At 37.9% G+C, this 50,064-nt stretch carries 40 protein-coding genes (1 of these 40 cut by a window edge); 19 read left to right on the top strand and 21 right to left on the bottom strand.

Going from position 1 to position 50,064, the window contains the following annotated elements; genetic code table 11:
• The 3 genes from bafA (PVV69_RS03670) to bafA (PVV69_RS03660) form a co-directional block, all read right to left on the bottom strand.
• The coding region (bafA, locus tag PVV69_RS03670) for a BafA family autotransporter (RefSeq protein WP_273756486.1) at positions 1-2,603 on the bottom strand (2,603 nt) is incomplete at its 3' end.
• A gap of 394 nt (positions 2,604-2,997) precedes the next feature.
• Positions 2,998-5,562, bottom strand: coding sequence for a BafA family autotransporter (gene bafA / locus PVV69_RS03665; RefSeq protein ID WP_273756485.1), 2,565 nt, complete (start codon positions 5,560-5,562; stop codon positions 2,998-3,000).
• Between the two features lie 331 nt (positions 5,563-5,893).
• Entirely contained in the window at positions 5,894-9,640 is a 3,747-nt protein-coding gene (bafA, locus tag PVV69_RS03660; protein WP_273756484.1) for a BafA family autotransporter, read from the bottom strand.
• A gap of 599 nt (positions 9,641-10,239) precedes the next feature.
• On the opposite strand from bafA (PVV69_RS03660), the gene PVV69_RS03655 reads away from it, so the two are divergent.
• Positions 10,240-11,529 carry an MFS transporter gene (locus PVV69_RS03655; protein WP_273720579.1) on the top strand — a complete coding sequence of 430 codons (1,290 nt, stop codon included), beginning with the start codon at positions 10,240-10,242 and terminating at the stop codon, positions 11,527-11,529.
• Here the strand turns inward: PVV69_RS03655 and PVV69_RS03650 are convergent.
• Entirely contained in the window at positions 11,526-11,789 is a 264-nt protein-coding gene (locus PVV69_RS03650) for a hypothetical protein (RefSeq protein ID WP_273720585.1), read from the bottom strand. The genes PVV69_RS03655 and PVV69_RS03650 overlap by 4 nt on opposite strands.
• A gap of 169 nt (positions 11,790-11,958) precedes the next feature.
• Positions 11,959-12,405: a DNA polymerase III subunit chi gene (locus PVV69_RS03645; RefSeq protein ID WP_273756483.1), complete on the bottom strand. Its 447-nt coding sequence runs from the start codon at positions 12,403-12,405 to the stop codon at positions 11,959-11,961.
• A gap of 402 nt (positions 12,406-12,807) precedes the next feature.
• Between PVV69_RS03645 and lptF the strand changes: the two genes are divergently transcribed.
• The 6 genes from lptF (at position 12,808) to rsmA (ending at position 20,349) form a co-directional block, all read left to right on the top strand.
• Positions 12,808-13,998: an LPS export ABC transporter permease LptF gene (gene lptF, locus PVV69_RS03640; RefSeq protein ID WP_273756482.1), complete on the top strand. Its 1,191-nt coding sequence runs from the start codon at positions 12,808-12,810 to the stop codon at positions 13,996-13,998.
• Positions 13,995-15,089 (top strand): LPS export ABC transporter permease LptG, encoded by a 1,095-nt coding sequence (gene lptG / locus PVV69_RS03635; protein ID WP_273756481.1) that lies wholly within the window; start codon positions 13,995-13,997, stop codon positions 15,087-15,089. The genes lptF and lptG overlap by 4 nt, the downstream gene beginning before the upstream one ends.
• Positions 15,090-17,456, top strand: a complete 2,367-nt coding sequence (locus tag PVV69_RS03630) for an LPS-assembly protein LptD (RefSeq protein WP_273756480.1) — start codon at positions 15,090-15,092, stop codon at positions 17,454-17,456.
• Positions 17,457-17,558: 102 nt separating this feature from the next.
• Positions 17,559-18,515: a peptidylprolyl isomerase gene (locus tag PVV69_RS03625; RefSeq protein ID WP_273756489.1), complete on the top strand. Its 957-nt coding sequence runs from the start codon at positions 17,559-17,561 to the stop codon at positions 18,513-18,515.
• The gene (gene pdxA, locus PVV69_RS03620; RefSeq protein ID WP_273756479.1) at positions 18,515-19,528 is read left to right on the top strand and encodes a 4-hydroxythreonine-4-phosphate dehydrogenase PdxA; all 1,014 of its coding nucleotides are present in this window, start codon (positions 18,515-18,517) and stop codon (positions 19,526-19,528) included. The genes PVV69_RS03625 and pdxA overlap by 1 nt, the downstream gene beginning before the upstream one ends.
• Positions 19,519-20,349 carry a 16S rRNA (adenine(1518)-N(6)/adenine(1519)-N(6))-dimethyltransferase RsmA gene (gene rsmA / locus PVV69_RS03615; RefSeq protein ID WP_273756478.1) on the top strand — a complete coding sequence of 277 codons (831 nt, stop codon included), beginning with the start codon at positions 19,519-19,521 and terminating at the stop codon, positions 20,347-20,349. The genes pdxA and rsmA overlap by 10 nt, the downstream gene beginning before the upstream one ends.
• A gap of 20 nt (positions 20,350-20,369) precedes the next feature.
• Here the strand turns inward: rsmA and gmk are convergent, their stop codons facing one another.
• The 7 genes from gmk to PVV69_RS03580 form a co-directional block, all read right to left on the bottom strand.
• Positions 20,370-21,062 carry a guanylate kinase gene (gene gmk, locus PVV69_RS03610; RefSeq protein ID WP_404978366.1) on the bottom strand — a complete coding sequence of 231 codons (693 nt, stop codon included), beginning with the start codon at positions 21,060-21,062 and terminating at the stop codon, positions 20,370-20,372.
• A gap of 60 nt (positions 21,063-21,122) precedes the next feature.
• Positions 21,123-22,232, bottom strand: coding sequence for an endolytic transglycosylase MltG (gene mltG, locus PVV69_RS03605; RefSeq protein WP_273756476.1), 1,110 nt, complete (start codon positions 22,230-22,232; stop codon positions 21,123-21,125).
• Between the two features lie 105 nt (positions 22,233-22,337).
• Positions 22,338-23,603, bottom strand: a complete 1,266-nt coding sequence (gene fabF / locus PVV69_RS03600; RefSeq protein WP_273720570.1) for a beta-ketoacyl-ACP synthase II — start codon at positions 23,601-23,603, stop codon at positions 22,338-22,340.
• 98 nt (positions 23,604-23,701) lie between these two features.
• Positions 23,702-23,938 carry an acyl carrier protein gene (locus tag PVV69_RS03595; protein ID WP_004860281.1) on the bottom strand — a complete coding sequence of 79 codons (237 nt, stop codon included), beginning with the start codon at positions 23,936-23,938 and terminating at the stop codon, positions 23,702-23,704.
• A gap of 260 nt (positions 23,939-24,198) precedes the next feature.
• Positions 24,199-24,936 carry a 3-oxoacyl-[acyl-carrier-protein] reductase gene (gene fabG / locus PVV69_RS03590; RefSeq protein WP_273756475.1) on the bottom strand — a complete coding sequence of 246 codons (738 nt, stop codon included), beginning with the start codon at positions 24,934-24,936 and terminating at the stop codon, positions 24,199-24,201.
• A gap of 20 nt (positions 24,937-24,956) precedes the next feature.
• The gene (gene fabD / locus PVV69_RS03585; RefSeq protein ID WP_273756474.1) at positions 24,957-25,901 is read right to left on the bottom strand and encodes an ACP S-malonyltransferase; all 945 of its coding nucleotides are present in this window, start codon (positions 25,899-25,901) and stop codon (positions 24,957-24,959) included.
• 77 nt (positions 25,902-25,978) lie between these two features.
• Entirely contained in the window at positions 25,979-26,566 is a 588-nt protein-coding gene (locus PVV69_RS03580) for an undecaprenyl-diphosphatase (RefSeq protein ID WP_273720567.1), read from the bottom strand.
• A 345-nt stretch (positions 26,567-26,911) separates the two neighbouring features.
• Between PVV69_RS03580 and rpsF the strand changes: the two genes are divergently transcribed.
• The 9 genes from rpsF (at position 26,912) to PVV69_RS03535 (ending at position 35,842) form a co-directional block, all read left to right on the top strand.
• Positions 26,912-27,319, top strand: coding sequence for a 30S ribosomal protein S6 (gene rpsF / locus PVV69_RS03575; protein WP_273720566.1), 408 nt, complete (start codon positions 26,912-26,914; stop codon positions 27,317-27,319).
• Complete coding sequence (rpsR, locus tag PVV69_RS03570) at positions 27,319-27,567, top strand: 30S ribosomal protein S18 (RefSeq protein ID WP_273720565.1); 249 nt, start codon at positions 27,319-27,321, stop codon at positions 27,565-27,567. Before rpsF ends, rpsR begins: the two co-directional genes overlap by 1 nt.
• Positions 27,568-27,705: 138 nt before the next feature.
• On the top strand, positions 27,706-28,686 hold the full coding sequence (locus PVV69_RS03565) for a hypothetical protein (RefSeq protein ID WP_273756473.1): 981 nt from the start codon (positions 27,706-27,708) through the stop codon (positions 28,684-28,686).
• Between the two features lie 25 nt (positions 28,687-28,711).
• Positions 28,712-29,308 carry a 50S ribosomal protein L9 gene (gene rplI / locus PVV69_RS03560; RefSeq protein ID WP_273756472.1) on the top strand — a complete coding sequence of 199 codons (597 nt, stop codon included), beginning with the start codon at positions 28,712-28,714 and terminating at the stop codon, positions 29,306-29,308.
• 615 nt (positions 29,309-29,923) lie between these two features.
• Complete coding sequence (locus tag PVV69_RS03555) at positions 29,924-31,414, top strand: replicative DNA helicase (RefSeq protein WP_273756488.1); 1,491 nt, start codon at positions 29,924-29,926, stop codon at positions 31,412-31,414.
• A 6-nt stretch (positions 31,415-31,420) separates the two neighbouring features.
• The gene (radA, locus tag PVV69_RS03550) at positions 31,421-32,806 is read left to right on the top strand and encodes a DNA repair protein RadA (RefSeq protein WP_273756471.1); all 1,386 of its coding nucleotides are present in this window, start codon (positions 31,421-31,423) and stop codon (positions 32,804-32,806) included.
• Positions 32,807-32,939: 133 nt separating this feature from the next.
• Positions 32,940-33,521 carry a CvpA family protein gene (locus PVV69_RS03545; protein WP_273720561.1) on the top strand — a complete coding sequence of 194 codons (582 nt, stop codon included), beginning with the start codon at positions 32,940-32,942 and terminating at the stop codon, positions 33,519-33,521.
• 75 nt (positions 33,522-33,596) lie between these two features.
• Complete coding sequence (gene purF, locus PVV69_RS03540) at positions 33,597-35,090, top strand: amidophosphoribosyltransferase (protein WP_273756470.1); 1,494 nt, start codon at positions 33,597-33,599, stop codon at positions 35,088-35,090.
• 2 nt (positions 35,091-35,092) lie between these two features.
• Positions 35,093-35,842 (top strand): SDR family NAD(P)-dependent oxidoreductase, encoded by a 750-nt coding sequence (locus PVV69_RS03535; protein ID WP_273756469.1) that lies wholly within the window; start codon positions 35,093-35,095, stop codon positions 35,840-35,842.
• An 883-nt stretch (positions 35,843-36,725) separates the two neighbouring features.
• Here PVV69_RS03535 and pssA read toward each other — a convergent pair.
• The 5 genes from pssA to cysS form a co-directional block, all read right to left on the bottom strand.
• Positions 36,726-37,565, bottom strand: a complete 840-nt coding sequence (gene pssA / locus PVV69_RS03530) for a CDP-diacylglycerol--serine O-phosphatidyltransferase (protein WP_273720554.1) — start codon at positions 37,563-37,565, stop codon at positions 36,726-36,728.
• An 8-nt stretch (positions 37,566-37,573) separates the two neighbouring features.
• A complete protein-coding gene (locus PVV69_RS03525) occupies positions 37,574-38,272 on the bottom strand; it encodes a phosphatidylserine decarboxylase (RefSeq protein WP_273756468.1) in 699 nt (232 codons plus the stop codon).
• A 117-nt stretch (positions 38,273-38,389) separates the two neighbouring features.
• Complete coding sequence (locus PVV69_RS03520) at positions 38,390-40,273, bottom strand: ABC transporter ATP-binding protein/permease (protein ID WP_273756467.1); 1,884 nt, start codon at positions 40,271-40,273, stop codon at positions 38,390-38,392.
• Between the two features lie 120 nt (positions 40,274-40,393).
• Positions 40,394-41,065, bottom strand: a complete 672-nt coding sequence (locus PVV69_RS03515) for a DUF421 domain-containing protein (protein ID WP_273756466.1) — start codon at positions 41,063-41,065, stop codon at positions 40,394-40,396.
• A gap of 41 nt (positions 41,066-41,106) precedes the next feature.
• Entirely contained in the window at positions 41,107-42,612 is a 1,506-nt protein-coding gene (gene cysS, locus PVV69_RS03510) for a cysteine--tRNA ligase (protein ID WP_273756465.1), read from the bottom strand.
• 477 nt (positions 42,613-43,089) lie between these two features.
• Between cysS and PVV69_RS03505 the strand changes: the two genes are divergently transcribed.
• Positions 43,090-43,515, top strand: coding sequence for a TIGR02301 family protein (locus PVV69_RS03505; protein WP_273756464.1), 426 nt, complete (start codon positions 43,090-43,092; stop codon positions 43,513-43,515).
• Between the two features lie 145 nt (positions 43,516-43,660).
• Here PVV69_RS03505 and PVV69_RS03500 read toward each other — a convergent pair whose 3' ends face one another.
• On the bottom strand, positions 43,661-44,989 hold the full coding sequence (locus PVV69_RS03500; RefSeq protein WP_273720541.1) for a dihydroorotase: 1,329 nt from the start codon (positions 44,987-44,989) through the stop codon (positions 43,661-43,663).
• A gap of 64 nt (positions 44,990-45,053) precedes the next feature.
• Between PVV69_RS03500 and PVV69_RS03495 the strand changes: the two genes are divergently transcribed.
• On the top strand, positions 45,054-45,920 hold the full coding sequence (locus PVV69_RS03495; protein WP_273756463.1) for a folate-binding protein YgfZ: 867 nt from the start codon (positions 45,054-45,056) through the stop codon (positions 45,918-45,920).
• Entirely contained in the window at positions 45,920-46,540 is a 621-nt protein-coding gene (locus PVV69_RS03490) for an HD family hydrolase (RefSeq protein ID WP_273756462.1), read from the top strand. The genes PVV69_RS03495 and PVV69_RS03490 overlap by 1 nt, the downstream gene beginning before the upstream one ends.
• 1,176 nt (positions 46,541-47,716) lie before the next feature.
• Here PVV69_RS03490 and panB read toward each other — a convergent pair.
• The 3 genes in view from panB to recO are tightly spaced (at most 27 nt apart) and all read right to left on the bottom strand, a layout consistent with a single transcriptional unit that may run on beyond the window.
• Positions 47,717-48,535: a 3-methyl-2-oxobutanoate hydroxymethyltransferase gene (gene panB / locus PVV69_RS03485; RefSeq protein WP_273756461.1), complete on the bottom strand. Its 819-nt coding sequence runs from the start codon at positions 48,533-48,535 to the stop codon at positions 47,717-47,719.
• The gene (gene panC / locus PVV69_RS03480) at positions 48,532-49,392 is read right to left on the bottom strand and encodes a pantoate--beta-alanine ligase (protein WP_404978365.1); all 861 of its coding nucleotides are present in this window, start codon (positions 49,390-49,392) and stop codon (positions 48,532-48,534) included. Before panC ends, panB begins: the two co-directional genes overlap by 4 nt.
• Positions 49,393-49,419: 27 nt before the next feature.
• On the bottom strand, positions 49,420-50,064 hold the 3' portion of the coding sequence (gene recO, locus PVV69_RS03475; protein ID WP_273756459.1) for a DNA repair protein RecO. Its footprint extends 102 nt past the window's final position; the window shows 645 of its 747 coding nt (coding positions 103-747); its start codon lies beyond the right edge, outside the window; it ends in the stop codon at positions 49,420-49,422.

Raw genomic sequence — 50,064 nt, 5'->3', positions numbered from 1 at the left:
CGTAATCCTAACATCCCCTGAAAGGACTGGTTTGTCTTACGTCCTTTGACATAATGTGCCTGTGCATAAAGCTTTAAGTGATCACTGACTAAACTGCTTAAACCAATTCCTAATTTCCCTGCATTACCCGACAAATCTGTGGTAAATTGGTGCCGTTGATTAATCGTCGTATGGTTGTCATCTTTATACTCACGTAACCAAGCAGCCGTAATATAAGCTAGAGAGGAACCAACGGTTCCCAAACCAAATTCATATCCCAGTGATAGACCAACCTCACTGCGCAGTGACGTAAATGGCTTGATATCACCCATCATGTCATTCGAAAGTTTGATTTCTTGACCTTTAACTTGCAACCATGTGAGTTGCCCATAAGGCTGTAACCAACTACTCGGAGACATTTTAACACGATAACCCGTTTCAAATGATGAGCCCACTGCCCACTGATCATAATTCCCTTCAATCGCTATACCATTCGTTGAAATAGCTTTCAGACTATTTTGATAACGATTATATTTGACAAGACCATCTAGATACCATCCACTATGATCAGAATAAGTGACATAAGCTCCAACGCCATAAGTATTGATACCACTCACACCACCTCGTGCATGCTCTACACGTACTTTATCATAACTTCCAAAACCACCAATATAAACATCCCCATTCTCCCATTCGCTTAAACCATTGAGTCCTAACACTATACCGGTTTGCTCAAGTTTAAAATCTATATGGTCTGTAACAATGTTTTCTTTGCTTTTGATGGCATATGTCCAGAAAGCTGCATTTTTTTGACTTCTGTCTAAATCGCCTCTTCCCGCACGTACAGTTTGCAACTCGTTATGAAAAATAACTGCTGGAGCCACAGACATCGACAACACGGCATCCGTAGAAGGGGTGGTCAAAAAACGAGGCTTTGATATTTCCTCACCCGCTTGGGAAGAAGCTTGCTCCTGAACAGTTGGACGCAAAATCATTTGATCCTTTGTCAATGAAGCATCTGCTGAAACTGAAGCCTGTTGTTGTCCATCGAAAGGATGAAGCTGATCTGCTGGAGGTAATGCCACGCTAGATAAATTTTCTGAAGATGTGGATACTGAAAACCCTGAAGCACTTTGTGCATCTTTTAAATGGCGTGGAGGACGTGGATTAGATACCTGTTTGTTGTTAGGCTTCTTAGGACCAGAACTTCTCCCCCTAGAAGAAGATCCTCGACGAGACCCTATTCCCGTATCAGTAGATAAAGAACTTGAAAAAGTAGTAACCTTTGGTTTCTTGTTTTTATTTCCGCACTGTACCCCAGTATTCGGACGTTCTTCATTTTCAGAGTTTCTACCCAAATACCAAATTGTGGAACCACCACTAGAATCAGCACATCTATCTTTCTTGTATAAAACATATATAAAAGTTCCACCATCAAAAGCTTCTATTGCCGTACCAGCACTATTTGCCAAAGTAAAATTAGCTTCTCCGCTTGGGCTTCTATCAGTAATTAACGGAATCTCCGTCATTAAACCGCTCTTCTGAAAGAGAGAACCTGTAATTTCACGACCTGTATCGGTAACACTTATTTTGTGATTACCAGCACCTTCTTCAATTGATAAATAATCGCCATTATGAACATCACTACCATTAATATTAAAACGAAAATGTAAACTCCCTGAAAGCCTTTCAACACGAAGTGAAATATGTCGTGGATCATATGGAATAGAAGTAAAAATCACGGTTCCATCATTACCACCTAAATCCTCAATTGCAATCTGAGGTTTGTCTCCGATATTCCGCTCACCAACCTCAAATATCATTTCATCGGGTCTGCCTTTTATAGGAATTATTTTTTTAGTGGTATGATTTATCCTATCACCAGCGAATAAATAAAGTTTTCCATTATTATTAACCCTTACTTCTCCAACTACATCTTTTGCACCAACATGTAGCCACGAGCTAGCAGAGCTATTAACCGTTAGTGTATCTACAAATCCACCAGGATATACGACTTGAATAGCTTGATCCTTCAAGGTAGTATTGTAGGCTTCTCCTAATGCTAGAACATGTTGTCTGCCATTTCCTGAGATCTCTGCATCCCTTGCTCTCCCCCCTTCTGTTCTTTTTCCCGCATAGAGATTTTGCTCTCCATTATTCCCAACTTTCGTTTTCCAAGCCCACGCACCATCATATATGTTCTGCTGTCCTATCGCTCCACCACCACCAGTAACTGTAGCATCATAAGCACCGCTTTTCTTCTCTACACTTTCAAGATCTAAAATACTACTTTCTTCATGAACAAACTGTTTTCCACCCTCAATTTTAGTATTCATTGCAGTTCCCCCACGTGTAACTATTTGCATCCCCCCTTTTTTGACAGTGGCCCCTACAGAAGTTGCTCCATTATCAACAACCTCTACACCACCATCTTCGATCTTAATATTAGTGCTAATAGGTAATAATATAGTAATCAATGCAGAACCTTTTGGTACCGTTCCTCCATTTCCCACACTTTCTATACTCGTTAACTCCTCATTCCTTCTCTCAGCTGCACTTGCAGATTGCATAAGACAAGTACTGATCAATAATACCGAAAAACTCAATTTGTGTTTATTTTGCATCATCCACACTCCATTCTTAATCATTCAAAAAATACCCTGCTACCAAGCAGCTAGCTCATTTTAGAATGTATCATAATGTGTTTTATTTATGTCTAAATGCAATTTATTGGCGTATATTTTACATATAAGCAACTATAAGTTGTATTCCTGTAAACCACAAGAAACTCTTTGCATCTGAAGCTGTATAACTTCACACAATGCAAATTATGCCCTAAATACAAGGGCATAATTTGCAATACTTCTCATCATTGATAAAGCAAACGATATTACTTTTGAATAAAAGAAAGAATCATCATCGTCTCTACATTTGCAAAAGATTTCACTGAACACTGAACTGTTTAACTTAAAAAACAATTCTATTTCTCAAGTGAATTAATAGCGTAAAACACATATTTTAGAAACTATAGCGTAATCCCAAAATACCTTGTAGTGACTGCTTAATCTTATGTCCTTTCAGATAATGTGCCTCCGCATAAAGCGTGAGTTTATCATTGACCAAACTGTTTACACCAATTCCAAGCTTACCCGCATTTCCTGACAAGTCTGTAATAAATTTATGCCGGTTATTAATTATCGTATGGTTATTATTTATATTCTCACGTAACCAAGCAGCTGTAATATAAGCTGTTAATGAAGTTTCTGCATTCACAATAAATTTATGCCCTGCCGTTAACCCAACTTCACTACGCAATGAAGTTGATGGACTTATATCAGCTGTCATGCCATTGGAAAGCGTGATTTTTTTGCCTTCAACCTGCGAACCTGTTAGTTTGATATAAGGTTGCATCCAAGTATTTTGTGCTGGCTCAAAATGACAGCCTATTTCAAATGATCCACCTATTGCCCATTGATTATAATTGCTTTGAATGGCTAAACCATTTGTTGAAATGGCTTTTAGACTATCTCGGTAATAATTATATTTCAAAACGCTATCTAAATACCATCTATGATGATCAAAATAAGTTGCGTAAGCACCAATGCTATAAGTATTTAAATTGCTATCACCACCCCGTTTATGCGCGACACTTGCTCGATCATAACTGCCAAAACCACCAACATACAAATCTCCATGTGTGAGTTCGTTCAACTGATCAACACCAAACACGAAACCTGTCTGCTCAAGCTTAAAATTTGTATGACCGCTAGCAATACGCTCTCTGCTCTTGATCGCATAAGCCCATAAATCTGTATTTTTTCTGTTTTGGTCTAGAAGTCCTCTCGCCGTACGTACAATTTCCAGCTCATTGTTAAAAATCAGTCCAGGAGCCACTGCTGTAGAAAGCACAGCATCAACTGAAGGCGTTGTTGATGAACCAGGATATGATGGATCTGTTGGATCAGGAAGAGAAGATTCTGGTCCACTTAGTCGGTTGGCAGATAAAAACCAAGTTTTGCCCTTTTCATCTTTTCTCTGTTTCAAATCATACATATAGGTCCCTCCATCAACAGCATGAATGTCTTCACCAGAGAGATCTGTCAGAGAAAAATGTGCTCCACCGCTTTGATCCATAATTAAATCACGCTTATTTGAAAAAGGATCCGTGATTTCCACACCAGAATCTGCAACACTTATTGTATGATTCCCTTTACCATTCTCAATGAGGAGATAATCACCTCGATTATGTGCAATTGTAGTATTCAATGCGAAATGTAAGCTACCCGAAAGATTATTAACATGAAGCTGTGAGTAATACGGATCAGAGCCAGTAAAAGCAAAAATAACACTCCCCTCACCGGTTAATTTTTCAATCAGAGAGCTTTTGCCATCAAACTCATCTGTGATCGCGTACAGCTTTGTATCTTGTCCATTTAAAATGATATCTTCTACTGTGGTATGATGCTGATCATTTCCAGCATAAAGGTGGAGTTGTCCAGAATGGTTTAGTAATGTTTTACCTTCTAGTGTTGCTCCAGCATGTACGAACGATTTTGCTTCATCATTTACTGTTAGATTTTTTACAGATCCATCAGCATATATTTCTTGAAGAGCAGTCTCGTTTAAAGTAACATTAACAGCTTTTCCTCCTTCTAAGATACGCTGTTTACCACCACCAAGAATTTGTATATCAAATGCAGTACCACCATTTTTTGCATTTTGAGATTTTTTTGCAATCTCTTGTATGCCACCTCTCATAACTTTCGTATTCCAAGTTACCCCCCCATCATAGACCTTTTGTTGCCCAAATGTCTCGCCTTGACCATAAATGACCGTATTAGAAGCACTACTCTCCTTAATTTGTCCCTCAACATCTCCCTCCCCAAACACAAGCTGCTCACCTCCATAAATTTTAGTCCCCTCTACTTTTCCTCCATTGCCAACGCTTTGCTGCCCTCCTTCTTTAACAACAGCATTTTTTGAAAAGCCTTGTTTTCCCTTTAAAGCCTGAACACTTTCAGTTCCACCATGCTCAATATTGCTATTCTCACTAAGACCGCCGGCATAAACATAAATCTCTGCACCATTTTTTGCTGTATTATTGATAGACCGCCCTGGATCATCTCTCTCACCATCATTCGAAATGTAGGCTTTGCCATCATTATCGAGTACAAAATTTTCCAGAAGAGCTCCATCCCTAATAAAAATAAGTTCAGGCTTTTTAAACGTCGCAATATTGCTTCCTTGCATATTCTGTCCAGCGTTGATACCATTATCGCTATTAAGCTCCTGCAATTTACTAAGCAATATTTCAGTACTTTTACCCGTGGTAATGCCATTTAGTTTTTCAAAAAATCCTGATTTATCGAACGCCTCTACAACAACATTGTTTCCAGATGTCCTGACTTTTATACACTCTCCTGTTCTTACACCTTCATTATGGTAGATATGAGAGATTTTCTCATTTTTATAGCTTGAAGGTTGACAAAAAAGTCGTTTCCCCCCCTCACTTGCAGCAGCCATTTGCACAAAACAACTGCATAATATGAGCCCCCAATAACTTCTTTTCCACTTATATTGCATAATTATATCCTCCCCCTTCACGCCTGAGCAGACATCAAGTGTAATTAGCTCTGCAAAATATATTTTCAACCTAAAGTTGCAATAATTCTCTTGAATATTCCCTTTGCACCCGCAAGAAATGACTCTTTATATTCTTTAAATGCTTTTTCATTGAGAGCACAAAAAGTCTCTTCTATTACTTTTTGTATTTTTCAGAGGTTCCTTACAAAATAGAAAAAGCAAAAGATGCCCTACACCATTAAAAAGCATAACTGATCCGAAAGATGCATCAATATTTCTCAAAAATTGTTCTCCGATTATGCATCAGATCTTTCATGTTAAAAACACATATTTAAAAACTATATCGTAATCCTAACATCCCCTGAAAGGACTGGTTTGTCTTACGTCCTTTGACATAATGTGCCTGTGCATAAAGCTTTAAGTGATCACTGACTAAACTGCTTAAACCAATTCCTAATTTCCCTGCATTACCCGACAAATCTGTGGTAAATTGGTGCCGTTGATTAATCGTCGTATGGTTGTCATCTTTATACTCACGTAACCAAGCAGCCGTAATATAAGCTAGAGAGGAACCAACGGTTCCCAAACCAAATTCATATCCCAGTGATAGACCAACCTCACTGCGCAGTGACGTAAATGGCTTGATATCACCCATCATGTCATTCGAAAGTTTGATTTCTTGACCTTTAACTTGCAACCATGTGAGTTGCCCATAAGGCTGTAACCAACTACTCGGAGACATTTTAACACGATAACCCGTTTCAAATGATGAGCCCACTGCCCACTGATCATAATTCCCTTCAATCGCTATACCATTCGTTGAAATAGCTTTCAGACTATTTTGATAACGATTATATTTGACAAGACCATCTAGATACCATCCACTATGATCAGAATAAGTGACATAAGCTCCAACGCCATAAGTATTGATACCACTCACACCACCTCGTGCATGCTCTACACGTACTTTATCATAACTTCCAAAACCACCAATATAAACATCCCCATTCTCCCATTCGCTTAAACCATTGAGTCCTAACACTATACCGGTTTGCTCAAGTTTAAAATCTATATGGTCTGTAACAATGTTTTCTTTGCTTTTGATGGCATATGTCCAGAAAGCTGCATTTTTTTGACTTCTGTCTAAATCGCCTCTTCCCGCACGTACAGTTTGCAACTCGTTATGAAAAATAACTGCTGGAGCCACAGACATCGACAACACGGCATCCGTAGAAGGGGTGGTCAAAAAACGAGGCTTTGATATTTCCTCACCCGCTTGGGAAGAAGCTTGCTCCTGAACAGTTGGACGCAAAATCATTTGATCCTTTGTCAATGAAGCATCTGCTGAAACTGAAGCCTGTTGTTGTCCATCGAAAGGATGAGGCTGATCTGCTGGAGGTAATGCCACACTAGCCCTATTTCTCTGAGATGAGACAATGAAAGGAACGATAATCTGTTGATTTGGGCTTAAATTTCGCCGAGATCTGCTCCTACGTGGCCAATTATCAATATATACTGCTGACAAATACCAAATTTTTCCACTTCCATCCTCATTGTTTTTTTGTTTCAAACCATATGTATAGGTCCCACCATCAACAGTACTTATTTTTGCACCAGAAAATTTTTTCAGAGTAAAATTTGCTCCTCCACTTTGATCTATAATTAAATCAAGATCTGTTGAAGAAGTATCAACAATTTCAATACCAGAATCGACAACGTTTATTGTGTGATATCCTGAACCATTCTTGATAGAGAGATAATCACCCTCTCCTTCTGCAAGGCTCACATGAAACTTAAAATGTAAACTCCCTGAAAGCTGATCAACATAAAGCCGTGAGTAAGATAAATGAGACCTTGCAGACTTAAAAATAACCCTCCCCACACCGTCTAACTTCTGAATGTGAATACTCGCGTCTTCATATCCACCAGCAATAAAGTATAATTTAGCCTTTTCACCCTCTAAATTAATATCTTCTACTGTCGTCTCATCCTCATCATCTTCAGCATAAAGATGGAGATGCCCATAATCTTTAACCGTTATTTGTCCTCCTAACCTCGCACCAGCAGAGACCCACGAATTCGCTCCACCTTCAATCGTTAGATTTTTTACAGTTCCACCAGCATAGACTTCTTGAAAACTACCAGCGCGTAAAATCACTGTATCCGCTTCACCTCCCGCTAAAACACGCTGTACACCACCCGACAAAATCTCAGTATTGACTGCAAAACCACCGCTTTTTTTTATAAACCCCTCATCGTCTGGAAACCATTTGGCAAGAATCTGTATCCCTCCTTCCATAATTTTTGTGCCCACAGCCATCCCATCATCATACACTTTCTGATATCCTGGTATTTTACCTTGTCCATAAATTATCGTGTTATAAGCACTGCTTCCTACAATCCCGCCATTCACATAACCATCTCCGAAAATAAGCTGCTCACCACCATAGATTTCAGCTTTCAATGCAACCCCTCCCCCTTCCACATGTTGTTTTCCACCTTCATAAATAATAGTAGATTCTGAAATGCCTTGTTCTGCCACAATCTCAGAACCACCATCCAGAATTGTAGTATTCTTGCTGAAACCACCTGCCTCAACATAGAGTGTTCCAGATCCATCAATCGTAGTATTAAGAGACCATTTACGAGCATCTGAATCTCCATCATCAGCAATATGAGCTGTGTTATTCTCACTGATGATAGAGCTTTGCAGAATTTCGTCTTCCTTTTCCATAATGAAATCATCTGTATAAAAACTAAAATCACTTACATACGAACTGACTATAGGATCTTGAAAAACTGTTATATCCTCTTCTTTCCCAAGAGCTTCAATTATAGGCAACTCCATCTTAGATGAAGGGGTTAAAGAAGTAGAAACCTTTTCTGCAGCAGCCAAATACCAAATTTTTTCTTCTCCCTTCCCGCTATTTTTCGATTTCAAATCATATAAATATGTTCCACCATCAACAACATCCGTTTTTTTATCGGAATGATCTGTTAAAGAAAAATGCGCATTACCACTTTTATCAGTAATTAAATCAAATGCTTTGAAAAAAGATTTTGTAATTTCTGCACCAGAATCCATAACACTCACTGTATGGTTCCCTTCTCCTTTCTCAATGATAAGGTAATCACCGTAGCTCTCTGCAAAATCAGCATTCAAACTGAAATGTATACTGCCCGAAAGTTCACCAATATAAAGCAAAGAATAATATGGGTGAGACTTCTGAGAATCATGAGAATCAGAAGTGAAAACAACTCTCCCATTACCACTTAACTTCTGAATGTGAGAACTTGAACCATCAATTTCAGTAGCAATCGAGTGTAATTGAGACTCTTTTCCCTTTAATATAATTTCTTCTGCTGTAGTTTGCAGCCCATTATCTCCAGCATAAAGGTAAAGCTTTCCAGAACCATTAACCTTTATTTTTCCTTCTAATGTTGCCCCAGCATATACCAATGCATTTGCTTCGCTATTAATCGTCAGAGTTTCTACACGTCCACCGGCATAGACTCTTTGAAGAGCTCCTTTTTCCAAGGTAACGGTGTTTGCCCTACCTCCCGCGAAAACATTCTGCACCCCAGCTGCATAAACCACAGTATCTACTGCTAAGCCCCCTTCATCTCCAAACCATTTACTGAGATTTTGCTCCCCTCCACTCATAACATTTGTGAAGAAAGCTGCTCCATCACCATATACATTCTGTTGCCCCGATGTTTCACCTTCACCATGAATTTCAGAATTATAAGCATAGCTCCCATCTCCTAAAACGATTTGTTCACCACCATGAACTTTAACCTCCTCTGTTTGTCCTCGATGCTCAACGCTTTGTAACCCATATTGACCAATAAAAGTGCCTTTTGAAACCTTTCCGTTCTTAACAATCTCAACTTTACCATTTTCAATTGTAAGATTCTCACTGGCGAGCTTCTTGCTCATTTCTCCTAACTGCTCACTTACACTTACTGATGTTAATGACTCCTCTCCTAGTGCCGTTACTTCTTCAGCATGTGCAATCTTTACAAGCAAACTACCAGCCATTAATGCCCAAAAACTTATCCTTAATTTGCATTGCATTCTTCACACCCCATAATTTCAAATAAAAAAATTCGCATATTTGGAAAAAAGTGCATAATAAAAACAACACGATGTACCTGCTCAATCTCATATTCTTCAAGGCAACAAATCATCCTCTACAAAGCATTCAGCGTACTCAACTCTGCCTCATAGAACACCTCAGTGTGTGTTTTAAAACTTACACACAACCAAAAGATAAAATTGTTTCTTTATACAATTTAAAAGTGTTCTAATTGCATCAATAAAAGGATTTTTTGAATATTTTTGAGATAAGAAACATTGATCTCAAAAATCAGATGGATTCTTGAAATAAACTAAAACAGTGTCTGTATTTTAAAGTAAACAGTAATAGGATATTAAGAGACTAAATTATTTATAGAAATAGATTTCCATATTCTATGACATTTAAAAGGTGTCTTTAATTGTCTTCAATTTGGATACACTTACAGGACAATTATCTATGCTTTTCATACTATAATCACTGTTCTAATATACGGAAGCATAATAATATCGACTCGACACTGATTTGAAATTTCTATAATTATAAGGGGTTAGTTCCATAATTTGATTTGTCATATACTGAAAGGGACATTCTATTCATGTCTATAAACTCAGAAATACAAAGTACAAGCAAAAGAAATTCTCCTCGTCGAATTTTATTTGCCAGCCTTATTGGCCCAACAATTGAATTCTTTGATTTTTATGTCTTTGCAACTGCCGCAGCTCTTATATTTCCCCATGTATTTTTTCCAACGCAAAATGACCAACTTGCCATTTTGCAATCTTTTCTGATCTTTGGAGCAGCTTTTTTTTCACGCCCTTTTGGATCAATTGTTTTTGGACATTTTGGAGATAAAATTGGACGAAAAGCAACACTTATTGCCTCTCTTCTTACGATGGGTGTGTCAACCGTTATTATTGGTTTTCTTCCCACTTATGAAACAGCTGGTTGGTGGGCTCCCTTTTTCTTAACCCTGTGCCGTATTGGGCAAGGAATGGGATTGGGAGGTGAATGGGGAGGAGCCGTTTTGCTTGCAACAGAAAATGCTCCTCCAGAAAAACGTGGATGGTATGCTATGTTTCCTCAATTGGGCGTTCCAATCGGTTTGTTCTTATCTATTGTTGTTTATTTAGGTCTGTTGCACTTTCTTGATCACGATGAACTTTTAGCGTGGGGATGGCGTATTCCCTTTATTGCCTCAATCATTTTCATGATTGTGGGACTGTGGGTTCGTCTTTCAATCAATGAAACAGTTCAATTCAAGAAAGCTCTTCAAAGTAAAGAACGTGTCAAAGTTCCTATCATTGATGTCTTTTTAAAATGTCCACGAATCCTATTTCTTGGAATATTTTCTGGTATGGCAACATTTGTTTTGTTTTATTTGGTCACAGCATATTTATTAAGTTACTCAACAAATCACCTGAAACTGCCATATCATCAAGCTCTTCAAGTAGAAGTGATTGGTGCTATTTTCTGTGGAATTTTTACCGTTATAACTGGAAAACTTGCTGATCGCATTAAGCGTAGAACTTTGATGATTTTGGTCACAATCATTACCGGTATCTATTCTTTCGCAATTCCTTATTTTCTAAATTCTGGAATTATAGGAGTCCTTATAATGTCTGTCATTGGCTTATCTATCATGGGAATGGTTTACAGTCCTCTTGGTGCTGTTTTGGCTTCGCCATATCCAACAACAATCCGATATACGGGGGCTTCTGTAACATTCAATTTATCTGGTATCGTAGGAGCATCTCTTGCACCTTATATTGCAGAATATCTAGTGCAACATTTTGATACTTCTTATATCGGTTATTATTTGCTTCTCGCTTCTTTTATTTCACTGCTTTGCTTTGTAGGATTTACCGAAGATGAAATCTCTAACTAGAATGCAATGAAAAAGAATAAAATAAGTGCTGGCGGTAGAAATGCCGCCAGTTTTATATTCCAAGACATCGGTTGTGGTATACTCAACCACAATATTCCAGCAAACAGTGCACTCAAAAAAAAGAATAAAATATCTGCAATATTGCCAATATAAGTAACAGAAAACATTCGCGATAGAATATGTGTTGTTCCCAACCATGAAACGCAAAAAAAAGCCAACATAACAGCCCATAAAACAAGCAAAATTCGATCAATAATCATCATCATTGCTATTTAATCTTTTTTTATTATAATCTACATTTTTAGTATTCTTAAAAGAAAAGTCACAATAAAAACTCAATGCTTTTTCCTGATTCTTCCGTGATAAGGAGTGTGAAAGTTGTGATTCTTATCAGTCCTATAAAAATCAAAATAACAGGCGTGACACACATCAAATCTGTTTTTCCCAACCGCGATCTTCATTCTGTTGCCAATACGTTAAATTATGGTTTTCCATTTTATATTTTTTCCACTGTGCCCGAACAAGATTCAACTGTTCATCATTGTTTCCATCAAATATCACTACAAGCCGTTGATAAGAATCAATATCTGAGCAACTTGCTCCTTCTATGAGAAAGCGTATCTTTGAATCATTCGGATTTTCTTGCCCTGTGGTAAGAAATACAGGTTGTAAATTTTGGTATTGATCACACTCAGTGCCATGCCCAATAAATGCTTCATCAGCATAAACCCATAAACGCATATCCATAGCATCGCGTTGCTCTTTACTCACACATTGTATTGTGACCTTACTAAAACGAGCCAGTGCACGCTCCACAAGTGTTGGCAAAATATCCTCAAGCGTTGACTGCGTCAAATGATAGAATAAAATATCCACCCTCTTAGCCCTCATCACTCTTTATAAAAAGTTAACATTTTTGGGGGTGAGAATCCTCTATCATCTCCAGCACTGAAGAAACTGGCTAAAAACATAACATTTCCTCTTCTTTTGATTATATATATTACTTGTTTTTTCATATGTGTTAAAGACAAATCGCCGGTTCTTAAGGGCACTAAAAGGTTTATTTTAGCTTTGTTCTCTCACTTCCCTATCGCCTATCCTTTAACACAGAATATAATGTATCACACAATGAGTTGAAATTATCCTACTATTTTGCTCTATCTATTTGGTAAAAATGTGCAAGAAACATAAGAATATTTTAAATTTTGGTTATATTTTTCATTCAAGGCAGTGTAGAATACTTCTTTCTCATTTGAAACTGAGGGTATTATCCCATTTATGCGTATTATTGAGTTTTACATCCTGAAACGTGTTTTAATCTTGTTTAGTGCTGTCATGATTGCAGCAATTAGCATTAGCTGGACAGTACAAATTCTTGCACGAATAAATTTTCTTACAACAAGTAGGCAAACACTTCTAACAGTCCTGCAATTTTCATTTTCATTGGTTCCTTCTGTTATTTTTCTTGTCATTCCATTTGCATTACTGATTGCAATTACGACCACTCTTTCAGCAATGAATCAAGATTCAGAGCTTGCTATCATTAGCGCTTCTGGTTTTCCCAAAAGCACTATTTGGAAACCAATTCTTCTTCTCGCTATTGTTGCATCATGTGTCTCCTTTTCTATAGCCAATTTTGTTGTTCCTCAAGCACGTCTTAATATGCGACAAATGCTAGCGAGTGCCCATGTCGATCTTATTAACCTTTTTATTAGTGAAGGTAGCTTCCAAAAACTTGCCAATAATCTTTACATCGAAATTGGTGAACGCAATCCAAATGGGACGCTTGAACGACTTTTCATTGCCGACCAGCGTGATCCAAAAACCGATCTTTTTTATTATGCAACAGATGCATCAATTGTGAGTCATAAAAGTGGCAATTTTCTCATCCTTCATAATGGCGAAATAGAAAGGATTAATCATCAAAATGATAGCGTCTCAATTGTTCAATTCAGCTCGTATGTCTTTAGCTTGAGTGAATTCATTCCCAATGATAAAATACCCACACTTTACCCGAAAGATCGTCCTCTTTCTTATTTACTAAGTCCTGATGCGAAAGATCCGTACTATCAACGAAAACCACTCCAATATAAAGCTGAATTTCATCGCAGACTTACAGAATGGCTCTATCCAATTGTTTTTGCACTCATTGCCTTAGCAGCAGCAGGAGATACACGCTCATATCGACAAGCTCGTAACTTTACAAACTTCTCTGCCATTACCATCTCATTACTCGTATATTGGATAGGATATTTTTTTGCCGAAAAAGCAAAGAGTGATCTTGCATACATTCCTCTTCTTTATATTACCCCCATAGGAATAAGTGCTTTCGTTTTTTTTATGCTTTTGACAAATCATACAATTGCTATTCCCACAAAACTTCATGAGATTATTCAAATTGTTTTTCAAAAATTGGTCAAAAAATTTGCGCATCAAAAGTCTCAATATCCCTCGGATGAGGTATCATGATTGGGTGGACGCTTGGACGATATTTCTTTATACGTTATTTTAAAATAACTTGTTATTTTTTTGGGGGTATTTTTATTCTTGCCCTTTTGATCGATTTTACAGAAAACTCTGGTCGATTATCTCATCTTTCCCATTATACGGCAAAAGATACTTTTTTCATCTCTGTTTTACGCATTCCTTTTATCATGCAGCAACTCATTCCCTTTATTGCACTGTTTTCTGCAATGGTTATGCTGATTTCACTTAATCGAAAACTTGAACTTGTTGTGACACGCTCAATTGGCGTTTCTGCATGGCAATTTCTCATGCCTGCTTGCTTGGGTGCTTTTCTTTTTGGATTATTTTCAATTCTTTTTATTAATCCTCTTGCCGCATGGGGATTTTCTCAAGCAGAAAAAATGATGACTGAGTGGCGTAGTAATAATGTCTTAACATCTTCTTTTCAAAACACCCGTATCCCATGGTTAACACAACAAACAACTTCAGGTAGAACAACCATTGGTGCTAAATCTATTACTGATCAAGGACTTTCTCTCATTGAAGCAACCTTTGTGCAATACAATGATGATGCAACAGTCAAAAATTGGATTAACACAAGAAAAGCAACGTTGATGAACGATTCTTGGCTTTTAACAAACGGAACAATCTATAAAATAGGACATCCTCCTGAAAAATTTACGACATTTCAAATAAAAACTAATCTAAAACCTGAATTTTTAACTGAACGTTTAGTGAATCCAGCGACTATCCCATTTTATCAATTGCCAAAAAAAATTATGATCGCACGTTCATTCGGCTATTCTGCCAATAATTTTGATATGTATTTACAATCTTTGATTGCATTACCTGCTCTTCTTGTGGCAATGACTCTTATTGCAGCAACTGTATCTTTAAACTTCACGCGATTTGGACAATCTGGAATGTTGATTCTTGGTGGCGTACTCGCCGGTTTCGTGCTTTATGTTATTTCTGTACTCGTTCAAGCTTTTGGTAACGCTGGATATATTCCACCAATTATTGCAGCTTGGACACCAGTTGTTATTGCATTATTTTTGGGAATCTCCTTTTTACTCCATAAAGAGGATGGCTAAGTGAAAGCATTGATAAGTAAAAGAATGATTCTGACAAAATTAACTGCACTTATCTTTAAAAGTGTTATGTGCTGTGTTTTAGCTATATCTTTATCCTATTCTGTAAACGCCAAAAGCCCGACTCTTCTTACTCAAAATCGTATCCAAAATCCGATCAGTCCTCTCTTGCTCTCTGCAGATGAACTTATCTACAACCGTGATGAAAACACTGTTTCTGCACAAGGCAATGTCCAAATCGAATATGATGGCAACAAAGTTATCGCTAAAAAAGTTACTTACAATCAAAAAACAGGACGAATCATAGCGCAAGGGAATGTTGAAGTTATTCAAAAAGATGGAAACAAAATTTATTCCAACCAAATTGATATGACTAAAGATCTCGGCGAAGGTTTCGTAAATGCCTTGCGTATTGATACTGCCAACAATGTCCATTTTGCAGCGGCAAGTGCTACACGCCGCAACAATCAGATAACAGTCTTTGATAACGCTTCTTACACAGCCTGTGAACCCTGTTCTTATAAACCAGATAAAGAAGTCTTGTGGAAAATTAAAGCAAGAAAGATCATCTGGAATAACATTACTAAAAAAATTCGATTTGAAAATAGCCACTTTGAAGTTTTTGGTGTACCGATCCTACAATTTCCAACTTTTGAGCTTCATGATCCAACAGTGAAACGTGCTAGCGGTTTCCTTGTTCCTCATCTTTTCTATGCTGATTATCTCGGCATGGGTATAAAAAATTCTTACTTTTGGAATCTTGCACCTCATTATGATTTGACACTCTCTTCTACCCTCTATACTCAACAAGGGCTTTTAACCGAAGGTGAATGGCGTCAACGTTTGAAAACAGGCAGTTATAACATTCGCTTCGCGCATATATATCAAATGAAACCCCATCATTTTGACAGTGATACAATTGATGCACAACATAAAAATCGTTATATGCTAGCCACAAAGGGAGATTTTCGTATTAATTCACACTGGACCTATGGGTGGGATATTCTTGCACAGTCTGATAGACATTTTAGTCGTGCCTATAAACTTGAAAACTATAACAATCCTACACAACTTTCTCAGCTTTATTTGAATGGCCTTGCAGGTAAAAACTATTTTGATATGCGTTTTTACCATTTTAAAGTTCAAGATTTGATATTGAATAATCCTCATGAACGTCATTCTCGGCAAGCGTGGGTTCTTCCCCGTATTGATTACTTCTTCACACCAGATGAACCAATTTATAATGGGGAACTCACATTTCACAGCAACATGCAATCAATTTATCGTCGTCATACTGACTTTACTGCTACTGACTGGAACGGAAAACCTCTCAACGCTGCTAGACTTTCTGGTATCGCTGGAAATAGTTTTCGTTTAACAAACGAACTAGAGTGGAAGAGGCGCTTTAACATGCAGAGTGGGCTTATCTTAACCCCTCTTCTTGCTTTACGAGCTGATATCATTACAACAAATGCGCACGAAAATGATACTGCTTATAGAACAAATGATTTCTCATCCACTCTTCATCGTTCAGCATTTCGTGGTATGGCAACTGCTGGTCTAGAATTACGCTATCCCTTACTCATTACATTGGAAAACTCCACACATATTATAGAGCCAACTGCACAAATTTTTATCCGCAATAATGAGCGATATATCGGACAGCTCCCTAATGAAGATGCGCAAAGCTTTATATTTGATGCAACGACCCTCTTTCAACGTGATAAATTTTCTGGTTACGACCGTGTAGAAGGAGGAACACGAGCCAATATAGGTTTAAGATACTCCGGCAATTTTAACAATAATTGGTCTCTTTATGGTCTTGTTGGACAATCCTTTCATCTTGCAGGAAAAAATTCTTTTGCAGAAAAGGATTTTGTTAACGTAGGAATTCATTCTAGTTTAGAGGCAACCCGTTCAGACTATGTCGCAATGTTTGGAGCAAATCATAAAAGTGGTTTTTCCTTAGAAACGCGTGGACGTTTTGATAAAAAAACAGGAAAAATCCGCCGTAGTGAAATTGAAGCATCACAGAAATGGCGGAATTTTTGGGCGGCTGTACAATATGCCTATATTGCAAATCAACCCGATTACGAATATCCACAAGAACGCCAAGAAATTTCTTTTCAAACAGGCATTAAACTGGCTAACTATTGGTCTATTAACAGCAATGCCGGTTATGATTTAGTATCGGGAATATTCATAAAACGAGGAATCAGCTTAAACTATACAGATGAATGTTTTGGACTTACATTTGGTTATCAGCAGATAACTGCCCCAGGGAAGAAGACACCTTTGCAAAACTTTAATTTCTCTCTTTCATTGCGTACAATTGCAGATATCGGAAAAAAGATAAACTCAAATTTATAAAGAGAATGTATAGATCATTTAACTTATCATTGTTTTTATGAAAAAAAACGTATATTTAAAGTAATTGATAAGGATTAATAAATAATGCGAAAGCCTACTTACATGAATAAATTCAAAAAGCGCATTCTTGCTTTATTGTGTATTGCACCTTTGAGTTTCAGCAACCTCATAATAAGTGAATTTTTAATTTCACCAGTCTTCGCACAGACTGCCATTGTCGTTACAGTCAATGGTAATCCTATCACAAATTACGATATTCAAAGACGTATTGCTTTTCTTAGATTGCAACAAAAGCAAGGCAATCTTGCTGGGCAAGCTAAAAATGAGCTTATCAATGAGACCCTCAAAAACATCGAAATCAAGCGCCGGAATATTGAAGTAAGCAATGAAGAGGTGGATAAAGCTTTTGAAAATTTTGCAATGCAAAATAATATGGCTATTGATCAACTCAATCAGATTTTGATTCAAAATGATATCACAGTACAACACTTTAAAGATTATATCCGTGGGCAAATAGGATGGGGTCGTCTTGTTCATGCACGTTATCAAGCTGAAACGGGTATGATTAGCGAACAGGAAGCCGTACGCAGAATATTGAAAAATGGTGGTGTAAAACCTTCAACCAATGAATATACACTACAACGAATTATTTTTGTCATTCCTGCACACCGCCGTTCAGAAATTTTTGAAAGACGCCAAAGAGAAGCCAATAATTTTCGCGCACATTTCCGTGGATGCGCAAATTCTCAAAATCAAGCAAGAGGCATTTTAGATGTCACTATCCGCCACTTGGGAAAATTTCTCGAACCCCAGCTTCCAAGTGCGTGGGAACAGGCTATCCTTGCAACACCTGCTGGAAAAATGACAAAATTTCAAGAAACATCTGATGGAATTGAAGCACTGGCTGTCTGTAAAATAAAAAGAGTCTCTGACGATTACGTAGCACGGCTGATATTTTCCATTCAAGATAATAAGAAAAAAAGCCCACAGCAACTTGAAAAGTTAAGCGAAAAATATTTAGAAGAATTGCGTCAGGTAGCGCGTATTCAAAACTCATAATGGCTGTCCTTGTTGTTAGCGGTGGTGATCCTGCCGGAATTGGTCCTGAAATAGCACTAAAAGCGTGGAATTTGCGTTTTACACGTCAAATTCCTCCTTTTGTTTTGCTTGCTGATCCAGATATTATCCGTTCGCGTGCCCGTTTTTTACAGATGGATGTTGTGATAGAAACTGTTGTAACAGATAATCCTGGAAAAAACTTTTACGCTGCTCTTCCTGTAATACCATTGGAAAATCGACAAAGTGATCAACGAGGTTTCCCCTCTCCTAAAAATGCTGCTGGAGTGATTGAGGCTATTAAACGCAGTGTTCAATTGATTCAAAGTGGGTATGCTTCTGCACTGGTTACTTGTCCTATTGCTAAAAAAAATCTTTACGATGCCGGATTTGAATTTCCTGGTCATACAGAGTTTTTAGCCGATTTGGCTCATCAAGCCTCCAATAAATGTTATCATCCGGTTATGATGTTAGCAGGACCCCGATTAAAAACCGTACCTATTACTGTTCATGTCCCATTCAAAGAAGTTTCTTCACAACTTACTGATCATTTGATCGTTCAAACCGCACTCATTACAGAATATGACTTAAAAAAGAAATTTAAAATCACTTCTCCTCGTTTCGCTGTTGCTGGACTTAATCCTCATGCCGGAGAAGGAGGGGCTATGGGAAAAGAAGATCTTGAAATTATTACTCCAGCTATTGAAACTCTTAAAAAGAAAGGACTCAATATTGTAGGTCCATTGCCTGCCGATACAATGTTCCATGAATGTGCAAGAAAAACATATGATGTTGCCCTTTGCATGTATCATGACCAAGCCCTTATTCCTGTTAAGACATTAGACTTTGATACCACTGTTAATGTCACGTTAGGACTACCTTTTATTCGTACTTCTCCAGATCACGGAACTGCTTTTGATATTGCTGATCAAGGAATAGCTTCTCCGACAAGTTTTATTGCTGCCCTTAAACTTGCAAATCAACTTGCAGAAAATAGTTTGATAGCATGCCAATAGATCATTTACCTCCTCTGCGTAAAGTCATTGAAATCTATGGATTACAAGCTCTTAAGTCCTTGGGACAAAACTTTCTTTTTGATCTTAATTTAACATCCAAAATTGCTCATCAAGCAGGTAATTTAGAAGGAAAACCTGTTATTGAAGTGGGACCTGGTCCTGGAGGTTTGACACGTGCCTTGCTTGCACAGGGAGCCATAGTAACAGCGATAGAGCGTGATGAGCGTTGTATACCGGCTCTTTTAGAGATAGAAAAGCACTATCCACAAAAACTAAAGGTTCTTTGTAATGATGCATTGAAGCAAAATTTCTCAATACTTTTTAAAACATCTCTAGAAAAACCACGCATTATTGCAAATCTTCCTTATAATATTGGAACACAACTTTTATTAAATTGGCTATTGACTGAACCATGGCCTCCTTTTTATGAATCAATGACATTGATGTTTCAGCGTGAAGTGGCAAAACGCATTACTGCTCAGCCTCAATCCGACCACTATGGACGTCTTAGTGTCTTAACTGGTTGGCGGACCACTGCTAAAATTGCTTTTGATGTTCCTCCTCAAGCCTTTACACCAGCTCCCAAAGTAACTTCTTCCGTTGTTCATATTATTCCGCGCGCACACCCCCTCAACTGCTCTGCCCAAAAATTAAGTTTTGTTACAAAAATTGCTTTTGGACAAAGACGAAAAATGCTTCGTCAAAATTTTAAAACTCTTGGAGGTGAAAAGCTTTTAGAAAAAGCTGGTATCGACGGGACACGCCGTGCTGAAACGCTTTCAATTGCTGAATTTGTAACTTTAGCGCATTTGGTGACCTAAAAAACATACCTTTTTGCTTCTTACTTCTTTTTAAAATGATCAGGGCATTCGTCAATCTTTTCAGTAATAAGCCCATTAACAAAAGACTCAAGAAAAGAACAGCGCTCGCGTTTTGCTGTTTCAGCGAAATAAATCACTTTAATAAGTGATAAAGACTGATTTAAATCCTCATTAATGACAACATAATCGTAAGAACGCCAATGTTGCATTTCCGTTCGTGCATTTTTCAAGCGTAAATTGATAATATCTTGGCTATCTTCTGCTCGACGATGTAAACGTGAAATAAGCTCTTTCATAGATGGTGGAAGAATAAAAACAGATACAGTATCATCTGGTAACTTTTTTTGAAGCTGTTCTGTGCCTTGATAATCGATATCAAATAACATGTCTCTGCCAGCACTCAAAACATTTTCAACGCTTTCACGTAAAGTTCCATAATAATTTCCATGGACTTCTGCCCATTCAATAAATTCATCACCATCGCGCTTGCGTTCAAACTCTTTCTTTGAAATAAAATGATAATGAAGACCATCCACTTCACTAGGACGTCTTTTCCGTGTTGTCATACTTACGGAGAGCTCTAATTGTCTATCTTTTAAAAGTAACCGAGAGAGAGTTGATTTACCTGCTCCTGAGGGTGAAGAGAGAATCAATAATAAACCACGACGCTGGTTGCTTTTTTTAGCACGCGATCCATCCCCAAAGTCTGTCATCATACTGTTCTACTTTTCTTCAAAACTTCAATAATAGGTTTTCTATAGAGTTTTTTCAAATCAATGTGTTGTCTTCAATGCACGCCACTTGCGAACATTCATATTATGCTCCTCTAAAGTTCTAGAAAAAACATGTCCTCCTGAACCATCAGCAACAAAATAGAGTGCATCACTGCTTGGTGGATGTGCCACGGCTTTTAAAGAATCTCGACCTGGATTGGCAATAGCTGTTGGCGGCAAACCATCAGTTTTATACGTATTATATGGTGTCTCTTTCTCAAGATCTGAACGGTAAATTGCACGACCTGATGGCATGCCTTTCCCACCAAAGAGACCATAAATTACTGTTGGATCAGATTGAAGACGCATATGTTTTGCAAGACGATTATAAAATACCGCAGCAATCTTAGGTCTTTCTGCTGCAATTCCTGTCTCTTTTTCAACAATTGATGCCAATATAACAAATTCATCGATAGATTTTATGGGTAAATCGGGTGAGCGCGTAGCCCATATAGCATGAATTAATTTTGTCTGTCCTTCGCGCAATCTGTTTATAATTTCTTTACGCGTTGTTCCCCGAATAAAACGAACAGTATCCGTCATCAAACTGCCTTCTGGAGGTAAAGCTTTTGGAAGATCACCAATTAAAACTTCATTAGCTTCTAATCGATCAAAAACTTGTTGAACCGTCAAACCTTCTGGTACCGTAAAGGTATATTCAATAGATTTGCCCTTCACAAGAATATCCATAATATCCTGCATTGAAGCATGAGCTGGAATTAAATATTCACCAGCCTTAAGATGTGTTGTTTTTTGATGATAACCAACCCCGTAAACAAAAACATCAGCTGATCGAATGAGACCTTGTTTTTCAAGGAGTGAAGAAATCTCACGAATCCCTGTTCCAGGAGAAATAAGAACAACTTGCTCTTCCTTCGATATTCCCTTTCCTTCAAAAATATTTTTTCCAATATAAAGGGGAATACTTATGGCTAAAATAATAACCACAATAAACATCATAAAAAAATGACCGAGAATAACCAATGGATTACGTACGACAAATGACTTCTTTTGTTTTTTATGTGCTAACATGTCATTATTATCTATTCTATGATTTGAAAAGGAATCATTTATGTCCTGTAGTGGTTTGTTGTTTTTCACATCGGACACAATTTTTACCCTCAACAAGTTTTAAGTATTACAGCTATAATTTTTCACTTAAACTTTTATAATTTTACAATAAAGTAGAAAACTCATAAATAGAAAAAATGTAACTTATTCTTCCCCAAAGCGCCGCATCACTAAAGAGGCATTTGTTCCACCAAAGCCAAAAGAATTAGAAAGAATCGTATTAATCTTTCGTTCACGCGGTTTATGTGGAACAAGATCAATTTTCGTTTCAATTGATGGATTATCAAGATTAAGGGTTGCTGGAGCTATATTATCACGTATAGCTAAAACACAAAAAATAGCCTCAGCAGCACCAGCAGCACCAAGTAAATGCCCCACAGATGATTTTGTTGATGACATGGATACTTGTGGCGCATAATGCCCCAAAACACGTTCAACAGCGGCCAACTCTATGGTATCTGCCATCGTTGAAGTTCCATGAGCATTAATGTAATCAAGTTCGCTCACATTTACCTGTGCACGCTTTAGAGCAGCTATCATACTACGCTGTGCCCCCTCACCACTTTCTGAAGGAGCAGTGATATGATAGGCATCGCCAGATAAACCATAGCCGATAACCTCGGCATAAATACGAGCGCCACGCTTTTTCGCATGTTCAAGTTCTTCTAAAGCGACAACTGCTGCTCCCTCACCCATCACAAAACCATCGCGATCAGCATCATAAGGACGTGATGCGCGCTCAGGATCGTCATTACGACAAGTGGAAAGAGCTCTACAAGCAGAAAAACCAGCGAGAGATATCCGATTGATCGGAGATTCAGTGCCTCCTGCAACCATGACGTCTGCATCACCAAACGCAATCAGACGTGCAGCATCACCAATGGCATGCGCACCTGTCGAACAAGCCGTTACAACCGAATGATTAGGACCGCGTAAACCATACTTAATCGACACATAGCCAGAAGCAAGATTAATCAAACGTCCTGGAATAAAAAAAGGAGAAACGCGTCGAGGACCTTTATCACGAAGTGTATAACCAGCCTCAACAATCCCTTCAATGCCGCCAATCCCCGAACCAATTAATACACCTGTGCTAATCTGATCCTCATCACTTTTGGGAAACCACTCAGCATCTGAAAGTGCTTGACCAGCAGCAGCCATTGCATAAACAATAAATGCATCAACTTTACGCTGTTCCTTGGGATCCATATATAAATCAGCATTATATGTACCATCTGTTCCATCACCTAAAGGAATACGAGCAGCAATCTGACATGGTAAATCGGATACATCAAACTCCGTAATACGCCGAACACCACTTTTTCCTTCAAGAAGGCGTTTCCAGCTATATTCGACATCACCAGCTAATGGAGATACTAGCCCTAAACCAGTAATAACAACACGTCTCATAACTTTTAACCTTGAATTGAGATCACCTCTCAAAGCTCTATTTTCAAAATAGCTAAAAAATAAAAGCAAAAGTATTTTACGCTTTTGCCTTTCTGTTATCACGCAGACGCTTTATCAATAAACTTTACTGCATCACCCACCGTGAAAATTGTTTCAGCAGCTTCATCTGGGATTTCTACACCAAATTCTTCTTCAAAAGCCATAACGAGCTCAACCGTATCAAGGCTATCTGCTCCTAGATCATCGATAAAGCTTGCATTTTCTACTACCTTATCTGCATTAACTCCAAGATGCTCTACGATAATTTTCTTAACGCGCTCTACTGTATCACTCATGTTGAAATCCTCGAATTTATTTTTCCTATAATTGGTTAGCTATATCGGATCATCTAATCAAGCAATAGATGCATTACTCTTAAAGATTCTAGCAGAGATTTAAAACACCCTGTGGATATCCCCTACAAAATGAAACAACCTGACATTCCGACATAAATTGATCAACCTACGATATTTAGAGAAATGGGCAATCTTCCCATTTCATTTATTACTACTTAAAATAATACAGATTATAAATCAATGTGGAATAAAGCAAATACTCAAATCATTGCCATCCCGCCGTTGACGTGTAATGTTTGACCTGTCACATATGCTGCTTCATCACTCGCTAAATAAACTGCAGCAAAAGCGATTTCTTCTCCACCCCCCATACGTTTCATTGGAATCGCCGCCATAACGGTTTCTTTTTGCTTCTCATTAAGCTTGTCGGTCATGGCAGACTTAATAAATCCTGGAGCAATACAATTAACCGTGATGTTTCGTGAAGCAATTTCTTGCGCTAATGCTTTAGAAAAGCCTATCAAACCAGCTTTTGCAGCACAATAGTTGGTTTGTCCAGGATTTCCCACAACACCAACTATTGATGTTATGTTAATAATCCTTCCATAGCGACGCCGCATCATAGAATGTGTTAACTCACGTGTTAAAGTAAAAGCAGCTGTGAGATTGACTGCTAAGACATCATCCCAGTCTTGATCGTGCATACGTACAAAAAGACCATCTCGGGTGATGCCCGCATTGTTAACCAAAATATCAACTCCACCCATCTCTCTTTCTGCTGTTTCAGCCAGTTGCTTAATGGATTTACGCTCAGAAAGATTAGCGGGAAATACAAAAACATCTTGTCCTAAATCTGCTGCCACTTCTTTTAACTTGTCTTCACGCGTTCCATGAAGCCCAACAATTGCTCCTTGCGCATGAAAACAACGTGCAATTGCTTCACCTATCCCTCCTGACGCCCCCGTCACAAGAGCTTTACGACCTGTTAATTTAAACATTTTTTAGACTCCTTAATAGATTAAACACCAAGCACCTGTAGTGCTGCTTCTATTTCCTCAACTGTTCCAACTGTTAATCCCTTTATATCCTTGTTAATACGACGTGCTAAACCGGTTAATACTTTTCCAGAACCAACTTCAAACAGCGTGTCAATCCCATTACTTCCCATCCATTCTATTGTTTCACGCCAGCGTACTCTCCCTGTCACTTGTTGGACAAGAAGCGCAATAATACGTTCTGGATCGGTTTCTGGTGCAACAGAAACATTAGCAACCAAAGGAACAAGGGGAACCATTTTATTAACAGTTAAAAGTGCTTTCTTCATGGCATCAGCAGCAGGCTGCATTAAAAGCGAATGAAAAGGAGCAGAAACTGGAAGAAGAAGTGCACGTTTAGCACCTTTTTTTGATGCAACCTCTACCGCTGTTTCAACCGCTTTTGCTTCACCTGAAATAACAATTTGCCCTCCCCCATTATCATTAGCAATCTGGCATAATCCTTGCTTAGAAACCGTTTCACAAATTTCTTCTACATCTTCTTCACTCAAACCAATAAGTGCTGCCATAGAACCTTCACCAACAGCGACAGCAGCTTGCATGACATTTCCACGAATGCGCAAGAGCTTTGCCGTATCCGTAAGACTAAATGTACCAGCAGCACAAAGAGCCGAATATTCTCCCAAAGAATGGCCTGCAACAAACTTCACCTTTTCTTTTATATTCAGCCCCAATTGTTCCATCACACGAATAACAGCCATGGATACAGCCATTAAGGCTGGTTGTGCATTTGCTGTTAACGTCAAAACATCTGCTGGCCCTTCAAAAATGATATCTGATAATTTCTCACCTAGAGCCTCATCGACTTCTTCAAAAACCATCCGTGCTGCAACAAATTGCTCTGTAAGCACTTTGCCCATACCAACAAGCTGACTCCCCTGCCCTGGAAAAATAAAAGCTGTAGCCATTTATCGACTCCTCAAATTGTGCAATTCAATTATTTTCTTTTGATCTTATTCATCAGCACAAATCAAGATAAAGTGCTTTATTTGAAATGGATAGTTTTCTTAAAATTATATTTTAATGGTGGAATTTTGTATAAAAACTTAGGGAAATACGGTACCATAAACTGAATAACACCCCAACTTATGAAACTTCCTAAAATGATCCCAGCGACAACATCAAAAGGATAATGTACACCAACAAAGATACGCCCCCAACAGATTAAACACAAAAACATTCCTGCAAGCTTAGAAGCCACTTTGTATCGGTAAAAGTATAGATTCGCTGTATAAGATGCAATAGTCAAAGCATGATTACTCGGAAAAGAAGCTGTTGGACGATGTTGAATGAGTGGATTTGTCAAACCGACAACAAACGGGCGTGGGTGAAAATAAGTGAGTGAAATGAGATAACCTATTAAAAGGGCTACACAAATGCTCACGCAAATGCTTAACGCTACACGCCGTTCCATCTGTTCACCGCAAAACCACAATACACAAAGATGTAGTGGGATAATATAAATTAAAAACTTTGCACAAAAAATACTAAACAATACCACAAATGACCAAGATTGATGATTGCCTGTAAGTATTCCTAAAAGTGCAATGTCAATCCGGTTTAAAAAATCCATTCTTCTTTCCTTCATATTTATACTACAACTTTACGCCATCGTCTCTTTAGTAAAGATAAACAATATATCAAGATTTAATAAATCAATTTTTTTATGCACAGGAACTTGCTATTTTTAAAGATAAGTTGTAAATGTCAAACGTTTGTTACCGGCATTTTAGCTGGGGATTGAACGGAGGACTGGAAAGTAACCAGTAGAAAGTGCAAAGTTTTCGACCTCCCGTGTCTCCGCTCTCGAATGTCTCGAATTGTAAACGCGTCCTTTCTTCTTTGGGTCTCCAAAAAAGACAAGTCGCAGAGGCTTTGCGCTAAAACCGGTAAAGTTTAATTGAAGAAAGGCAAAATAATGGCTCTTTATGAACATATGTTCCTTGCCCGACAAGATATTGCTCCACAGCAAATTGATGAACTTTTGAATGTCTACAAAGGTGTCATCGAAGCGCACGGGGGGAAAGTTGGGCGTGTAGAAAATTGGGGGCTTCGTCCCCTTGCTTATCGTATTCGCAAAAATCGTAAGGCTTATTATGTGCTGATTAATATTGATGCTCCAGCTGCAGCGATTGCTGAGGTTGAACGTCAAATGCGTATCAATGAAGATATTTTGCGTTACATGACCATTCGCGTCGAAAAACACGAAAAAGAGAAATCTATTGCGCTCTCACGCCTTGATCGTAATAATCACATGGGGCAAGATGAAGAACGCTTTCGCTCCTCGCGTCGTCAACGTGAAGATGCCATAGAAGGAATAGAATGATGACTGATATGAATCAAACTGCAGCGCGTCGTCCCTTTCATCGTCGTCGTAAGACATGTCCGTTTTCAGGTGCGAATGCTCCTAAAATTGATTATAAAGATGTCAAATTGTTGCAACGTTACATTTCAGAGCGTGGGAAAATTGTTCCATCAAGAATCACAGCTGTTAGTCAGAAAAAACAGCGTGAGTTGGCAAATGCCATTAAACGTGCTCGTTTTCTAGGCTTGCTTCCATACATTATAAGATAAACTCTATAAACTGGGGACACTCCCCAGTTGCCTTGTGTGATTTAGTATAGCCTGATTATAGACTATATTAAAATCTATAGAGCACAAAAAGTTGAGGCGTTGGAATGCCTCTAACTGCCAACAGCAGGACAGCAACAAATGAAAAATTTTCATGTTTATAAGATAATGACCGGTATTTTAGCGGGGTTGTTTGCTGTTGTGATAGGAATGGCAATTATCAGTGTCGCGAATATTGTTCCCTATTTTCCTCTTATTCTTGGTTGCTTTCTTTCATTGCCAATTTTCATTGTTGCATTCGCTCAAGGAACATTCGCCAGCATTGTTGCACTCATCATTGCTACTGTTGTTCTTATCATCACCACTAATATCTATATTGCTTTTGGCTTTATGCTGTTATTTTTCCTTCCGGCTGTCTATGCTTCTTGGCTCCTTGGACTTGCACGACCAACACAAAAGGAAAACGCCCTGATATGGTATCCGTTATCATCGGTCATTTTTCATTTAACCAACTTCATCGCTCTTATAGCAACCTTCATCGGGCTTTATGTCCAAACCCGTCCTTCCACACCCCTTATTGCAAAAAAAATCACTGCAAACATAGCACAAGCTATGCAACAATCTCGATCAATGAGGGAAACTGATATACAGGCTCTTAGTGAGTTGTTAATGACACATGCAGCAACTTTGACTGCTATTGCTTTGACGATTTATAGTTTGATTTTTCTCATTGGAAATCTTTATTTTTCGATAATAACAGCACAACATATGAAATGGCTCAAAAGGCCTCGTGATGATTGGAGTCAAACTCTCCGCCTGCCAATCTCTGGAATTTTTATTTTCATTGTTGTTTGCGTAGCATCAATGATTGAATTGAGCGCTCCTGTTAATTTGAGCACACGTGTTTTTAGCACTGCATACACTGTCATTATATCAATCAGTGGTCTAGCGTATCTCCATAATATTACGAAAGGAATTAACGGACGATTTATTATACTCTCTCTTGTTTATATTGCTATTTTAACCGTCGTTTTTGCTCCACCAATTTCTTTCATGATGCTGTTAATGGGTATTTGGGCAGCTATTCAATACAACTTTCAATCAGGCAAGAAACTTCATTAAATTTATTTGTTCGAAAGGAAAAACTATGGATATTATTCTACTTGAGCGCATTCCTCGCCTTGGTCAGATGGGTGATATTGTCTCAGTTAAAGATGGTTATGCACGTAATTTTCTCTTGCCTCAAGGTAAAGCTTTACGTGCAAATGAAGCTAATAAAAAACATTTTGAAATACAACGTGCACAACTTGAAGCACGTAATCTTGAACGTAAAAGCGAAGCACAGAAAGTTGCTGAAAAACTTGATGGTAAATCATTTATTGCTGTCCGTTCAGCTGGTGAAACGGGACAACTTTACGGTTCTGTATCAACACGTGATATTGCTGAAATTATAACAAATGACGGTTTTTCTATTAGTAGAAATCAAGTTGAACTTCACCATCCAATAAAGACTATCGGCCTTCATACCATCACTCTTAGCTTGCACCCTGAAGTTCAGATTTCTGTGATTATTAATGTTGCACGCTCAGCTAGTGAAGCTCAACGCCAAGCAGAAGGTGAAAATTTAACCTCTGCTGAAGCAATATATGACATTCAAGAAGAGTTGGTAGAAGAAAAACAGGAAGAATTATTAGCAGAAGAAAATAATGAGAATGAGATAAACAGTCTTAATGAAGAAGCTTAATTATCCTTTTACCTATATTGCATTTTGCATTGTCTAAGAGATTAATCCGTTATAAAAGCACTTACAAAAAAATTGAGTGCTTTTATTATTTTATCATCAAAAAACTGTATTCTTATAAAAAAAGCAGTGTCTAGCATATGGTATAAAAATATACTAAAAACTATAAAGGCTGCGAGAAAATATTCTTATCCGTCGTTTTGTGAAAATAGAACAAAAAATTGTGTAAGTTTCTATTTCTTGAAAGAGTGATATTTGCATAAAATGAAGCGGTAAATGAATTATATTCCTCTATAATCTAAAATAATTCTGACCATAAAGAAGTTATTTTACTCATACTGGTATTGAAATTACATAATATCATAATACCCAAAGATTGTATTGTACTTCCTTTTTATATCATAAAGTGCAATTTGGAAAATTTATACATTCTTTAAAATTTCCACATTATAAAAATAAAATATAAAGGAATAAGATGTTATCGGTAATATACAAATGGTGAATCAGCAATTGCAGAGAGGCTAAAAAGGAAGATTTAGTTTTCTATCCTTTTAATATACAACACTTAATTAATTGCCTAAAATAGCTAAAGGTGAACTTTTAGTGGAAAAAACTGTTATGGAAAAAACAAGCATTGTCAACTTCAGTTCTGCGCAAAAAGAAGAGGCCTCTTCTTTTCAACAACTCCCGCATAATATTGAAGCTGAACAAGCACTGCTTGGTGCACTTCTCATCAATAATGATGCGCATGATCGCGTTTCAGATTTTCTAAAACCTGAACATTTTTTTGAACCATTGCATCAAAAAATTTATGATGTTTTATCCCATCATATCGAAAAAGGAAAAATTGCTGATCCAATTACCATCAAGCCCTTTATTCCAGCTGACGAAAAAATTGGCGATATCACCGTATATAATTATGTTGTTCGTTTAGCAAAAGAAGCAATAACAATTATTAATACCGAAGACTATGGACGTGTCATCTATGATCTTTTTATCCGACGCTCCTTGATTAATCTTGGAACTCAAGTTGTTAATACAGCCTTTGATGCTCCTGTAGAATTTACACCATCCCAACAAATTGAAACTATTGAACAGCAATTGTTTCAATTGGCAGAAAAGGGAAAATATGGAGGGGGATTTGAAAACTTCAATGAAGCTGTCAAAAAAGCTATCGACATGGCAAGTGCTGCCAAAAAACGTTCTTCACACTTATCAGGAATAGCTACTCATATTAAAACACTTGATGAAAAAATGGGGGGGCTACAAGCATCCGACCTTATTATCCTCGCAGGACGTCCTGGTATGGGGAAAACATCACTTGCTACCAATATCGCCTTTAATATTGCCAATGCTTACAATCGTGATAACAAAACACAAGAAAATGAGGGGGGTATTGTTGGATTCTTTTCACTGGAAATGTCATCAGAACAACTTGCAACCCGCATTATTTCCGAACAAACAGAGGTCTCTTCTTCTGATATCCGTCGTGGAAATATCTCTGAAGAGCAATTTTCTAAAATTATCCGTGCTATGAATCGTTTACAAAAAGCACCACTTTATATTGATCAAACTGGTGGTATATCAATTACGCAATTGGCTGCCCGTGCACGGCGTCTTAAACGGCAACATGGTTTGGATGTTTTATTTATTGACTATATTCAACTTATGACAAGCGGTTCAAAACGTTCTTCAGAAAATCGTGTTCAGGAAATTACAGAAATTACCACAGGATTAAAAGCATTGGCAAAAGAACTAAATATTCCTATTATTGCCCTTTCACAACTTTCGCGCCAAGTTGAAAATAGAACAGATAAACGACCACAACTTTCAGATTTACGTGAATCTGGTTCGATTGAGCAAGATGCAGACATCGTGCTTTTTGTTTATCGTGAAGAATATTATTTCAAAAATGAAGAACCCAAATTAGGCACCCTTGAACATACAAAATGGCAAGATGAAATGGATAAAATTATGGGGAAAGCCCACGTTATTGTCGCAAAACAACGCCATGGCCCCACAGGAACCGTTCCTCTTGCTTTTCAGTCTGATTTCACACGCTTTAGTGATCTGGCAGATAGTCATTATCTTCCAGAACAAATTGGTTAAATTATCATGGCACGCAGCCGTATTCAATTTATTTGCCAAAATTGTGGAACCGTTCATTCACGTTGGGCTGGAAAATGTAATTCTTGTGGTGAATGGAATTCCCTTATCGAAGAAAATCTAAATGGGGGCATCGGCTCTGGTCCAGTGCAAAATATCCGTAAAGGGCGTGTCATTCCTCTTACATCTCTTTCTGGAGATCTTAAAGATGCTCCACGTATCCATTCTGGTATCACTGAACTTGATCGTGTGACAGGTGGAGGCTTTGTTCGTGGATCAGCGCTCCTTGTTGGTGGCGATCCAGGTATTGGGAAATCAACATTACTGACACAAACTGCTGCTGCTTTATCGCGAAAGGGGCATAATGTCATCTATGTTTCAGGTGAAGAAGCTATTGCACAAATTTGTCTGCGTGCCCAAAGACTTGGAACTGCCAATACGGAGGTTAAACTCGCTGCTGAAACGAATGTTGAAGATATTCTTGCAACCTTAAGCGAACATAAAAATCTCGATATGGTGATTATCGATTCTATTCAAACTCTATGGTCAGATGCAGCCGATTCAGCGCCTGGTACTGTCACACAAGTACGCATCAGTGCTCAAGCAATGATCCGCTTTGCAAAAAAAACAGGAGCAGCTGTTGTTCTTGTCGGCCATGTAACAAAAGATGGGCAAATCGCTGGCCCCCGTGTGGTAGAACATATGGTTGATGCTGTTCTCTATTTTGAAGGTGAAGGTGGACATCATTATCGAATCCTTAGAACTGTTAAAAACCGCTTCGGCCCAACAGATGAAATTGGTGTTTTTGAAATGTCTGATAAAGGATTACGGGAAGTTGCCAATCCATCGGAGCTATTTTTGGGTGAACGAAATGAAAAAGCACCAGGATCTGCTGTTTTTGCAGGCTTGGAAGGAACACGCCCAATACTCGTAGAAATTCAAGCGCTTGTTGCTCCCTCTTCGCTTGGTACACCACGACGCGCTGTCGTGGGATGGGATGGAAATCGTCTTTCAATGATTCTTGCTGTTTTGGAAGCGCATTGCGGTATTCGCTTTGGACAACACGATGTCTACCTTAATGTTGCAGGTGGATATCGCATATCAGAACCAGCCGCTGATTTAGCCGTTGCAGCAGCTTTGGTATCTTCTCTTGCAAACATTCCTCTTCCAACGGATTATGTCTATTTTGGTGAAATCAGCCTTTCAGGAGCAACTCGCGCTGTTGCGCATTCAGCACAGCGCATCAATGAAGCAAAAAAACTGGGGTTTCAAGGAGCTGTTCAACCCACTACAACAAAAAAAACAATGAAATTGCTCAATTTTCAACAAAAAACATTCTCTGACCTTCCTGAGCTGGTTGCAGCACTTACCGCAGGTAAAAACGGCTCCAAGTGATACCTATCATAATATAGGAAAAACTTTACAAAAAACAAAAGACCCTTGCTATAAGAATAAAAAATGGCATAACAAAAAACGCATTTTTATACTAAATTAAAACAATACAACTTTATGTATAAGGAACAAACAAATGATCATAACAGTCCTTGATGGAATTGTCGTAGCAGTCATCCTGTTGTCCGCTTTTCTTGCTATGCTCAGAGGATTTTCACGTGAGGTGCTGTCGTTGGTTTCTTGGGCAATCGCAGCTGTTGCTACATTGTTTTTATTCAAGCCTGTCTTGCCCTTTTTTGAACAATATCTCTCTAATAAAATGATTGCATTGATCACAACTTTGGTCTCAATTTTTATTATTGTTCTCATTATTACTTCAATTATTACAATGAAAATCTCCGATTTTATTATTGATAGCCGCATTGGTATCCTTGATCGTATTATCGGTTTCGTTTTTGGAGCACTTCGTGGTTTATTTATTGTAGTCATCGCCATGTTGCTTCTTAATGCGCTTGTGAAACCTGAGAATCAAGCAAGTTGGTTAAAAAATGCAATAACAAAACCCATCTTAGATTCATTGGGACAAAAAGTCTGGGAAAAACTTCCCAAAGATCTCGATACTGTTCTTGAAAAGGCTGAAAATTTTTTAAAAAAAGATGATGCTCATACACAAGATAAGCACTCTCATAAAAAAGTAATTCAGCAAAATAGAGAATGATTCATCACGGATACAACGTTTCAAATAACACATGAATATGATATTATTATTGCTGATATCAGAAATTGAAAGAACATGATGACAAAAAGCGACATTTCCTGTCAGGATTTTTTATTGGATGACGATACCCTTCATGAAGAATGTGGAGTTTTTGGTATTCTTGGGCATGAAGATGCAGCAACATTGACAGCTCTGGGGCTTCATGCACTTCAACATCGTGGACAAGAAGCAGCTGGGATTGTTTCTTATCATAATAAAATGTTTCATCAAGAAAAGCATCTAGGCCTTGTTGGTGATCACTATACGAATCCCGCAACCCTTGCTCGTTTACCGGGAGATCGAGCTATCGGACATACTCGTTATTCAACAACTGGAGAAGTAGCATTACGCAATGTTCAGCCTCTTTTTGCAGAATTAAAAGCTGGAGGTATTGCTATTGCCCATAATGGCAACCTTACCAATGGTCTTACATTACGCCGCGAGCTCATTGCCTCGGGTGCCATCTGTCAGTCAACGTCAGATTCAGAAGTTTTTCTTCATCTTATCGCTCGTTCACGCTATGAATCGTCTTCTGACCGTTTTGCTGATGCTATTCGGCAAGTGGAAGGAGGATATGCCATGTTAGCGCTTACACGTACGAAGCTCATTGCGGCACGTGATCCAACAGGTATTCGACCTCTCGTGATGGGTGAACTTGATGGTAAACCAATTTTCTGTTCTGAAACATGTGCTCTTGATATTATTGGAGCAAAATATGTGCGCGATGTCAAAAATGGAGAAATCATCATATGCGAAATCCAAAAAAATGGGGAAATTACTAAAAAAGTTATAAAACCAGAGAATGAAAAACCAGAAAAGCTTTGCCTTTTTGAATATGTTTATTTTGCGCGCCCTGATTCGATTGTTGGAGGGCGGAGTGTTTATACGGTACGTAAAAATATGGGAATTCATTTGGCACGGGAAGCCCCTTGTAAGGGTGATGTTGTGGTTCCCGTTCCCGATGGTGGAACACCTGCTGCAATTGGTTATGCACAGGAAATTGGAATTCCTTTTGAACTTGGTATTATTCGAAATCACTATGTTGGTCGCACTTTTATAGAACCAACACAGCAAATTCGTGCTTTTGGAGTAAAATTAAAGCATTCTGCAAATCGTTCTATCATCAAAGGCAAACGTGTCATTCTGGTTGATGACTCCATTGTACGCGGAACGACCTCCCTCAAAATCGTGCGAATGCTCCGCGATGCAGGTGCAAAAGAAGTTCATATGCGTATTTCTAGCCCTATGATTTTCTATCCCGATTTTTATGGTATTGATACACCTAAAATTGAAAGCTTATTAGCTAATAAATATCCTGACTTAAAATCTATGTGTCATTTTGTCGGAGCTGACTCATTAGAATTTCTTTCAACAGATGGACTGTATCTTGCTGTATCAGGAGAAAAACGTAATAACGCTGATCCACAATTTACTGACCATTATTTCACCGGACATTATCCGACACATTTAGTTGATCAAGAAAATATCCCTCAAATTCATCAAGCATCGGTCCTTAAAACAAGAAATTAATAATGACAAAATTTGATTTTAGTCTTGTTGGTCGCGTTGCACTTATTACTGGTGCTTCGAAGGGTATTGGCTACCATTTAGCTTTAGAACTCGCAGAACGTGGTGCTCACATTATCGCCCTTGCACGAACGATTCGTGGACTTACTGAACTTGACAATCAAATCCAAAAAAAAGGGGCTCGCGCAACACTTGTTCCGCTCAACTTACATCATATGGAAAACATCGATACTCTTAGTGTTTCAATTGCTAAACGCTGGCAGAAGCTCGACATTATGGTTGCAAATGCAGCAATTCTTGGAACACTCTCACCAATAGCTCATACCGACAATACGGTCTTTGAAGATGTTTTTCAGATAAACCTCATCAGCCAATGGCGTTTAATGAAAGCTGTTGAACCCTTATTGCGTCAATCCGATGCTGGACGAGCAATTTTGTTATCCTCAAGCGTTGCTCATGTTGCACGCGCTTTCTGGGGACCCTATGCAGCCTCTAAAGCAGCTTTAGAAGTTCTTGCACGTTGCTGGGCAGAAGAACTCAAACAAACCCCTATCAAGATTAATTGTGTTGACCCTGGTGCAACACGCACTGCCATGCGTGCACAAGCTATGCCTGGTGAAGATCCTCAAACCCTCCCTTCACCACAAGAAGTCGCTGCAAAAATAGCACATTTATCCTCACCTAATTTAAAAGAAACAGGCAAACTCTTTAATGTTCGTAAAAATCGTTTTATGGATTATCATGCGCCTGATTAACCTAATACACTGATTTATAAAAGTAATTTATTTTTTAGATTCAATAAAAGTTTCAAATACAGTTAAAACTTTCTCATTTTAGGCTTTCTTAAGTTATAACATAAAAAATCTCTTTTTAGCCATAAAAGGAAGCTATGTGCGAACAGAAATTATTTCAAAAAGAGAAAAATAGCATAACTTTCATAAACCGTTTAAAAACAAAATAAATTGTGACATTTAAAACTGATGAATAGAATGACGATGCCAGCTTGTACCTTTATAAGCGTAAAGATAATGCGCAAAATAGATATTGGCATTAGATCCTTTACAATCATCATTGCAAAATAACATGAGCCGTAACAAGAAAAGTCTTTTTAAAATAAATTCATGAATGAAACAACGCGATGGCGATTATTTTCCAACAACATATTGATTTATAATGATAATTTACTGTTTTGTATATTGAATGAGAGACCCGAATAATGTAGAATCCTCTCATTTCACATCTCTCCCATGTTGAATCAATCAAAATCATTTGCTGGCACATCAAAAGAGAGGCTAGCGTGTGGATAAAAACCGTACAAGAAAGGACTAAAATGGCTCTTAATGAACCGTCTTAGGTGCCAAGGGCTGTCCCAATATTGGGAACTTGCAAATATAATAATGGTGCGGCATAAGCGCAAAGATAGGGGTGCTCAATGGCTTTATTGTTACACCATTCACGGGCCGCTGTCGTGAGATGGGTTTTGGTGCCTTGAGAGTGTCTCTTTAAAACAAGCCTGTGAAATATGCAACGCAATAGCCTTCTATTTTACGTGAGAAACACGCTACCATCACAGACATAGAAGAAAAATGTCCAATCTAAATTAAATTTCTCTCTACTTCTTCTATTCTTAAAAAAACATTATAACTCTTGGATAGTTTTAACATTGTTGTTTTTTCCTTCCAAAACAACCCGTTTATTATAAGCCACAAAACTACAAGGAAGAAAGATCATATAGCCAATGGCTGTGATCAATAAAGTGTACCATGTGTAAGTTGCAAGAAAACCTACATAAATAACCACTCCCAACATACACGGTACAACGATATCACGCCTCAGATTTTGATCTATTGTTTTTGCATTCCATACTGGTAAACGGCTCACCAAAAGAAAAGCAATAATCACAGTATAAAGGCTAAAAAATAATGCCCAACTCCAACTTGGCATCAAACCAAGAGCTCCTAAATACATAGGTAATAAAAGTAATAATGCTCCCGCTGGCGCAGGAACACCAACAAAATAACTTTCCTTCCATTTTGGTGTATCAGCATTATCCAACATCACATTAAAGCGTGCTAATCGCAAACAACAAGCAACACAATAGACAAGTGCCGCTACCCAACCAACTTGGTGTGCTTGAGTCAAAACAAAGGAATAAACAATAAGTGCAGGTGCAACACCAAAATTAACCACATCAGCAAGAGAATCCATCTGTGCTCCAAAAGATGAACTCCCATCCATCAAACGAGCAATACGGCCATCCGCACCATCTAAAACTGCGGCTAAAAGCACCATTAAAATAGCCCCCTCATAGCGATGCTCAAAAGCTAAACGAATACTACTCATTCCTGCGCAAATTGCTAAAATAGTGATGATATTGGGAACAATATACCGCATCGGTGTAGGTGAACGCCACCGATTTGCAACGTCATCATGTTGTCCTTCAGGATTAAATGAAGAAAATAGCGAAAAGTTTTTCATTATTCATCCTAATCAAATCTAAAATCAGTGGTAGCACTCTTCTCATCAAAAGAACCTAATACTGTTTCTCCAGCAATTGCTATCTGGCCAACAGCAACACGTAATTTCACTGCATTTGGTATATAAATATCAAGGCGAGAACCAAAACGAATCAATCCAAATCTTTCTCCAACCGTAACAGAATCATTTTCTTTCGCCCAACAAACAATACGGCGAGCAAGCATTCCAGCTATCTGTACCATACCAATTTTACCATGTTTACTGTCAATCACCATCCCATTGCGCTCATTAAATTGACTAGCCTTATCAAGCTCAGCATTTACAAATCGACCTGGACGATAAACGATAGATTCTATTGTACCACTTATGGGAATACGATTAATATGGCATGAAAAAATATCCATAAACACAGAAATACGGATCATCTCTTCTTGACCTAATCCCAATTCTTCTGGTGGAACACATGGCTCAACAAATGAGATACGCCCATCCGCAGGAGATATAATCCAATCGGAGTTCAAAGGAATCACACGATCTGGATTACGGAAAAAATATATACACCACACAGTGAGAACAAGACCACACCAAAACAACGGACTCCATATCCAACCAAGAATGAGCGAAATAATAAAAAACGCTACAATAAAAGGGTAACCTTCTTTATGAATTGGTGTAAAACCATTATGGATAGATTGTAGAATACTCATATAATTTCCTATTCATAGTATAACCTAAATAAGCCATAAACGCTTTTGTTCCTCACTATTCCTTTCTGTACTGAACCAATCACTTCATATAAAGACATAAATCACATTTTGCGCAGCTTATTTTTTACGATTAACAACACCCATTTCATCTTCTTCACGCATTTTACGTAATTTTTCTTCCGCTTGCGATGCTTCAAGCTGTTTATTCCACATGGAAGCATATAGACCTTTTTTACGTAGAAGCTCTGCATGTGTCCCATTTTCAATAATACGACCATTTTTGAGAACCAAAATTTCATCAGCATTTATAATAGTAGAAAGACGGTGCGCAATGATCAATGTTGTACGCCCACGGCTAACAATATCCAATGCTTGTTGAATTTCCTGTTCCGTCGCCGTATCAAGAGCTGAGGTTGCTTCATCTAAAATAAGAAGTGGAGGAGCTTTTAACAATGTCCGAGCAATAGCCACACGTTGTTTTTCACCACCTGACAGCTTAAGCCCACGCTCACCGACCATAGATTGAAAGCTTTCCGGAAGCATCTCAATAAATTTTGATATCTGTGCCATTTCAGCAGCTTTACGCATCTCTTCATCTGTAGCACTTGGACGCCCATAGCAAATATTATAGGCTATTGTATCATTAAATAATACTGTGTCCTGAGGTACCATACCAATCGCTTCACGCAAACTTTTTTGCGTTATATCACGGATATCTTGTCCATCAATTGTTATAGAGCCTGCATTAACGTCATAAAAACGAAAAAGTAATCGAGCAATAGTCGATTTACCAGTACCTGATGGACCAACAATGGCAACGGTTTTACCACTGGGAATCTCAAAATTGATATCTTTGAGAATCTGGCGAGACGGATCATAGGAAAAATTTACCTGATTAAAGCGAATGTTACCACCCTCTATCACCAATGGCTTAGCATCTGATTTATCAGTGATTTCCTGCTGAACATCTAAAAGATCAAACATGGCTTCAATATCCGTTAGCCCTTGCCGAATGTCACGATAAATTGAACCAATAAAATTGAGTGGAATAGAAAGCTGTATTAAAAGTGTATTAATAAAAATGAAGTCTCCTAAAGTCTGTGTTTTATGAAAAACTTCATAAGCGGACATCAACATCAGAATAGTCATTCCAATACCAAAAATAAGAGTCTGACCAAAATTAAGCCAGCTTAATGATGTCCAAATTTTTGTTGCCGATTTTTCATAATTTGCCATCGAAGAATCAAATCGACGTGCTTCCAGATTTTCATTACAAAAATATTTGACTGTTTCAAAATTCAAAAGGGAATCCACAGCTCGCGTACTGGCCTCTGTATCTGCTGTGTTCATTTCTTGCCTAATACGAATACGCCAATCACTCGCCTTAATTGTGAACCAAGTATATAAACCAACCATTATCAAAACTACGAATACATAATGCCATCCATAACTTATTTGAAATACAAATGCTGTTAAAAGAAACTCTAAAACCGTTGGGACTGTATTGAGAATTGAAAATCTAACGATAGCTTCAATGCCCTTTGTACCACGCTCAATCACACGAGAAAGCCCGCCAGTTCGCTTTTCTAAATGAAATCGCAAAGACAATCCATGAATATGTACAAAAGTCTTATAAGCGAGCTGACGAATAGCGTGTTGACCAACGGTTGCAAACAGAGAATCGCGTAACTGATTTAATGCAGACTGAACAATACGTGCAACATTATATGCTAAAACGAGCATGATGGGAATAATCCAACTGGATGGAAGCCATACTGGTAAATGAAAGCTAGCATTAAGCGTATCCGTAGCATATTTAAAAAAATAGGGCACCGAGATAAGAAACAGCTTGGCTAAAATAAGGTAAAATATTGCCCATAGAACACGCACTTTCAAATCACGTCGATCTGCCGGCCACATATAAGGCCATAAATTATACAGTGTGCGAAATGTCTGACCTGTCTCTGACGATACAGTTTTTATCGTTTTATTGCGTTTCATAAAGCCTTTACTTCTCTATCATCTACTCCACAGGTCCTATAAAACCTCTCCTGTTGCGGCTTATTGATCATAGTCTCTCTTCTATCGTTTCCAATAAGCTCTACCTATAAGCATTTGAGGTTAGACTGTTTTGGAAAAAGGAACAAGAAAGAATCCCTTAGAAATTTTATTATTTTGATCTGTATGCTCATACCATTCTGCTGCAAATAAACTTTCAACCTTGATACGCTTTTTTTTCAATTCAGCTTGAAGCCATGTTTTTGATTTACCAATTTCTTTAAGTCCTTCCTCAATAACTTCACCATTTTCTACTAAAATAGTAGATTTCTTACCTTCTTCCTTTTTAATAATGGTGCAATCGCCATTGGTTTCTAAACGAACAAAAGCTGCTTCATGTAAACTACAACCTTTAATACGCAACATTGTAATTAAATCATTAACACTGAGACCCAAACTCTCAATTTTATCTATTTGAAATACACCATCTAAAACTAATGTGACATTTCGTCCTGCAACAAGACGACGAAAAAAAACAGAATGGTGTGCAAAAAAATTAAGAGATGTCACCAAAACTTGCCAAATACATAAAACAACCAACAGCTGAACACTACTAATATTTGGATTATAAATAACGCCACCAATAATACCCCCCATTACAAAATTGCTGACCAAATCAACAGGGGTCATTTGACTAAGACTACCGCGCCCCGTCGTTCTTAAAATCAATAGAAAAGCAAAAAGACCTACAGCTAATTTAAGTGCAACATATCCATAACTATATATAAATTCCATCACATTCTCCCTTTTTTATGAGAGCTGCTGGAATAGGAAAATCACCGCTTTACTTCCCACATCGTTATACGCTCACCAGTCTGTGGGTCTTTTTTATCTTTTAAAAGAATCCCCTCAGCTGCCAGCTCATCACGAATTGTATCCGCAGCCCCCCACTCTTTATTATGGATAAGCCGTAGTCTTTCGGCAATGCATTGATCGATAAACTTTACATCAAGAGAAGCTTTTTTCACAAACAATGGGCACTGTACATCTGTTATCCACTCTTGGTGCAACAAGCCAAATAAATTCATCCCATTTGATAAAGCCACACTATCCCCTGTTTTATAAAACTTTCGCAAAAGAGCAAATGCATTCGGAGTATTCAAATCATCACTTAGTGCATTTATCAAAGAGTCATCAACCATTTCATTGTTATTCACCTTCTCTCTTTCAGAGCGAAGCAATTCATACCAACGATAAAGTTCATTACTAGAATGCGCTAAACGCTGAGCTGTCCAATTTAATGGTTCACGATAATGCGTTTGTAACATTGAAAAACGTGCAGATAAGCCAGCCCAATTTTGCTTCATTTCATCGGTTAACGCATCATTAAGTTCAAAAAAATCATTCTCTAAAATAGAACGAATAGTCATGAAATTGCCAAGGCTTTTTGACATCTTTTTGCCTTCAACTTGCAAAAAACCGTTATGCATCCAAAAGTTAGCCATTCGTTCAGTCCCGAAAGCTGAACAACTTTGTGCAATCTCATTTTCGTGATGGGGAAAAATCAAATCAATGCCACCACCATGGATATCAAAAATATTTACTGACGGATCATCACAGTTTAAACCACCACCGTATGGTTCTAATAGCTTTGCCATTGACATTGCAGAACATTCAATATGCCAACCTGGACGTCCTAAAACAGGAATTCCTGCTGGTGATGCCCACCCTGGTTCTCCCTCCACAGAAGGCTTCCATAGAACAAAATCCATCTCCTCCCTTTTATAAGCCGCAACATCGACACGTGCACCAGCTCTCATTTCCTCCAACGAGCGTTTAGCAAATGCCCCATAATGGGGATGATTTTTTATGCTACTGACAGAAAATAATATATGATTTTCTGCTTTATAAGCGTGCCCTTTTTCAAGCAACCTTTCAATCAAACAGCGCATTTCCTCTAAATGATCCGTTGCGCGTGGTTGGCTGGTCGGCAAGAGACACCCAAGTGCTACCGTATCTTGTTCAAATTGAGAAGAGGTACGCTCGCTCAATCGGCGAATAGCTTCATTATGTGCTAATTCTGGATATTCGTGGGCTGCTCGTGCATTAATTTTATCATCCACATCTGTGATATTGCGCGCATATATAACATGCTCATTACCATAAAGATAACGCAATAAGCGAAATAAAAGGTCAAAAACAATTACAGGGCGTGCATTTCCTATGTGCGCATAATCATAAACTGTTGGACCACAAACATAAAGACGCACTTTTGTCGCATCTATCGGTGTAAAAATTTCTTTTTTACGTGTAAGCGTATTATAAAATTGCAACTTACTCATTATTATACTCCGTTAGCGATAACACTCATCGCTCATCCAAGTAAATCTTGCAAAAAATTATTGCATTATGTGATTTAAGCTCAAACTTTTGTATAGGTTACGTAAAATTCTCATCGCTCCCCCTTTCATGTAGGCTGTATCTATCATCTGTGAGAAAAACAATCCATTTTATTTGATTGGAGTATTTTATTGATACATATTTTTTTGATGAGAACATTATCACAGATAAAAAACTACAACGAATAATCTACTGTAAATTTATACAAAAAATAGATTGTATACAGAAAATCTGAAATTTTTAACTACACAAAACTTTGTTAGAATGTTCAATAGCCCTATGAGGCTTTCCTTATTCTCTTTCATGCCCTAAATTTATAATATGTTTGCTCTTGGTAATGATGCACAATTTCTTTTATCCACACCATTTTGTTTGCAATTGTAATTGCATAGGAACTTATTCAAAGGTGGCAAAAATTAATGCATAATATATTGATAAAAATTGTTTTTTTTATATTTTTTTTCGCTTTAACATCCACTTTTGCACAACAATCGCCACCCTATGAGACAAAATTGTTACGGCTAGCAGAAATTTTGGGAGCCCTACACTCTCTACAAAATCTTTGTGGTACTCCAACAAACCAATGGTATGACTATATGAATGCACTGATTGAAGCAGAACAACCAATACAACAAAGGCGCTCTTATTTTTATGCAGCGTTTAATGAAGCGTATCGTGCTTTTTCAGAAAATTATCATCACTGTACCCAATCGGCAATTGAAGCAAATCAAAGGTATATTAAAGAAGGAAGATCCTTATCCGAAAGCCTTCTCATGCATTATGGTACTCAACCTACCCAAAATTATCAAACCCTTGGTTTAAGTTCCCCTACTGACAAAAAATAAAGAGAGGCATAAACCTGCTTTATATAAATATCGTCATTTTTAAAGAATGCCCCCTCCATACGCTCTTATCTTCGTCCAATAAAATTACCACGTGCGCCCTTTATGCAAATAAAGTTATTTCATAAAAAGCACCAATTTTATTTGGTCACACCAAAGTTTCTACAAATTTAATAGGTTCGCCTTGCGAAGGTGTAACAATTTCTCCTTCCCACATAACACGCATACCACGAATAATGGTCCCAACAGGCCAGCCTTTAACCTTTTTACCATCATAAGGCGTCCAACCTGCACGTGAACCAATCAATGCATTGGTCATTATTTCTTCCCGCTTAAGATCAATAATGGTTAAGTCAGCGTCATATCCAACAGCAATACGTCCTTTACAGCTTATACCAAAAATGCGGCTAGGACCATGCGAGGTGAGATCAACAAAACGTTCAAGAGATATCTTTCCTGCATTGACATGTGTTAACATAATTGCTGCTGTTGTTTGCACACCTGTCATGCCGGAAGGGGAAGCTGGGTAAGGCTGCTGTTTTTCTTTAAGGGTATGAGGAGCGTGATCAGAACCTAACACATCAACAATACCTTGCTGAACACCATACCAAAGAGCTTCACTGTGTCGGCTCTCACGGATCGGTGGATTCATTTGAATTAATGTACCACAGCGTTGATAATCATTTGACGTTAACGTCAAATGATGCTGCGTAACTTCAATTGTTGCCACATCCTTATGTTTTTTTAGAAAATCAATTTCTTCAGCAGTAGAAAGATGTAAAATATGAATACGTGACTTCGTTTCATGCGCAATTGTTACTAAACGCTGTGTACATTTTAATGCTGCAATCTCATCACGCCAAATCGGATGCGATGATGCATCCCCTTCAATACGCAACATTTTGCGTTCTCTAAGCCTTTGTTCATCTTCAGAATGAAAAGCCGCACGACGGCGTGTATTTTCCAAAATAAGACGCACACTTTCATCATCATCTACCAAAAGATCGCCTGTTGAAGAACCCATGAACACTTTAATTCCAGCAGCACCAGGCAGTCTTTCTAACTCAGCTAATTGATGTGCATTTTCACGCGTTCCTCCAACCCAAAATGCAAAATCACAATGCATCCGGTGAAATCCACGTTTTACTTTATCAGACAATGCTTCTTCCGATGTGGTTAATGGATTGGTATTAGGCATTTCAAATACTGATGTAACACCTCCTAACACCGCAGAATAGGAGCCACTTTCTAAATCCTCTTTATGTTCATTACCAGGCTCGCGAAAATGAACTTGGCTATCAATAATCCCCGGCAAAATATGGAGTCCTGTACAATCAATGACTTCCCCAGCAGATGCACATGTAAGATCACCAATTTCAGCAATGCGGCCATTTGTAATACCAATATCACGCTTACCACTTCCATCATGATTTACAATTGTTGCACCTTTTAAAATTATATCAAATGTTTTAAACATAGCCGTGCTCCTTACATATCCTTTCTTTATCGATTAGGTAACTTTGGCTAGAAAGGCAAGAACCATGATTGAAAAACAAAATGCCATTCTCTTAAAAAAACGTAAGATTATTGAAATTACGGGTGAAGAAGCAACAGATTTTCTGCAGGTTCTTATCACAACAGATGTGACAAAAATCGGCTCTCAAGAAATTTTCCCTGGAGCTCTTTTATCACCACAAGGAAAAGTTATTGCTGATTTTCTTATCGGAAAAAGAGAAGACGGTTATTTCATTGATACCACTTTCTCTTTAGCTGATATTCTCTATAAACGTCTGCTCCTCTATAAACTACATAAAAAAGTGGAAATTATAAAACCATTACAAGAACTTGTTACAGTTTCTTGGGATAATGAATCAAATAGTTTAAATTTTGATTCAAGTTTTATTGATAAACGCTTTCCACAAAAACAAAAAATAATACGGACCTATGGAACAACACCGTTTTTGGTTTCAGAATATCATGATTATTGGAATCAATTGCGTATCCGTTATGCAATCGCAGAAAGTGATAAAGATTATGAAATCGGAAAAGTCTTTCCTCATGATATTAATTATGATCAAATTAATGGACTTTCCTTTAACAAGGGGTGTTATATTGGACAAGAAATTGTTTCGCGAATGCATCACCGTCGCACAATGCGCCGCCGCATTTTAATCGTAAAAAGTCAGCATGAATTAACTCTAGGTTCTAGCGTTAAAGCAGGAGGCAAAGTACTTGGTTCCTTGGGAACATGCGCTGCAAACGAAGCTCTCATTTTAACGCGTATTGACCATGTCAAAGATGCAATGGAGCATAATATCCCATTTACAGTGAACGATGTTCCTGTCACCATAAGCATTGCTGAAAATATGAATTTTACCTTTCCTGAAAACACTGTGGAAACACCTTAATGGCTAAAGCTGAATTATCAAAAAATGGAGAAGCACGTGCTTGGCAGAGAATGCTCTCTGGCCGACGACTTGACATCCTCAATCCTTCACCCTTTGATATTGAAATCGAAGATATTGCTCATGGACTTGCCCGCGTTGCACGTTGGAACGGTCAAACCCAAGGTGATCATGCCTATTCTGTTGCACAACATTCACTTTTGGTAGAACAAATATTTCAAAAGCTTTGTCCTCAATCGCGCAGTAATGAACGTTTGTGTGCTCTTCTACATGACGCGCCAGAATACGTTATCGGTGATATTATTTCGCCCTTTAAAGCTGTCATCGGAAAACAATATGAAACCATCGAAAAACGTATACAAGACGCTATCCATATGCGTTTTTCTCTCCCTATTAATCCTTCTCAAAAGCTCTCAAAAAAAATTAAACAAGCCGACCGTATTGCTGCATTCTACGAAGCTATCACGCTTGCTGGATTTAATACAGAAGAAGCCCTTCGCTATTTTGGTTCTCCGAATCATATTTTATGCGATGATCTCAATTTACAACCCTATTCTACACAACAAATTGAAAGCGCCTTTTTAACACGTTTTAATAATCTTGATATTCAGAAGTCATCATAATTCTCTTTGCCTCATTCATCTTATTGTTTTAGCTGAAAAAAAAATAATGAGCTGGCAGTCTTTTTTACTGAACAGCTTCTTGAATACAACCACTATACGAAGAAATTTTCTCATCCTACCTATTCTTCTTATAGATATTTGATACTTTATAATTTTGGCCTCTTGATAAAGTCGCTTAGAACCAACAAAAGTAGCCATTCTTTAAGTTTCAGCTTTTTGTAATATATTATCCACAAGTCCTTCAAAAAATTGTGTGTTTATGAGGCAATTATAGCCAATTTTGAACATAAATCAGTAATATATGAAAAAATCGATATGTATGACTAAAAATAAATCGCATATTGATTTATCTTCATAAATCATCATTTCTCATATTCAACAATAGCTTCGAGTATAGTAAAATTTTCTTGTCTCAAATCCTCTTATATAAAACCAATGTAAGTTCCTTGCTTGCACATCATAAATGAGAATGGTGTATGGGTACACTTAAAAAAGAAGAAAAATACCTCTTATGAATACTCTTAGATGCAAGGTCTGGCATAATATTAGGAGCTAGAAAATAGTCTGATGATGCTGGCTTTTTCATAAGCATAAAGATGATGGTGCCTCATAGATTTACCGTTATACCATTCATGGGCTATAATCGTGAAATGGGTTTAAGAATATTAAGAAATGTTTCTTTAAAATAAATGTATAAAGGTCAATAGAGTGAGGCTCTATGTTGCGTGAGGAGTATGTCCCATGAGAACGCAATAAATAAAAGCGCGAGACAATGCGTAATCTCGTTATTTGGAAAGATAGACGCTGATTTTACCTTTATGCCTTCATATTTTTTCCAAGTGAGTTTTTTTCCTGTTTTACAGTTTGCCTAAACAGATATATGCACTCACCTTCCAATCTGGCATACAAAACTGGAACTGCGGAGCTTTCATTCTCCTTAAACTCTATTTCAAACATGTGGCTATGCTAAATTTAGATATCGATTTACAAAAACAGCACAAGTTTTATTAACCCAATAACCTCATAAAACGATCAATAGAGTGAACATAGATTGGAAAGATGTATTAGCTTCTATCAATCCTCTGTAAAATAATAAACATAACTTGCTTTGCGTTTGCATAGCTTCACAGACATTTGATAATAAATATTATTATCTTTTTCATATTAAATGGGATTTTATTGCAGTTTATAAACTTCTTTATCCGCTGGAAAAGCACGAGATGTAACATCTTCTGCATAATTCTTGATTGCGGTTTCCATTGCTTGTTCAAGAGCACCATAACGACGCACAAATTTTGGCACATAACTACCATAACCCAACATATCTTCCATAACCAATATTTGTCCATCACACTGATTAGATGCACCAATACCAATTGTTGGAATAGCAAGTTTTTCTGTAAGCTCTGCTGCTAAAGGCTCGACAACTCCTTCTACAACAACAGCAAAAGCACCAGCCTCTTCAATCGCTGCTCCATCAGTTTTAATCTTTTGCCAATCACTCTCGTTGCGCCCTTGCGTCTTAAAACCACCAAAACGATTCACAGCCTGTGGAGTAAGGCCGATATGTCCCATCACTGGAATGCCGCGTTTACATAAAAAATCGATTGTTTTTGCTATATAAACACCACCTTCAAGCTTAACTGCTCCACATCCGGTTTGGGCAAGGATACGCGATGCATTCAAAAAAGCTTGTTCTGGACTTTCTTCATAAGAACCAAAAGGCATATCCACAACGATAAGGGCCTTTTGAGAGCCACGCATAACTGCCTGCCCATGCAAAATCATCATATCTAAACTCACAGGAAGTGTTGTCTCAAACCCATAGACGACCATACCAACGCTATCACCAACCAAAAGCAAATCGCAATAGGGATCAGCAATCCGTGCGGTATAAGCCTGATACGCCGTGAGCGAAACAATCGGTTGTTGCCCTTTTCTTGAACGTATCTCAGCAGAAGTTATACGTTTTATGGTTTTATTATGTATACTCATTTGTCAACCTTCTCTTGCAATATATATTGATCAATAAGCCTCACAGCACCAAAACGAACAGTGAGGAGTAAAACCGCAGGCTTTTCTAGTTTTCCTTTGGCAACACATAATGTTTCCATATCCCGCAAATCTATAGATTCAATAATTGCGCGCGATTCTTGTTGTAAAATATCGCGAACAATTTTGCATAATTTGTTAACCGATCGTTCTCCTTGGTGGTAAAGCTGTTCAGCAGCTTTACCACTTTCAGGAATAATTTTTGCTGCTTTGCGATCTTCTCGTATTAAAAGTTGATTCCGTGAGGAACGAGCTACACCATCTGCTTCGCGTAAAATGGGAACGCCAATAATTTCAATAGGAAAAGCTAAATCCTCAACCATACGTCGAATAATGAAAATCTGTTGAAAATCCTTTTCTCCAAAAAAAGCCTTATCTGGCTGAACAATGTTAAAAAGCTTAGCAACAACACTGGTCACACCACAAAAATGCCCTGGACGTAATTTCCCGATTAATATACCTGATAGTTTTTCCACCTTCACAATTGTATCATTTCCAAGTGGCCACATCTCATCGGTAGAAGGTGCAAAAACATAATCAACACCTGCTTTTTTCAACAAGGCACAATCACCCTGCAAATCTCTTGGATATTGATCAAAATCCTCATGGAGAGCAAATTGCTTGGGATTGACAAAAATAGAAACTACACTTCGATCACACATTGCTCTTGCCTTCTCTACTAATGCAAGGTGACCTTCATGTAATGCTCCCATAGTGGGAACCAAACCAATTGAAGAGCCTAAACGTCGTTCTTTAGCGATATATTGACGCATTTCAGTAATTGTTGTTAAGATTTGCATCCTCATATTCTCTTTATATTGATTCAATTAACAAATTAATGCTTGCGTATGAAACCGACGTTCAAACAATTGTATCAAATTCATACGCACCGACGGCTGTTTCACAGCTCGTGGTTCCCAAACATGACGCATTAAAAAAAAGCCCGTTAGAATAAAACCATTTATTATGTCACTAAAATCTACCGGACGAGTCGTTCTTTGTACAAGAAATTGGGGAAGAATGAGAAGTTTTTCTCTCCAAGGGTGCCCTGCTTGCTCACAAACAGCTCGTCCAGATTTTGGTGATACATAACAGAGCTTTTCTAGACTTCCTGTTGCAGCACAACGAGATAAATCAAGACCAAAGCCAAGCTCCTCAAGAAGACGCATTTCAAAATGTACAAGCAATTCTGCAATGATAGATGATTCCTCAAAATTTTGCATAAAAAGATGTAAAAGATCATATAAGCTGGGATGTGGATCACGCTCAGGAAGAAGACGCAAATGAAACGCCATCAACTGCAAAGCATAAAGTGCTTCTGGTAAAACTATTAATCGTGCCGCATGTAAGTCAAGCGCTTCAAGTCGGAAAAGTCCCAAATGTTCATCTAAACGTGCCCACCATTCAGCCTCAACAAAATTCCCAGGTTGAAGTACAGCTGCCATACGACGCGAACGTCCACCTTTTACCAC

The organism is Bartonella sp. MM73XJBT (assembly GCF_028618465.1).
GTDB lineage: Bacteria > Pseudomonadota > Alphaproteobacteria > Rhizobiales > Rhizobiaceae > Bartonella.
The sequence above is the reverse complement of the archived record's forward strand: the minus strand, read 5'-3'. Positions and strand labels throughout refer to the sequence as shown.

Excerpts from the sequence above, each read along its gene's own strand:
- PVV69_RS03495 (WP_273756463.1), top strand. The coding sequence starts at position 45,054 with ATGATTGAAAAACAAAATGCCATTCTCTTAAAAAAACGTAAGATTATT.
- fabG (WP_273756475.1), bottom strand. The coding sequence starts at position 24,936 with ATGTTTAAATTAACAGGTCGTAAAGCTCTTGTGACGGGGGCGTCAGGA.
- PVV69_RS03535 (WP_273756469.1), top strand. The coding sequence starts at position 35,093 with ATGACAAAATTTGATTTTAGTCTTGTTGGTCGCGTTGCACTTATTACT.
- PVV69_RS03515 (WP_273756466.1), bottom strand. The coding sequence starts at position 41,065 with ATGGAATTTATATATAGTTATGGATATGTTGCACTTAAATTAGCTGTA.
- cysS (WP_273756465.1), bottom strand. The coding sequence starts at position 42,612 with ATGAGTAAGTTGCAATTTTATAATACGCTTACACGTAAAAAAGAAATT.
- PVV69_RS03545 (WP_273720561.1), top strand. The coding sequence starts at position 32,940 with ATGATCATAACAGTCCTTGATGGAATTGTCGTAGCAGTCATCCTGTTG.
- PVV69_RS03580 (WP_273720567.1), bottom strand. The coding sequence starts at position 26,566 with ATGGATTTTTTAAACCGGATTGACATTGCACTTTTAGGAATACTTACA.
- rpsR (WP_273720565.1), top strand. The coding sequence starts at position 27,319 with ATGACTGATATGAATCAAACTGCAGCGCGTCGTCCCTTTCATCGTCGT.
- rsmA (WP_273756478.1), top strand. The coding sequence starts at position 19,519 with ATGCCAATAGATCATTTACCTCCTCTGCGTAAAGTCATTGAAATCTAT.
- PVV69_RS03650 (WP_273720585.1), bottom strand. The coding sequence starts at position 11,789 with ATGATTATTGATCGAATTTTGCTTGTTTTATGGGCTGTTATGTTGGCT.
- gmk (WP_404978366.1), bottom strand. The coding sequence starts at position 21,062 with ATGACAGACTTTGGGGATGGATCGCGTGCTAAAAAAAGCAACCAGCGT.
- pssA (WP_273720554.1), bottom strand. The coding sequence starts at position 37,565 with ATGAAAAACTTTTCGCTATTTTCTTCATTTAATCCTGAAGGACAACAT.
- PVV69_RS03655 (WP_273720579.1), top strand. The coding sequence starts at position 10,240 with ATGTCTATAAACTCAGAAATACAAAGTACAAGCAAAAGAAATTCTCCT.
- purF (WP_273756470.1), top strand. The coding sequence starts at position 33,597 with ATGATGACAAAAAGCGACATTTCCTGTCAGGATTTTTTATTGGATGAC.
- pdxA (WP_273756479.1), top strand. The coding sequence starts at position 18,515 with ATGGCTGTCCTTGTTGTTAGCGGTGGTGATCCTGCCGGAATTGGTCCT.
- PVV69_RS03525 (WP_273756468.1), bottom strand. The coding sequence starts at position 38,272 with ATGAGTATTCTACAATCTATCCATAATGGTTTTACACCAATTCATAAA.
- rpsF (WP_273720566.1), top strand. The coding sequence starts at position 26,912 with ATGGCTCTTTATGAACATATGTTCCTTGCCCGACAAGATATTGCTCCA.
- panC (WP_404978365.1), bottom strand. The coding sequence starts at position 49,392 with ATGCAAATCTTAACAACAATTACTGAAATGCGTCAATATATCGCTAAA.
- bafA (WP_273756485.1), bottom strand. The coding sequence starts at position 5,562 with ATGCAATATAAGTGGAAAAGAAGTTATTGGGGGCTCATATTATGCAGT.
- PVV69_RS03625 (WP_273756489.1), top strand. The coding sequence starts at position 17,559 with ATGAATAAATTCAAAAAGCGCATTCTTGCTTTATTGTGTATTGCACCT.
- PVV69_RS03520 (WP_273756467.1), bottom strand. The coding sequence starts at position 40,273 with ATGAAACGCAATAAAACGATAAAAACTGTATCGTCAGAGACAGGTCAG.
- PVV69_RS03505 (WP_273756464.1), top strand. The coding sequence starts at position 43,090 with ATGCATAATATATTGATAAAAATTGTTTTTTTTATATTTTTTTTCGCT.
- lptG (WP_273756481.1), top strand. The coding sequence starts at position 13,995 with ATGATTGGGTGGACGCTTGGACGATATTTCTTTATACGTTATTTTAAA.
- PVV69_RS03500 (WP_273720541.1), bottom strand. The coding sequence starts at position 44,989 with ATGTTTAAAACATTTGATATAATTTTAAAAGGTGCAACAATTGTAAAT.
- rplI (WP_273756472.1), top strand. The coding sequence starts at position 28,712 with ATGGATATTATTCTACTTGAGCGCATTCCTCGCCTTGGTCAGATGGGT.
- PVV69_RS03555 (WP_273756488.1), top strand. The coding sequence starts at position 29,924 with ATGGAAAAAACAAGCATTGTCAACTTCAGTTCTGCGCAAAAAGAAGAG.
- fabF (WP_273720570.1), bottom strand. The coding sequence starts at position 23,603 with ATGAGACGTGTTGTTATTACTGGTTTAGGGCTAGTATCTCCATTAGCT.
- panB (WP_273756461.1), bottom strand. The coding sequence starts at position 48,535 with ATGAGTATACATAATAAAACCATAAAACGTATAACTTCTGCTGAGATA.
- radA (WP_273756471.1), top strand. The coding sequence starts at position 31,421 with ATGGCACGCAGCCGTATTCAATTTATTTGCCAAAATTGTGGAACCGTT.
- lptF (WP_273756482.1), top strand. The coding sequence starts at position 12,808 with ATGCGTATTATTGAGTTTTACATCCTGAAACGTGTTTTAATCTTGTTT.
- PVV69_RS03565 (WP_273756473.1), top strand. The coding sequence starts at position 27,706 with ATGAAAAATTTTCATGTTTATAAGATAATGACCGGTATTTTAGCGGGG.
- PVV69_RS03490 (WP_273756462.1), top strand. The coding sequence starts at position 45,920 with ATGGCTAAAGCTGAATTATCAAAAAATGGAGAAGCACGTGCTTGGCAG.
- bafA (WP_273756484.1), bottom strand. The coding sequence starts at position 9,640 with ATGCAATGCAAATTAAGGATAAGTTTTTGGGCATTAATGGCTGGTAGT.
- PVV69_RS03595 (WP_004860281.1), bottom strand. The coding sequence starts at position 23,938 with ATGAGTGATACAGTAGAGCGCGTTAAGAAAATTATCGTAGAGCATCTT.
- fabD (WP_273756474.1), bottom strand. The coding sequence starts at position 25,901 with ATGGCTACAGCTTTTATTTTTCCAGGGCAGGGGAGTCAGCTTGTTGGT.